At 66.2% G+C, this 56240-nt stretch carries 56 protein-coding genes, 1 tRNA gene and 1 other RNA gene (2 of these 58 cut by a window edge); 24 read left to right on the top strand and 34 right to left on the bottom strand.

Features of this window, described 5'->3' with window-relative positions:
* Positions 1-348, top strand: the 3' portion of a protein-coding gene (locus H7A87_RS08155; RefSeq protein ID WP_119129105.1) for a DUF2461 domain-containing protein. 339 nt of this gene lie to the left of the window's left edge; the window shows 348 of its 687 coding nt (coding positions 340-687); the start codon falls outside the window, past its left edge; the stop codon is at positions 346-348.
* 124 nt (positions 349-472) lie between these two features.
* A complete protein-coding gene (locus H7A87_RS08150) occupies positions 473-1045 on the top strand; it encodes a DUF2939 domain-containing protein (RefSeq protein WP_115676679.1) in 573 nt (190 codons plus the stop codon).
* 67 nt (positions 1046-1112) lie between these two features.
* Here H7A87_RS08150 and H7A87_RS08145 read toward each other — a convergent pair whose 3' ends face one another.
* The 9 genes from H7A87_RS08145 to H7A87_RS08110 all read right to left on the bottom strand — a co-directional run bounded on the left by H7A87_RS08145 (position 1113) and on the right by H7A87_RS08110 (position 9800).
* Positions 1113-1856 (bottom strand): transferase, encoded by a 744-nt coding sequence (locus tag H7A87_RS08145; RefSeq protein ID WP_119129104.1) that lies wholly within the window; start codon positions 1854-1856, stop codon positions 1113-1115.
* Between the two features lie 4 nt (positions 1857-1860).
* Positions 1861-2826, bottom strand: coding sequence for a 5'-nucleotidase (locus tag H7A87_RS08140; protein WP_104582793.1), 966 nt, complete (start codon positions 2824-2826; stop codon positions 1861-1863).
* A gap of 172 nt (positions 2827-2998) precedes the next feature.
* Complete coding sequence (locus H7A87_RS08135) at positions 2999-3775, bottom strand: NAD kinase (RefSeq protein WP_104582792.1); 777 nt, start codon at positions 3773-3775, stop codon at positions 2999-3001.
* Positions 3776-3972: 197 nt separating this feature from the next.
* Entirely contained in the window at positions 3973-6108 is a 2136-nt protein-coding gene (gene rlmKL / locus H7A87_RS08130) for a bifunctional 23S rRNA (guanine(2069)-N(7))-methyltransferase RlmK/23S rRNA (guanine(2445)-N(2))-methyltransferase RlmL (protein WP_119129103.1), read from the bottom strand.
* A complete protein-coding gene (locus H7A87_RS20825) occupies positions 6105-6296 on the bottom strand; it encodes a hypothetical protein (protein WP_119132245.1) in 192 nt (63 codons plus the stop codon). The genes rlmKL and H7A87_RS20825 overlap by 4 nt, the downstream gene beginning before the upstream one ends.
* Positions 6275-7888 carry an ATP-binding cassette domain-containing protein gene (locus tag H7A87_RS08125; RefSeq protein ID WP_119129102.1) on the bottom strand — a complete coding sequence of 538 codons (1614 nt, stop codon included), beginning with the start codon at positions 7886-7888 and terminating at the stop codon, positions 6275-6277. Before H7A87_RS08125 ends, H7A87_RS20825 begins: the two co-directional genes overlap by 22 nt.
* A gap of 355 nt (positions 7889-8243) precedes the next feature.
* Positions 8244-8750 carry an N-acetyltransferase gene (locus tag H7A87_RS08120; RefSeq protein WP_119129101.1) on the bottom strand — a complete coding sequence of 169 codons (507 nt, stop codon included), beginning with the start codon at positions 8748-8750 and terminating at the stop codon, positions 8244-8246.
* Between the two features lie 34 nt (positions 8751-8784).
* The gene (locus H7A87_RS08115) at positions 8785-9312 is read right to left on the bottom strand and encodes a YqiA/YcfP family alpha/beta fold hydrolase (protein ID WP_104582788.1); all 528 of its coding nucleotides are present in this window, start codon (positions 9310-9312) and stop codon (positions 8785-8787) included.
* Complete coding sequence (locus tag H7A87_RS08110) at positions 9309-9800, bottom strand: MOSC domain-containing protein (protein ID WP_104582787.1); 492 nt, start codon at positions 9798-9800, stop codon at positions 9309-9311. The genes H7A87_RS08115 and H7A87_RS08110 overlap by 4 nt, the downstream gene beginning before the upstream one ends.
* Before the next feature lie 23 nt (positions 9801-9823).
* On the opposite strand from H7A87_RS08110, the gene H7A87_RS08105 reads away from it, so the two are divergent.
* A complete protein-coding gene (locus H7A87_RS08105; RefSeq protein ID WP_104582786.1) occupies positions 9824-10399 on the top strand; it encodes an N-acetylmuramoyl-L-alanine amidase in 576 nt (191 codons plus the stop codon).
* Positions 10400-10453: 54 nt separating this feature from the next.
* On the opposite strand, the gene H7A87_RS08100 is transcribed toward H7A87_RS08105, so the two are convergent.
* The 4 genes from H7A87_RS08100 to H7A87_RS08085 form a co-directional block, all read right to left on the bottom strand.
* A complete protein-coding gene (locus H7A87_RS08100) occupies positions 10454-11407 on the bottom strand; it encodes a DUF1684 domain-containing protein (RefSeq protein ID WP_119129100.1) in 954 nt (317 codons plus the stop codon).
* An 88-nt stretch (positions 11408-11495) separates the two neighbouring features.
* Positions 11496-12368, bottom strand: a complete 873-nt coding sequence (locus H7A87_RS08095; RefSeq protein WP_119129099.1) for a sulfurtransferase — start codon at positions 12366-12368, stop codon at positions 11496-11498.
* Positions 12365-13162 carry a CoA pyrophosphatase gene (locus H7A87_RS08090; protein WP_119129098.1) on the bottom strand — a complete coding sequence of 266 codons (798 nt, stop codon included), beginning with the start codon at positions 13160-13162 and terminating at the stop codon, positions 12365-12367. Before H7A87_RS08090 ends, H7A87_RS08095 begins: the two co-directional genes overlap by 4 nt.
* A gap of 120 nt (positions 13163-13282) precedes the next feature.
* Entirely contained in the window at positions 13283-13981 is a 699-nt protein-coding gene (locus H7A87_RS08085; protein WP_016902469.1) for an FKBP-type peptidyl-prolyl cis-trans isomerase N-terminal domain-containing protein, read from the bottom strand.
* Between the two features lie 163 nt (positions 13982-14144).
* On the opposite strand from H7A87_RS08085, the gene H7A87_RS08080 reads away from it, so the two are divergent.
* Genes H7A87_RS08080 through nth form a run of 3 tightly spaced genes read left to right on the top strand, consistent with a single transcriptional unit; the run spans position 14145 to position 16025 of the window.
* On the top strand, positions 14145-14927 hold the full coding sequence (locus H7A87_RS08080; RefSeq protein WP_119129097.1) for an enoyl-CoA hydratase-related protein: 783 nt from the start codon (positions 14145-14147) through the stop codon (positions 14925-14927).
* 10 nt (positions 14928-14937) lie between these two features.
* Positions 14938-15318, top strand: coding sequence for a hypothetical protein (locus H7A87_RS08075; RefSeq protein WP_104582781.1), 381 nt, complete (start codon positions 14938-14940; stop codon positions 15316-15318).
* Positions 15315-16025 carry an endonuclease III gene (gene nth, locus H7A87_RS08070; protein WP_119129096.1) on the top strand — a complete coding sequence of 237 codons (711 nt, stop codon included), beginning with the start codon at positions 15315-15317 and terminating at the stop codon, positions 16023-16025. Before H7A87_RS08075 ends, nth begins: the two co-directional genes overlap by 4 nt.
* Positions 16026-16272: 247 nt before the next feature.
* On the opposite strand, the gene H7A87_RS08065 is transcribed toward nth, so the two are convergent.
* The 3 genes from H7A87_RS08065 to H7A87_RS08055 all read right to left on the bottom strand — a co-directional run bounded on the left by H7A87_RS08065 (position 16273) and on the right by H7A87_RS08055 (position 18967).
* Positions 16273-17841: a SulP family inorganic anion transporter gene (locus H7A87_RS08065; protein WP_104582779.1), complete on the bottom strand. Its 1569-nt coding sequence runs from the start codon at positions 17839-17841 to the stop codon at positions 16273-16275.
* An 11-nt stretch (positions 17842-17852) separates the two neighbouring features.
* Positions 17853-18533, bottom strand: a complete 681-nt coding sequence (locus H7A87_RS08060; RefSeq protein ID WP_016902474.1) for a carbonic anhydrase — start codon at positions 18531-18533, stop codon at positions 17853-17855.
* A 113-nt stretch (positions 18534-18646) separates the two neighbouring features.
* Positions 18647-18967, bottom strand: a complete 321-nt coding sequence (locus H7A87_RS08055) for a hypothetical protein (protein WP_180497005.1) — start codon at positions 18965-18967, stop codon at positions 18647-18649.
* 336 nt (positions 18968-19303) lie between these two features.
* Between H7A87_RS08055 and H7A87_RS08050 the strand changes: the two genes are divergently transcribed.
* The 9 genes from H7A87_RS08050 to rnt all read left to right on the top strand — a co-directional run bounded on the left by H7A87_RS08050 (position 19304) and on the right by rnt (position 28004).
* The gene (locus H7A87_RS08050; RefSeq protein WP_119129094.1) at positions 19304-20554 is read left to right on the top strand and encodes an OprO/OprP family phosphate-selective porin; all 1251 of its coding nucleotides are present in this window, start codon (positions 19304-19306) and stop codon (positions 20552-20554) included.
* 193 nt (positions 20555-20747) lie between these two features.
* Positions 20748-21767 (top strand): phosphate ABC transporter substrate-binding protein PstS, encoded by a 1020-nt coding sequence (gene pstS, locus H7A87_RS08045; RefSeq protein WP_180496940.1) that lies wholly within the window; start codon positions 20748-20750, stop codon positions 21765-21767.
* 187 nt (positions 21768-21954) lie between these two features.
* The gene (pstS, locus tag H7A87_RS08040; protein ID WP_104648424.1) at positions 21955-23046 is read left to right on the top strand and encodes a phosphate ABC transporter substrate-binding protein PstS; all 1092 of its coding nucleotides are present in this window, start codon (positions 21955-21957) and stop codon (positions 23044-23046) included.
* A 112-nt stretch (positions 23047-23158) separates the two neighbouring features.
* Complete coding sequence (gene pstC, locus H7A87_RS08035; RefSeq protein WP_006450306.1) at positions 23159-24133, top strand: phosphate ABC transporter permease subunit PstC; 975 nt, start codon at positions 23159-23161, stop codon at positions 24131-24133.
* Positions 24133-24996, top strand: a complete 864-nt coding sequence (gene pstA / locus H7A87_RS08030) for a phosphate ABC transporter permease PstA (RefSeq protein ID WP_039511726.1) — start codon at positions 24133-24135, stop codon at positions 24994-24996. Before pstC ends, pstA begins: the two co-directional genes overlap by 1 nt.
* 22 nt (positions 24997-25018) lie before the next feature.
* A complete protein-coding gene (gene pstB / locus H7A87_RS08025; protein WP_104582775.1) occupies positions 25019-25849 on the top strand; it encodes a phosphate ABC transporter ATP-binding protein PstB in 831 nt (276 codons plus the stop codon).
* A gap of 129 nt (positions 25850-25978) precedes the next feature.
* On the top strand, positions 25979-26689 hold the full coding sequence (phoU, locus tag H7A87_RS08020; RefSeq protein WP_005994733.1) for a phosphate signaling complex protein PhoU: 711 nt from the start codon (positions 25979-25981) through the stop codon (positions 26687-26689).
* 128 nt (positions 26690-26817) lie between these two features.
* Positions 26818-27216 (top strand): RcnB family protein, encoded by a 399-nt coding sequence (locus H7A87_RS08015; RefSeq protein ID WP_104648422.1) that lies wholly within the window; start codon positions 26818-26820, stop codon positions 27214-27216.
* A gap of 140 nt (positions 27217-27356) precedes the next feature.
* Entirely contained in the window at positions 27357-28004 is a 648-nt protein-coding gene (rnt, locus tag H7A87_RS08010) for a ribonuclease T (protein WP_104582773.1), read from the top strand.
* A gap of 210 nt (positions 28005-28214) precedes the next feature.
* Here the strand turns inward: rnt and H7A87_RS08005 are convergent, their stop codons facing one another.
* From H7A87_RS08005 to rnr, 5 genes are all read right to left on the bottom strand, one after another.
* Positions 28215-31247 (bottom strand): ligand-binding sensor domain-containing diguanylate cyclase, encoded by a 3033-nt coding sequence (locus H7A87_RS08005; RefSeq protein WP_119129092.1) that lies wholly within the window; start codon positions 31245-31247, stop codon positions 28215-28217.
* A 260-nt stretch (positions 31248-31507) separates the two neighbouring features.
* Positions 31508-31582, bottom strand: a non-coding RNA gene (locus tag H7A87_RS08000) — sX9 sRNA.
* Positions 31583-31649: 67 nt separating this feature from the next.
* Positions 31650-32399 carry a 23S rRNA (guanosine(2251)-2'-O)-methyltransferase RlmB gene (gene rlmB / locus H7A87_RS07995; RefSeq protein ID WP_104532424.1) on the bottom strand — a complete coding sequence of 250 codons (750 nt, stop codon included), beginning with the start codon at positions 32397-32399 and terminating at the stop codon, positions 31650-31652.
* Positions 32400-32572: 173 nt separating this feature from the next.
* Positions 32573-33046: a GFA family protein gene (locus tag H7A87_RS07990; protein ID WP_119129091.1), complete on the bottom strand. Its 474-nt coding sequence runs from the start codon at positions 33044-33046 to the stop codon at positions 32573-32575.
* Positions 33047-33183: 137 nt separating this feature from the next.
* A complete protein-coding gene (gene rnr, locus H7A87_RS07985; protein WP_119129090.1) occupies positions 33184-35727 on the bottom strand; it encodes a ribonuclease R in 2544 nt (847 codons plus the stop codon).
* Positions 35728-35848: 121 nt separating this feature from the next.
* On the opposite strand from rnr, the gene H7A87_RS07980 reads away from it, so the two are divergent.
* A tRNA-Leu gene (locus tag H7A87_RS07980) sits at positions 35849-35935 on the top strand.
* Between the two features lie 231 nt (positions 35936-36166).
* Here H7A87_RS07980 and H7A87_RS07975 read toward each other — a convergent pair.
* The 3 genes from H7A87_RS07975 to H7A87_RS07965 form a co-directional block, all read right to left on the bottom strand.
* Positions 36167-37690: a platelet-activating factor acetylhydrolase IB subunit gene (locus H7A87_RS07975; protein WP_180496939.1), complete on the bottom strand. Its 1524-nt coding sequence runs from the start codon at positions 37688-37690 to the stop codon at positions 36167-36169.
* 334 nt (positions 37691-38024) lie between these two features.
* The gene (locus tag H7A87_RS20925) at positions 38025-38138 is read right to left on the bottom strand and encodes an acyl-CoA dehydrogenase family protein (RefSeq protein WP_119129089.1); all 114 of its coding nucleotides are present in this window, start codon (positions 38136-38138) and stop codon (positions 38025-38027) included.
* Between the two features lie 26 nt (positions 38139-38164).
* Complete coding sequence (locus H7A87_RS07965) at positions 38165-39283, bottom strand: acyl-CoA dehydrogenase family protein (RefSeq protein WP_245230249.1); 1119 nt, start codon at positions 39281-39283, stop codon at positions 38165-38167.
* Between the two features lie 152 nt (positions 39284-39435).
* Here H7A87_RS07965 and H7A87_RS07960 point away from each other — a divergent pair, with 152 nt between their 5' ends.
* The 3 genes from H7A87_RS07960 to metH all read left to right on the top strand — a co-directional run bounded on the left by H7A87_RS07960 (position 39436) and on the right by metH (position 44568).
* On the top strand, positions 39436-40431 hold the full coding sequence (locus H7A87_RS07960; protein WP_164739894.1) for a metalloregulator ArsR/SmtB family transcription factor: 996 nt from the start codon (positions 39436-39438) through the stop codon (positions 40429-40431).
* A complete protein-coding gene (locus tag H7A87_RS07955) occupies positions 40428-41567 on the top strand; it encodes a homocysteine S-methyltransferase family protein (protein WP_119129086.1) in 1140 nt (379 codons plus the stop codon). Before H7A87_RS07960 ends, H7A87_RS07955 begins: the two co-directional genes overlap by 4 nt.
* A 247-nt stretch (positions 41568-41814) precedes the next feature.
* Positions 41815-44568, top strand: coding sequence for a methionine synthase (gene metH / locus H7A87_RS07950; protein WP_180496938.1), 2754 nt, complete (start codon positions 41815-41817; stop codon positions 44566-44568).
* 130 nt (positions 44569-44698) lie between these two features.
* On the opposite strand, the gene H7A87_RS07945 is transcribed toward metH, so the two are convergent.
* Genes H7A87_RS07945 through fucP form a run of 3 tightly spaced genes read right to left on the bottom strand, consistent with a single transcriptional unit; the run spans position 44699 to position 48125 of the window.
* Entirely contained in the window at positions 44699-45904 is a 1206-nt protein-coding gene (locus tag H7A87_RS07945; RefSeq protein ID WP_119129084.1) for an AGE family epimerase/isomerase, read from the bottom strand.
* Positions 45901-46887 carry a carbohydrate kinase gene (locus tag H7A87_RS07940; RefSeq protein WP_180496937.1) on the bottom strand — a complete coding sequence of 329 codons (987 nt, stop codon included), beginning with the start codon at positions 46885-46887 and terminating at the stop codon, positions 45901-45903. The genes H7A87_RS07945 and H7A87_RS07940 overlap by 4 nt, the downstream gene beginning before the upstream one ends.
* Entirely contained in the window at positions 46884-48125 is a 1242-nt protein-coding gene (gene fucP / locus H7A87_RS07935) for an L-fucose:H+ symporter permease (protein WP_232087969.1), read from the bottom strand. The genes H7A87_RS07940 and fucP overlap by 4 nt, the downstream gene beginning before the upstream one ends.
* Between fucP and H7A87_RS20920 the strand changes: the two genes are divergently transcribed.
* Positions 48097-48219 (top strand): hypothetical protein, encoded by a 123-nt coding sequence (locus H7A87_RS20920; RefSeq protein WP_255438075.1) that lies wholly within the window; start codon positions 48097-48099, stop codon positions 48217-48219. The two genes, fucP and H7A87_RS20920, sit on opposite strands and share 29 nt — an antisense overlap.
* On the opposite strand, the gene H7A87_RS07930 is transcribed toward H7A87_RS20920, so the two are convergent.
* From H7A87_RS07930 to H7A87_RS07900, 7 genes are all read right to left on the bottom strand, one after another.
* Complete coding sequence (locus tag H7A87_RS07930; protein WP_180497004.1) at positions 48208-49380, bottom strand: LacI family DNA-binding transcriptional regulator; 1173 nt, start codon at positions 49378-49380, stop codon at positions 48208-48210. The two genes, H7A87_RS20920 and H7A87_RS07930, sit on opposite strands and share 12 nt — an antisense overlap.
* Before the next feature lie 105 nt (positions 49381-49485).
* On the bottom strand, positions 49486-50226 hold the full coding sequence (locus tag H7A87_RS07925) for a transporter (protein ID WP_321186787.1): 741 nt from the start codon (positions 50224-50226) through the stop codon (positions 49486-49488).
* 341 nt (positions 50227-50567) lie between these two features.
* On the bottom strand, positions 50568-51305 hold the full coding sequence (locus H7A87_RS07920; protein WP_342344367.1) for a DUF2058 family protein: 738 nt from the start codon (positions 51303-51305) through the stop codon (positions 50568-50570).
* Between the two features lie 18 nt (positions 51306-51323).
* Positions 51324-51560 carry a SlyX family protein gene (locus H7A87_RS07915; RefSeq protein ID WP_024939344.1) on the bottom strand — a complete coding sequence of 79 codons (237 nt, stop codon included), beginning with the start codon at positions 51558-51560 and terminating at the stop codon, positions 51324-51326.
* Positions 51553-52902, bottom strand: coding sequence for a UDP-glucose/GDP-mannose dehydrogenase family protein (locus H7A87_RS07910; RefSeq protein WP_104582757.1), 1350 nt, complete (start codon positions 52900-52902; stop codon positions 51553-51555). The genes H7A87_RS07915 and H7A87_RS07910 overlap by 8 nt, the downstream gene beginning before the upstream one ends.
* 24 nt (positions 52903-52926) lie before the next feature.
* Complete coding sequence (locus H7A87_RS07905) at positions 52927-53898, bottom strand: FKBP-type peptidyl-prolyl cis-trans isomerase (RefSeq protein ID WP_016901531.1); 972 nt, start codon at positions 53896-53898, stop codon at positions 52927-52929.
* Between the two features lie 90 nt (positions 53899-53988).
* A complete protein-coding gene (locus H7A87_RS07900; RefSeq protein WP_104648406.1) occupies positions 53989-54546 on the bottom strand; it encodes a glutathione peroxidase in 558 nt (185 codons plus the stop codon).
* Positions 54547-54681: 135 nt separating this feature from the next.
* On the opposite strand from H7A87_RS07900, the gene H7A87_RS07895 reads away from it, so the two are divergent.
* The 4 genes in view from H7A87_RS07895 to H7A87_RS07880 are tightly spaced (at most 2 nt apart) and all read left to right on the top strand, a layout consistent with a single transcriptional unit that may run on beyond the window.
* Positions 54682-54930 (top strand): hypothetical protein, encoded by a 249-nt coding sequence (locus H7A87_RS07895; RefSeq protein WP_104582755.1) that lies wholly within the window; start codon positions 54682-54684, stop codon positions 54928-54930.
* Positions 54931-54932: 2 nt separating this feature from the next.
* Positions 54933-55295: a GntR family transcriptional regulator gene (locus H7A87_RS07890; RefSeq protein ID WP_003483692.1), complete on the top strand. Its 363-nt coding sequence runs from the start codon at positions 54933-54935 to the stop codon at positions 55293-55295.
* The gene (locus H7A87_RS07885; RefSeq protein WP_119129080.1) at positions 55292-56167 is read left to right on the top strand and encodes an ABC transporter ATP-binding protein; all 876 of its coding nucleotides are present in this window, start codon (positions 55292-55294) and stop codon (positions 56165-56167) included. Before H7A87_RS07890 ends, H7A87_RS07885 begins: the two co-directional genes overlap by 4 nt.
* Positions 56164-56240 carry the beginning of an ABC transporter permease gene (locus H7A87_RS07880; protein ID WP_119129079.1) on the top strand. Its footprint extends 910 nt past the window's final position, so the window shows 77 of its 987 coding nt (coding positions 1-77); the start codon lies at positions 56164-56166; its stop codon lies off the right edge, out of view. Before H7A87_RS07885 ends, H7A87_RS07880 begins: the two co-directional genes overlap by 4 nt.

The following is a 56240-nucleotide window of genomic DNA, read 5'->3' as shown; positions in this document are numbered from 1 at the left end:
GAGAGCTTCGTGGGTGCGGGGTTGTGGCATCCGGAGCCGGACACCCAGCGCAAGCTGCGCCAGTTCATCTTCGACAATCCCGCCAACTGGAAAGCGGCCGCCTACGAGCCAAAACTACGCCGCAAGTTCGCGTTGGACGACAGCGAGAAACTGGTGCGTGCGCCGCGCGGCTTTCCCAACGATTTCGAGTTCATCGACGACCTGAAGCATCGCAACTGGGCGTACCTGCGTCCACTCGACGATGCCATCATGACCGGCCCTCGCCTGCGCCAGACCATCGAGGCGGACCTGGTGGTGCTGGCGCCGTTCATCGATTACCTGTGCGCCGCGCTGGATCTGGAATTCTGATGCATCGCACGGCGCCGACGGCAATCGACGCTGCGCAGGCAACCGGCGGACCGCGGCGATTTCTCGCTGCGCGGCGCCATGCCTCGATGCGCCTGGTGCAGACAACAGCAATGGACTGCATGTCATGAAGAAGCGCTGGTTGCTGCTGCCTGTGCTGGCCGCATTGCTGCTGGCCAGCTATGTGGTTGCGGGCCCGTATCTGGCCATTCGCGGCATCAGCGAGGCAGTCGCCAGTCGCGACGCCGCACAGCTGGAACGTCATGTGGACTTCCCCAGCCTGCGGGTCAACCTCAAGGCGCAGCTGGACGATTACCTGATCCGCCAGGCCGGCAGCCGCATGCAATCCAGCCTGCTGGGCGGATTCGCCCTGCAGCTTGCCAGCGGCATCAGCGGCGCCGGCGTGGACACGCTGGTGACGCCGCTGGGCATCGGCGCGTTGCTGCAAGGCCACAGCGTGTGGAATCGCGTCACCGGCACCACCGTCAGCCCGGACACCTATGCGGCGCCAGCGCCGGCGCGTCCGCTGCAAGGCGCGCAGCAGCGCTTCGAGTCCACCCGCCGCTTCACCGCGACCACCCGCACCGCAGCCGGAGCGCCGGTGGTGTTCGTGCTGACCCGGCAAGGCCTGCGCTGGCGGTTGACCGATATCCGCTTGCCGCTGGCAGAGGCGGAAGCGGAACATCCGCTGACCCCATAAGGGCGCGCCTGCGAGCGATGTTGGGCGTGTCGCATTTGCAGGCTGACGACGGGCGCCGGACAGCGGCTCAGGAAAACCGCCAGGCCCGCTCCATCCACGCCGCCTGCAGCCGCAACATCGACGGCCGCAGCTGCCGGCGTGCCGACCACGGCAGCGCCGCCAACGCCTGCTCCGAAGTGCCCGGCGCGCGCTTGCCGTTCCAGGCGTACAGCAGCTGGTTGCGCGGGTCCGGCTCGGGCAACAGCAGCACCCGCCCCTCGAACACCTCGCGCAGCGCGGCCAGATGCCCGGCCAGCGGCACCTGGAACAGGTTCAGGGCCAGCACACCGCTCGGCGTCAGCGCAGCGCGACAATCGGCGTAGAACCCGGGCGTGCACAACGCCGGCGGAATGCCATCGGCATCGTAGGCATCCAGCAGCAGCAGGTCGTAGCGCCCGGCACGCGTGCCGATCCACTGCGCACCATCGCCGTGCGTGACCTCCAGCCGCGCATCGTCGCGTGGCACGCCGAACGCATCGCGCAGGGCCAGCACCTGCGCATCGGCGTCCACCGCTTCGATACGCGTGCTGCGCAGATAGCGGTGACAGAACTTGGCCTGCGCGCCGCCCCCGAAGCCGATCAGGCCGACGCGCTCGGGGCGCGGCTGCAACCACAGCGCCGCGAGCATGCCGCGCGTGTACGGCAGCATCAGCCGGTACGGTGCCCAACGCGACATGCGCGTCTGGACGGTGTCGTCGGCAAAATACAGCTCCAGTTGCCGCCAGCTGGAGCGCAGCGCGGCGCATCCAGGCGGCCTCGGTGCCTCGCTCACTCGCTCACCTGCCCGGCGGATCGTTGGCCACGCCATGCGGTACGTGACCGGCCGCCACATGCTGGTGTTGGCGCGCACTGTCGATGTTGTGCTGCGAATCGTCGAAGAAGATATCCGCGCCGAACGCCTCCAGGAACGGCCCCTTGTGGCGTCCGCCGAGGAACAGCGCCTCGTCCAGGCGCACGCCCCATTCGCGCAGGGTGCGGATCACCCGCTCGTGCGCCGGCGCCGAACGCGCGGTGACCAGCGCGGTGCGGATCGGCGAGGCCTCGCCGGGCGGGAATGCCGCCTGCAGCGCATGCAGCGCGGACAGGAAATTGCGGAACGGCCCGACCGACAACGGCTCACGCGCACGTTCGCGCTCGTGGCGCCCGAACGCCTCCACGCCCTGCTCGCGCGAGATGCGTTCGCTCTCGTCGCCGAAGATCACCGCATCGCCGTCGAAGGCGATACGCAATTGGGTGGACAGGCGGCTTTCGTCGTTGTGCACGATCGCCGCGGCGGCCTCGGCGCGTTCGCCCGGCGCACGCGGCATGATGGTCGCCGCCGCGATGCCATGGGTGAGTGCGCGGCGTACCGATTCCGGATTGGCCGACAGGAACAGATCGGTGCCGAACGGCTTCACGTACGGCCAGGTCGGCTGGCCCGAGGTGAAGGTCGCCCGCACGATGCCCAGGTTGTAGTGCTGGATCGAATTGAAGATGCGCAGCCCGGTATCGGCGGAATTGCGCGACAGCAGGATCACCTCGACACGCGGGGTTTCCTCGGGCACATCGTGGTTGAGCGCCAGCAGCTTGCGCACCACCGGAAAGGCGACACCCGGCTCCAGGATGTCATCCTCGTGCTCGCGCTGGAACGCCGAATACGCCTCCACGCCATCGGCCTCGAACAGCGCATGGCCTTCTTCGAGATCGAACAGCGCGCGCGAGGTCACCGCGACGGTCAGGAGCCTGGGGGAATTATCAGCCATTGGGGCGGGGATTCGGGAGTGGGGATTGGGGATTGGTTTAAAGCAGGAACTACTGGGTCGGGATTTGATCGCCCATCTGCGCAGCATCGTAGCGCGTGCGCGCCTTCTAAACACGACGTGGCACGCTGCTGCCGTTGCCAATCCCGAATCCCCAATGCCCAATCCCCGCGCCTCAGACCGCAAACTGTTCGCTGAAGATGCGCTCTTCCAGATTGTGTTCGGGATCGAACAGCAGCGTGACCTGGCGTTGGGTGGATTCGCGGATGGTCACTTCGACCACATCGCGGATCTCGTGCGAGTCGGCGGTGACGCTGACCGGGCGCTTGTACGGGTCCAGCACGCGGAAACGCACTTCGGTATCGGCCTTGAGGATGGCGCCGCGCCAGCGGCGCGGCCGATACGGGGCGATCGGCGTCAGCGCCAGCGTGTGCGAGCCCAGCGGCAGGATCGGCCCGTGCGCGGAGTAGTTGTAGGCGGTGCTGCCGGCCGGCGTGGCGACCATGACCCCGTCGCCGATCAACTCGGCGATGCGGGTCTGGCCATTGAGATCCACGCTCAGGTGCGCGGCCTGGCGGGTCTGCCGCAGCAGCGAGACCTCGTTGTAGGCCAGCGACACCGTGCTGGCACCGGACTCGGTCTGCACCTGCATTTCCAGCGGGCGCAGATGCGCCGGTTCGGCCCGTTGCAGACGTGCGAGCAGGTCGTCCTCGTCGTCGCGGTACTGGTTCATCAAGAACCCGACCGAGCCCAGCTTCATGCCGAACACCGGCTTGCTGGCAGCCCCATGCCGGTGCAGGGTCTGCAGCATGAAGCCGTCCCCGCCCAGGGCGCAGACGATGTCGGCGGTGTCCAGCGCATGATCGCCATAGCGCTGCACAAGACGCGCGCGCGCGGTCACCGCCGGCTCGGCGTGACTGGCAACAAAGGCAATCCGTGGTGGTGCGGTCATCGTTGACTCCAAAGCATGCGAATCAGCATACCGCAGCGCTGTGGTCGGCTTGTTGGCTGCCTGCCCCGCCCTGGCCTGCACGGCTGCAGCTGCGCCACCACGCGCCGCTGGCATGGCGCACCGCAGCCAGCCGGGCGCCGGCGACAGCGGGCGCGCAATGCCTGCACTGGCCGGTCAGACGCGACCGGGCCGCGGCATCAGGCGGTCAATCGCCAGGCACGGTGGATGCGCGCATGCCGCTCGAAATCCGGGTCGATGGTGCGCGGGCTGATTTCCTCGCACTGCGCAAACTCGGCCACCAGTTCCTCGTCCAGCTTGAAGCGACGGAAGTTGTTGGAGAAGTACAGCACCCCACCCGGCGCCAGCCGCGCCATTGCCGCACGCAGCAGCCGCACGTGCTCGCGCTGGATGTCGAAGTCCTCGGCGCGTGCGGAGTTGGAGAAGGTCGGCGGGTCGCAGAAGATCACGTCGAAATGCGCGCGCTCGGCTTCCAGCCAGGCCAGCGCGTCGGCCTGCACCAGCGTGTGCTTGCTGCCGGCCTGGCCGTTCAGGGCCAGGTTGTCGGCACACCACTGCAGATAGGTGCCGGACAGATCCACGCTGGTGGTCGCGCTTGCCCCGGCCACCGCCGCTTCCACGCTGGCCACGCCGGTGTAGCAGAACAGGTTGAGGAAACGCCGCCCATTCGATTGCATGGCCATGGTGCCGCGCAACGGGCGATGGTCCAGGAACAGGCCGGTATCCAGGTAGTCGAACAGATTCACCCGCAGCAAGGCGCCATGCTCGCGCACGTTGATGAATTCGTTGCGCTGCTCGAAGCGGCCGTACTTGCTGCCACCCTTGCCACGCTCGCGCGATTTGAGCGCCACGCGTTCGCCCGGCACCTCGAAGACCTCGCGTGCGGCGGCCAGCAGCTCGCCCAGACGGCGGCGCACGTCGGCTTCGGGAATCGTCGCCGGCGCGGCGTATTCCTGCACATGCAAAAACACGCGGCGATCGCCATCGGCCTGCTGGTACACGTCGATGGCGGCGGAATATTCCGGCAGATCGGCGTCGTAGGCGCGGAAGCATTCGATGCCTTCGCGTGCGCGCCACTTCTTGAACTTCTGCAGATTCTTGCGCAGGCGGTTGGCGACCATCTGCGCGCCTTCGCTGAGCGCGGTCGGCGCCGCCAGCGGGGTGCGCCGCGGCACCGCGATCGGGTCGCAGACGATCAACGCGCATTCGATCGCGCCATTGAACAGCTGGTATTTCTTGCCCGCGCGCAGGCCGGTGGCATACGCCAGCTCGGCGTTGCCGCACAGCAGGCTGGCCCGCCATTGCGGTACGGCGCGCTGCAAGGTGTCGCCCAGGCGGCGATACAGCGCCGCATCGGCAGCCAGGCGTTCGTCATAAGGCGGATTGCACACCACCACGCCGGTAGCCTGCGGCGGGGTCTGCAGATCACCCACCTCGCGCACGCCGAACCAGATCGCCTCGGCCACACCGGCCACCTGCGCATTCTCCTTCGCGGCGCGGATCGCATGCGGGTCCATGTCGCTGCCGTGGATCACCTGCCTGAGTGCGGCGCGGCCGAGACTGTCGCGCTCGCGCGCTTCGCCCACCAGCTGCTGCCAGCCCTCACGGTCGAAGCCGCGCCAGCGGCTGGGGAGATCGCTGCCATAGCGCTGCAGGCCGGGCGCCACGTCGGCGGCCATCAGCGCGCCTTCGATCAGCAAGGTGCCGCTGCCGCACATCGGATCCAGCAGGCCGCCGCCATCGGCATAGGCGCGCGGCCAACCGGCGCGCAGCAACACCGCCGCGGCCAGATTCTCCTTGAGCGGTGCATCGTTCTGCGCCATGCGCCAACCGCGCCGATGCAGCGGGCCGCCGCCCAGATCCACCGAAATGGTGGCGCGGCCCTTGCGCAGCGACAGGTTCAAACGCAGATCCGGGCTGTCCACATCCACCGACGGGCGCTCCAGGCCCTGCCGGCGCATGGTGTCGACCACCGCGTCCTTGATGCGCTGCGCCGCGTAACGGGCGTGCGTGATAGCGGTACCGGAGACATGCGCGTCCACCGACAGCGTGTGGCCGACGGACAGGTGCTCGTCCCACGGCAATCCGGCCACCCCGGCATACAGTGCGTCCTCGTCCGGGCAATCGAACTCGCTCAGCGGCCACAGCACCCGGCTGGCCAGCCGCGACCACAGCACGGCGCGCTGCGCATCGCGCAGCTCGCCCTCGACGTTGACGCCGGAGATGGTGGCGGTGGCCTTGCTGGCACCGAGCGACAGCAGCTCGTCGGCAAGCAGGTATTCCAGGCCCTTGGCACAGGATGCAAAGAATTTCACGTAGGCAGGTATCGATGGAGACGCTGGCCGTGGGGGCGAGCGCGGGAGCAGGACGCTGGGCCGGCGCCCTGGAGGGCAGAGCCGTGGCCGCCGCGGGCGGGGCGCAAATGGTCGGCCATCGGGCCCGGCTTTACCAGCCCGCCGGCCGGATCGCCCGTCGTGCGGTTCACCACGGCGCCAGCCGCCACTGCGCCTGCGCGGTATCCAGGCGCTGCCGCAGGCCCAGCCGCTGCAGGAAGGCGGCATCGTGCGAGGCGACGATCAGCGCACCGGGGTAGCTGTGCAGCAGTGCCTCGATCGCCTCCACTGCGGCCAGATCCAGGTGGTTGGTCGGCTCGTCCAGCAACAGCAGTTGCGCCGGCTGCGCCCGGTACAGCGCGCAGGCCAGCGCCGCCTTGAGCCGCTGGCCGCCGCTGAGCTGGCCGGTGGGCAGGTCGGCATGCCTCTGGTCCAGCCCCAGCAGCGCCAGGCGTAGCCGCTGTGCGTGGGCTGGCGCACCCGGGTCTGCATCCTGCAGCTGCGCAGCCGCCGAGCGCGCCGGGTCCAGCAGCCCCAGGTCCTGATCCAGATACGCCACCGGCACATGCACCTGGCACTGCCCCGCGCTGGGCTGCAGGCGCCCGGCCAGCAGCTGCAGCAACGACGACTTGCCGCTGCCGTTGGGGCCGACCAGGCCGATCCGCGGCTGCCCATGCAACAGCAGATCCAACCGCCGCCCGCCCAGCCGCCCGTGCGCCAGTTCCACCTGTTGCAGCGTGGCCAAGCGCTGCGATGCGCCGGCGGGCGATGTCGGCGCCAGTAGCGCGATCGTGGGGTCGTCTTGCACCAGCGCCGCGGCCTGCACCACCGCCTCGCTCAGCCGCGCCTGGTCGGCCTGGCGTTGCTGTTGCAGCCGCCCCGCGCTGACCTCGCTGCGCTGCTTCTGCGCGCCGAGCAGGATCGCGGCCTGATTGGCCTGCCCTGCAGCACGCGCGCCGCGTGCCTGGCGCTGCTGGTGACGCTGCTGCTGTTCGCGCAGCGCCTGCTCGCCGCGCGCACGCGCCTGTTTGCGCTGGGCCAGCAACGCGCTGGCCGCCTGCTGTTCGATGGCGCGCTGCTGCGCATAGAACGTGTAATTGCCGCCATAACTGCGCAGCTCCTGCGCGGACAATTCAACAATGCGCTGCATCGCATCGAGCAGGCCGCGGTCGTGGCTGATCACCAGCAAGCCACCGCTCCACGCCAGCAACTGATCCATCAGCCGCTGGCGTTGCGGGCCATCCAGGTGATTGCTGGGCTCGTCCAGAATCAACAGGTCCGGCCGGGTCAGAAACGCACCGGCCAGTGCCACGCGTGTCGCTTCGCCGCCGCTGAGCTGCGCGGCCGGTGCACGCGGATCGCGCCCACCCAGGCCTTGCCGTTCGAGTTCTGCGGCAAATTGCGCATGGGCGGCCCAGCGCTCGCCGACCAGTTCGAAATCGGCGGGCGCAACGCTGCCAGCAGCGATACGGTCCAGCGCCTCCAGCAGCGGCGCGACACCGGCCAGGTCGGCAATGCTCTGCCCCGGCGCAACGCGCACGCGCTGCGGCAGGTAGTGCACGCTGCCGTTGCGCACACAGCGCCCGGCACTGGGCAGCAACGCGCCGGCCAGCAGGCGCGCCAGCACGCTCTTGCCCACGCCATTGCGCCCCACCAGGCCGGTGGCGCGTTGGTCGATGTGGATTGTCAGATCGGAAAACAGCGGACTGCCATCGGGCAGCACATACGCAACGCGTTCCAGCGTCAGCGACGGACAGGTCATACGGGTCTCCATTGCATGCCAGCACACGCACCGATCCAGCCGGACCGGCAGCGGGTAAGGCCGTCATCACGACGGCGGCATCAATGGCGCATTGGACCAATCCTCAGACAGTGGGCAACGCGACAAAGTGTAGGTCAGCCTGCGATGCAAGCCAAATCCCGGGCACTGCGGCAGACTGGCCCTGTTCAAGCGCAGCAGCAGCATCGGCAGGCGGCACCGTGCAGACATGCCCACGCTCCTGCAGGCCGGATCATTGCCGGCTAACAGGGACCATCGAAGACAGCCATCGCGGGGATCGCTGCCGTGGCAAAATCACCGACAACGCGGGCCATCAGGTGTCCCGATGATGCAACGCTCACCCCAGCCCGAACGCCGGGTGATAGGCCACATCGGCCAGCGGCAGCAGGCGGTCGCCAAACGCCAGCGCCTGCAGCTCGGATGCCGGGACGCCGGGCAAGGTCAGCCCCGGCTCCACCGCAAAACCCAGGCGCCTGAAAAACGCCAGCTCGCCCAATGCCAGGCAGCCGGCCGCGCCACGCTCGCGCAAGCTGGCCAGCGCCGCCTGCACCAGGCGCGTGCCCAGCCCCTGGCGCTGATGCCCCGGGCCGATCGCCAGCGGCCCCAACGCGTACCAGCCGGGCGAGTCGTCCGACAGCCACACCGGCGATACCGCCAGATGCCCGACCACATACCCGTCGTGGTCGGCCACCAGCGACAACGCCAGCGCGCCGTCGTTGCGCAACCCGGCGATCACGTGCTGCTCGTCATGGCGGCTATGTTCGTCGCGCATGAACGCGACCATCGTCAGCAGTTCGATTGCCGCCGCATCGCCGTCGCTCGCTTCGCGAATCAATACGTTCATCGGACGCCCCAAAACCCGCACACCCTGGTCCGCATCACAGGCTCTGCAACAGTTCGGCGAAGGCGCGCGCCGATGCATCCACGTGCGACGCCAGCCGGTGTTCGTCGTCGACCAATAGCAAGCGCGCATGCCGCGCCTGCGCCCAGGCGATCACCTCGCTGGCCGGAATCAGTTCATCGCGCCAGGCATGCACGATCGAAATCGGCACGCGCGCCGCATCCAGTGCCGGCAACGGCCCCATCCTGGTCGGCGGCACCATCAGGAACAGCCCGCGCGTGGGCACCTGCAACGACACCTGCGCGGCGATGTACGAGCCCAGGCTGGAACCGACCAGCACCAGCGGGCCCTTGTCGGCCGCCGCACGCGCAATCTCCAGCAGGCGCTGCAGCCGGCCTTGCACATCGCCCAGCGAACTCACCTCGCGGCGTGCGTCCAGATCGGTGTAGTCCGGGCGCTCGTGGGTCCAGCCCAACTGCGCGGCGACATCGGCCAGGGCGGTGACCTTCAGCGCATCCGGGCCGCTTTCGAAGCCGTGCGACAGGATGCAATGACCGCGGCTCATAGCGCCTGCACCGTATCGCCGAGGCGCAGCACGCCGCCACGCAGGACGCGCGCACACAGGCCGCCATGACCGCGCATGGCGTTGTAGCCGCCCGCACCCAGCGCGTCCTCCATGCGCGAGCACGGATCGCAGGGATCGGTGCCTTCCAGCTCGACATCACCGATGCGGAAACGCCGGCCTTTCAAGGCGATCAGCGGAATGCCGGACACCACCAGGTTGCGGCGCAAGGTGGCGGGCGCGATCGCGGTGTGGCCGGCCAGTGCCGCGATCACCGGCAGATGTTCGGCCTGGATCAAGGTCACGCCGCGCTTGCCGCTGCCGCCCTTGTAGCGGTCGCCGACCAGGCCGACGCCGGTGGTGGCCTGTGCCGCGTCCACCGCAATCATCTCCACGTCGCGCGCGGGACGCACGCCGATCCAGGTCACCTGGCCGGTCTGCGGCAGGGTCGCCATCAATTTGCCCAAGGGGCTGTCGGGATTCAAAGCCATCGGGCAATGCTAGCATCCGCCTCATGTCCGATGCCGTCCTGCCGTCGCCACCGATCACCTACGCGCCGTTGTCCTACGAATCGCGGCTGGCGCGACGCGCGCTCACGCAGATCGACATGGTGGTCATCCATTGCACCGAGTTGCCCGACATGGCGATGGCACGCGAATACGGCGAACGCGTGCTCTACGACAGCGGCACCGGCAACAGCGGGCATTACTACATCGACCGTAACGGCAGCATCCAGCAATACGTCGCGCTGGAGCGCGTGGCCCATCACGTGCGCGGCCACAACCCGCATACGCTGGGCATCGAACTGGTCAACAGCGGCCGTTATCCGCACTGGCTGGACTCGCGCCATCAGTGCATGAGCGAGCCGTATCCGCAGGCGCAGATCACTGCGCTGATCACACTGCTGCAGTGGCTGCAACAGCAGTTGCCATCGGTCCGCCGCATCGCCGGCCACCAGGCACTGGACACCACCCAGGAAGCGGCCAGCGACGATCCGTCGCGCAAGATCCAACGCAAGCTCGACCCCGGCCCGCTGTTTCCGTGGCCGCAGATCGAAGCGGCGGTCAGCTGGGCACACACACCGCGCTAGCAGCGGCGCACACAGGGCCATCGACACGGCTGGCCGCCTTCTCGAGTTCGGTGCTCAGCGCTCGGTCGCGCGGTAGGTCTTCTCGCCGGCATTCACTGCCAGGTCCAGGCGATTTTCCGGCGATGCGATCGGGCAGACCACGTGCGGCGTCAACGCACAGGGCGGATTCTCGGCCAGATTGAAATCGAGCACGAGCCGGCCGTCGTGTGGTGCCGCGGTGTAGAGATAGCGCGCGCCGCCATACGTTTCCTTGCCGCTGGTGCGATCGGCGAACAGGAAGAACAGGCCTCGCCCGTCGTCGCTGACGATCGGCTGCAACCGGTAGTCCCGGCCATTGCGCGAAAACACCGCCTCGCCCGGCACCTGAACGGTGAGCGGTGTACCGATCGAGGTCAGCAGCGTGGTCGTGCGCGGCGTGGGATACGCCTGCCAGCGCGCCTGGATGCGCCACTGCGGGTCGGTCGGAAAATACTCCAGCCCGGCGAAGTGGGTCAGCAACGGCGCTGCCGGGTCACGGAAACGCCAGCCGAACAAGCTGCCGGTCTGCACCAGATAGAACTGCCGGCCCTCCACATCCAGGCGATCGCCACGCTGCCCTGCACGCTCCGGCCTCAGGCGCACGCGATCGATGCGCTGGCCGTTCAAGTGCACCGGTGCGGAGGCAGCGGCGTCGAAGTGCACACGGCCGTCGGCATCCAGCGTCAGCTGCCCCAGTTGCGCAGGCCCGGCCGGCAACACCAGGTCGCTACGTGGATCGCTGCCCACCTGGTACCGGCCGGCACGCACGCGCCCGGACCCGGTGTAGCTCAGCCAGCCATCGGGCGCACGCAAGCGCTGCACGCGCTCGGCGCGTGCATGTTCGAGTTCGACCTGATACATCGCGTGGCGATCGCTCTGCCCACGACCGGCGATGCGCGCACCGTTGGCGTCGGCGGTCGACCCCGCCGAACAGGCAGCCAACGACACCATCGCGACGCACAACGCGCCGACCTGCAACTGCAACCGCATGAGTCACCCAGCACTGCGAGAAACTGCGCTCCGCGCAGCGAACCTGCGTCCCCACAGGTCACCGTTCCTGCCGCCATTGTGCCTGCAATCAGGGGCTGGTCGCGACCGGACGTGTGGAATCCTGCAACCACCCACTCCAGGAGCCGGCGTAAACGCGCGCGCCCGACAATCCGGCCACTTCCAGTGCCAGCAGCAGATGGCATGCGGTCACCCCGGAGCCGCACATCACCACCGCCTGCTCGGGACGATACGCGCCCAGCAGCGCCGACAACTCGGCGCGCAGTTCCTCTGCCGGCTTGAACCGCCCGTCGCGCAGGCTTACGCCCAGGGGGCGACTCACCGCACCGGGCACATGCCCGGCCACCGGATCGACCGGCTCCACCTCGCCGCGAAAACGCTCGCCTGCACGTGCATCCAGCAACCAGCCCGGCGCCTGATCCAGCCGCGCCAGGATCTGCCCGGCCTCGACCACCGCATCGCTGTCGAAGCTGCCTGGGTATGCCGCGCCATCGCGCTCTGCAGGCGGCTCGGTGCTTTCCGGCAAGCCGGCAGCGCGCCAGGCGGCCAACCCGCCATCGAGCACCGCCACGCGGCGATGTCCCATCAGCCGCAGCATCCACCATGCCCGCGCCGCGGCCATGCTGCCGTCGGCGGCATCGTAGATCACCACCTGGCTGTCCGGGTCGATCCCCCACGCGCCCAGCCGCCTGGCAAATGCCGCACTGTGCGGCAGCGGGTGCCGCCCCTGCGCAGGCAGCGACAGATCGGCCAGATCCTTCTCGAGATCGACGTAGTACGCGCCTGGCAGATGCCCTTGCGCATAGGCCTTGCGCGCGGCATCCGGGTCCGGCGCAGTCGGTGGCGCAGCGCGCGCGTCCAGCAATCGCAACTGCGGATGCGGCAATGCCGCTGCCAGCGTGGCGCTGTCGACCAGCGTGGTCCAGTGGGGTTCCGCACTCATGCAACCTGCTCCAGACGACGACGAAGATTGAGGAGGATGGCCGCGGTGGCACCCCAGATGCGGTGGCCCGGCCAGTCGTATTCCAGCACGCGGCGCGGCCGGCCGCGATACTCCAGCTCCACGCTGCGCAGGTTGTCCGGATCCATCAGATAGGCCAGCGGCACCTCGAACACCTCGGCCACTTCGTCCGGCTGCGGCACCGCCACGAACGCCGGGTCGATCACTGCCACCACCGGCGTGACGCGAAAACCGCTCACGGTCAGGAACGGATCCAGATAGCCCAGCGCATGCACCTGGCCGGCGCCGAGCGCGATTTCCTCGCAGCTCTCGCGCAGCGCCGCAGCGGCCGCATCCGCATCCGACGGCTCGACCCGTCCACCGGGAAAACTGACCTGCCCGGCATGGTGACGCAGGCTGTCGGTGCGCCGGGTCAGCAGCACCATGGTGCCCTGTGCGCGCGGCACCAGTCCGCACAGCACCGCAGCCTCGGCCGAGGCGCCGCCCTCGGTCAGGTCGATCAACTCGGCATGATTCCAGCCCGGCCCGTCGGGCGCGGTGTCCAGCGCATACAGCGCGCGCCGCAACTGCGCACATTCGGGCAGCCGCGCGGCCAACGCGCGCGCCGGCAGAACCGTATGCAGATACTGCTGACGTTCGGTGTCGCTCATGCTCATCCAGCGTGCAATTTCATCCAGGCTGCGCAGGCAGCCCACACAGTGCGCCTGCGCGTCCAGCGAACATACACCGATACACGGGCTGGGCAGACCATTGCGGGTCGAATCCGTGTCGCTCATCGCTGGCTCCCGCCGCACCGCATCGTCACGCCGTTCGTCCATCCTCTCGCGCTTGGCCGCTGGATCCAAACGACAACGCCGGCCTGGTGGCCGGCGTTGTCACAGCAACATCCACTGCAATTACTTGACGCTGACCAGCTTGATCTCGAACTGCACAGCCACGTTCGGCGGGAACGGGGTGCGCGGATCGGCACCGTAGGCCTTCTCCGGCGGCAGGGTCACTTCCCACTTGGAGCCGGCCGGCATCTGCAGCAGCGTGTCGCGCATGGCCTGCATTTCGACTTCGCTGACCTTGATGGCCGGGATCTGCTGCGCCGGACGTGCCTTCTCGCGGTCGCCGAACGGGAACGGACCGGCCACTTCCAGCTGCACGGTGCTGGCCTGGGTCGGCTTGGCGCCCTTGCCTGCTTCGATCACGCGGTACTGCACGCCGCTGGGCAGCGTCTGCACGCCGGCGGTGCCCTTGTTCTTGGCCAGGAACTGGTCGCTCTTGGTCTTGTTGGCCGCAGCGGCCTTGTCGTACTCGGCCTTGGCCTGCTGGGCACGGCCCTGCTCACGCTTCTGGAACGCTTCGACGGCCGGCTTCAGCTGGTCGGCAGTGATGGCCGGCTGCTTCTTGGCATAGGCGTCCTGCAGACCCTTTACCACCGAGTTGATGTCGAGCTGCTCGCCGCGACCGGTAAGCTCGGCAAGGTTGTTGCCGTAGTCATAGCCGAAGTAGTAGCTCAACTTGCCCTTCTCGGACGTCGTGTCCTGGGCCAGTGCATTGCCCGTCAGGGCCAGGGCCGCCACAGCGACCGCGATAGAACGCAACTTCATCAAACAATTCTCCAGGGTGGTGGCACAGGACGGGTCTGCCGCCTGAGATGACGCGCTAGGATAGCGGCCGCGATACCGAACCGCTACTTATCACGAAAGCTAGGACCAGCAAGGCTTTCGGAAGTTCCGTATTTACTAATTTTTTACGTTCGCAAGGATTTCCATGTCCAATCACGTCATTCTGATCGCCGACCACGCCAGTGTACGGACGATCACGGTCAATCGACCGGACAAACTGAACGCCTTGAACCAGGAAACGCTGCGGGCACTGGATCATGCTTTTGCCGAGGCAGCCAGCGCAGACCACATCCGCGTGGTGATCCTGACCGGCGCAGGCCCCAAGGCATTTGTCGCCGGCGCGGACATCGCCGAAATGCGCGAGCTGTCGGCGATGCAGGGCCGCGAGTTCTCGCTGCTGGGCCAGCAGGTGATGCGCCGGATCGAGCGCATGCCCAAGCCAGTGATCGCCATGGTCAACGGCTTTGCGCTGGGCGGCGGGCTGGAGCTGGCAATGGCCTGCCATTTGCGTATCGCCGCATCCACCGCACGCCTGGGGCAGCCGGAGATCAACCTCGGCCTGATCCCCGGTTTCGGCGGCACGCAACGGCTATTGCGTCTGACCGGGCGAGCGGCGGCGCTGGAGCTGTGCCTGCTCGGTCTGCCGATCGATGCGCCGCGTGCGCTGCAGCTGGGCCTGGTCAACCGCGTGGTCGAGCCGGAAGCCCTGCAGGAAGACACCCTGGCCGTGGCACAGCGTCTGGCCGTCGCCGCACCGCTCGCGCTGCGCGGCATTCTGGATGCGGTGGTGTTCGGTGGCGAATGCGCCATCGAAGAAGGCCTGCAGCTGGAAACCGCGCAATTTGCGCTGCTGTTTTCCAGCGACGACATGCGCGAAGGCACCGGCGCGTTTCTCGAAAAACGCCCCGCGCACTTTCTCAATCGCTGATCGGCTTGCCATGACGTTCGACCCCAACCCGGCAGCACGTCCCCTGCCCCTCCAGCTGTTCGACTGCGTACACGCCGACGATCTCGATCGCGCGTTGGCACTGGGTTTGATGGAGTACCGGCCCGATCCGGGCGACGACCTGCTGGATCCGGCCTGCCCGCAGCTGCGTGCGGTGTTGCTTGCCGCACAACAACGGCTGCGCGATGCCTGGGCCGCCCGCGACCGCTACCGCGCACGCGCCGCGCGCCTGCAACGTCGCGCTGCCGAACGCGATGCACGCCGAACGCCGGCACCGGCGCCCAGCCAACCCGCCGCAGCCGCGTTACCGCCGCTGGCCGCAGCCATCCTGGCGCGCGCAAAGGCCAAGGCCGCTGGCGGCGCACCGCCATGAACGCGATCCGTCAGACCCCGCCGGCGAGGCGCGGCAACCTCATGCGCAAGCCTGAAATACAGGAGATGTTCGCGCGGTTGCGCGAGCTCAATCCGCGCCCGACCACCGAGCTGGAATACACCACGCCATTCGAGTTGCTGATCGCGGTACTGCTGTCGGCACAGGCCACCGATGTCGGCGTCAACAAGGCCACCCGCAAGCTGTACCCGGTGGCCAATACCCCGCGTGACATTCTCGATCTCGGCGAAGAAGGCCTGAAGCGCTACATCGCCACCATTGGCCTGTTCAACGCCAAGGCCAAGAACGTCATCGCCACCTGCAGGATCCTGCTGGAGCAATACGGCGGCGAGGTGCCGCACGATCGCGCTGCGCTGGAGGCCTTACCCGGTGTCGGCCGCAAGACCGCAAACGTCGTGCTCAACACCGCATTCGGCGAGCCCACCATGGCGGTGGACACGCATATCTTCCGCGTCGCCAACCGCACCGGTCTTGCGCCGGGCAAGGACGTGCGCGCGGTCGAGGACACACTGGTCAAGGTCATTCCTGCCGAGTTTCTGCACGACGCACATCACTGGCTCATCCTGCATGGCCGCTACGTCTGCAAGGCACGCAAGCCCGACTGCCCAGGCTGCGTGATCCACGACCTGTGCCGCTACCGCGACAAGACCCCCGCCCCCGCCGAACGGCCAAAAACTCCCAAAAGCTGACGCAATCCGAATCAACATGGCTGACACGACCTAACAAAACCATCGCAACTGCAAGCGCTCAGTCGGGCACCAGGCCTGCCGTATCAGCACCTCAGCACCGCCAATCCCGGCTTTTCCGATTCCCCAATCCCGAATCCCGATTCCCGGCCATAAAAAAATCGCGACCAGATGATGCGTCTTGCGGCGCCATGCATCACCCGGTCACGATGGAGTTCACCCGGCGCGAGCGCCGGGCGTTGCAGCAAGTTTACGCCGCCTTGGCTTGTTCGACGCGCTGTTCGACCAGCACGCTCTCCACCGCCGGCTGGCCTTCCACGCGTCGATCCAGTTCCTTCCAGTCCACCACCAGCTCGCAGCCGCGCGAGGCCGCATTCCGGCTCCAGTCGCGCAACAACTCGATGCAGGCATGGTCGACGTGGTGCAGCTTGGCCACATCCAGATGCAGGGCGGTGTTCGGCGGCACGCTCTCCAGCGTACGCGCCATCGCCGGCACCTTCAGGAAGGTTGCCGAGCCCTGCAGGGTCAGATGCATCTCGTCCTTCTTGTGCTCGTGCTCACGCACGTCCACCTTCAGGCGCGAAGAATGCAGGGCCAGCCGGAACAACGACAGGCCGAAGCCGATCAGCACACCGGTCAGCAGGTCCGTCGCGACGATTGCAAAGGTGGTCGCCAGATAGATCGCCGCGGTGCCACGACCATAGGTCGCCAGCTCCTTGACCTGACCGATCTTGATCATCTTCACGCCCGTGTAGACCAGGATGCCGGCCAGACACGCCACCGGCGTCATCCGCAACAGCCACGGCAGCAGCATTGCGAAGACCAGCAACCAGCCGCCATGCAGCACCGTGGACATGCGCGTGGCCGCTCCGGCCTGCACATTGGCCGCGCTACGCACGATCACGCCGGTCATCGGCAATGCGCCCAGGAAGCCGCACAGCATATTGCCCACGCCCTGCGCCGCCAGCTCACGGTCGTACTGCGTGCGCGCGCCCTGATGCATCCGGTCCACCGCCGCCGCCGACAGCAAGGTCTCTGCGCTGGCGATGAAGGCAAAGGTCACTGCAGACACCAGCAACGTCGCATTGAACACGCCAAAGATGTCCGCCACGCTGGGGATGCTGATCGCCGAGAACAGATTGGTCGGCACGTCGACCTTGTTGACGTTCAGGCCCTGCAACTGCACCGTCGCCGTGACCACCACCACCGCGATCAACGCACCTGGCAAAAAGCGCAGACGCTGCGGACGCAGCTTGTCCCAGGCCAGGATGATGCCGATGGTGGCCAGGCCCACGAACAACGCGGTACGGCCGGTACCTTCGGTGATTGCCTGCCACACCACGGCCGGCAATGCAGCGAAGTTTTCCAGACCGCGCGCCTTGGGAGCGGCGTCCATCAGCACATGCGCCTGCGAGGCCACGATCAGGATGCCGATGCCCGACAGCATGCCGGCCACCACGGCCGGCGATGTCATCCGGAACCACACGCCTGCGCGGCACAGACCGGCGATCAGCTGGATCGCACCGGCCACCAGGATCACCGGACCGAGTGCGGCAATGCCGTGCTCGCGGACCAGTTCGAACACCAACACAGCCAGGCCGGCGGCCGGTCCGCTCACCTGCAGAGGAGAGCCCGCCAGGAAGCCGACGACCAGTCCACCGATGATGCCGGTGATCAGGCCTGCGGCCGGCGGCATGCCGGAAGCGATCGCAATCCCCATGCACAACGGGAGCGCGACAAGGAAGACCACGACAGACGACAACAAATCACGCCCGAACAGTCCCTGGCGGAAATATCCGCCGATACCTGATGTGTTCATGATGTGCTCCGTCAGGCGAGTTCGGCGCGCACGACTTGCTGCAGTCGCGGACGTGGGGTGGCTTCGGGGGTGTTGTCCGCCAACAACGGACGGAAGCCACCCTTCTCGGCATCGAAGGCGCGGATCTCGCCGTGGGCGATGTCATAGATCCAGCCGTGGATGCGCAAGGTACCGGCCGCCAGACGCGCGGCGACCACCGGCTGCGTGCGCAGATGGTCCAGCTGCGAGACCACGTTCTCCTCGGTCATGCAGCTCAGCGCTTCCTGGCTGTGCGGGTCGTGGCCGTGATGGGCCGTGACGTGCCGCGCCGCATCGGTGTGCTTGAGCCAGGCCGCCACGGATGGCACGTCCTCCAGCGATTCCGGCTTGAGCACGGCCTTCATCGCGCCGCAGTCGGTATGGCCGCAGATCACGATGTGCCGCACGCCCAGTACGGCGATGGCGTACTCGATCGCCGCAACCACGCCGCTGACGTGCTGGGAGTAAGGCGGTACCACATTGCCGATATTGCGATAGACGAACAATTCGCCCGGTTGTGCGGAAAAGATCAGCTCCGGCATGACGCGCGAGTCGGCGCAGGTAATGAACAACGTGTGCGGACTCTGGCCGCCGGCCAGTTCCTGAAAGCGCGCACTCTGGCGCGGATACACTTCCTTACGGAAATGACGAAAACCTTCTAGCAAACTTTCCATGGGAGATACCTCTAGGCAACGAATGGCTATCCGCGGCGCAGGCCGCGAATTGCAAAGACGAACAAATCAAAGGAAGCCGGTGCGCTGCACCGGTTGACGCGACTAACGAAGGATCAGGCGCGCGCTGCGTTGGGAGGACGCAGTTGCGGGATCAGGTCGCGTTTTTGAGTTGCCGGCGCGTAGTGCGCGTACCAGGAGGGGAAATAACGTGCGACCACCGGCCATGCCTGGGAGAGCAAGGGGATGTCGTCTGCAGAGTGCGTATCGACCTGGGTCTGTGCGTCCCCGTCGTCCTGCAGATCATCGGCTACGTCGCGTTCTTCACCAGCATCCGCCATCACCGCCACGCCGTCGCCCACAAGCGCATCGTGGATGCGGTCGTGCGCATCGGCCGCCGACCACGCAGTGAGCGCGAGCAGGCAGGCCAACAGCAATTGGAGGAATCGGGGAAACATGGCCTCGAAACTAACAATTTAGAACGCGCCTGTGCAAGTGGTGCGACGCACAAAGCGCCTGATACGCCGCCGTTCCACCTGGTTGGTTCAGGTCGCAATAAGCTTGAGCTCGCTGGAACGGTGAACCACGCCACTGTCACATCTGTCATACGAGGCGGCCCGTTCAGACTCATGACACACACTGACAAAAGACAAACACACGTAAATCTTTGTCTTTGTTGACAAAAATCAGATTGCAACGCGATCCGAAGTTGTCACATTAACGCAACTTTCACGCCATAGCCTGCGCTCACTTTCTCAGGTCGCAAGGCACATATGAAACTTTCTCCCACCCTGCTGGGCGCTGCCCTGTTGCTGGCGCTGGCCGCACCTGCCGCGCATGCCGAAATCGCCATCGACGTGATCGGCGGCTCGGAGATGTCGCTGGAGGGCCTGGTCCAGGCTGATGGCAACTGGTTCCACAACGATGTGCAGGATCTCAATGGCCCTATCGGAGCCAATGGCGACAATTCCGAATTCAGCATCCGCCGTGCCGAGCTGGTGCTCAAGGGCAAGGGCCCGGGCAATTTCGAATGGGTGGCCGGTTACGACCCGAGCGTGCTGAAGGAGGTCACCATCCGCGGCACCACCATCCGCAGCACCGGGCGTTTCCTCGACAACAACATCAAGTACAAGTTCGCCGGCAACGCCAACAACTATCTGCAGATCGGCCAGTTCAAGCAGCCCAACAGCCTGGAAGAGCTGTCCAGCACCAAGAACAACGACTTCGTCTCCAAGGCCGCAGTGACCAACACCTACGGCATCTCGCGCCGGCTGGGCGTGGCCTACGGCGTGGGCGACAACGACTGGAGCATCACCGCGAGCGCGTTCGGCCGCGAACTGACCCGCAACCAGGCACATGGCAGCGGCTACGGCGCACGCGGCACCTGGGCGCCGATCAACGAGAGCGGCAATGTGCTGCACGTCGGCCTGAGCTACCTGGGTTACGACACCGACGACGACACCCTGCGCCTGCGCGCGCGCCCGGACGCCGACCTGACCACGGTGCGCCTGATCGACAGCGGCGCCATCACCAACGTGGACAGCGTGGGTGTGGCCGGAGCCGAGGCGATGTGGATCACCGGCCCGTTCAAGCTGCAGGGCGAGTTCTTCCAGGAAAACGCCAAGCGCATCGGCAACAACGCCAACGACTACAAGAGTGATGGCTGGTACGTCAGCGGCGTCTGGAACATCACCGGCGAGACCTGGGGCTACAAGGCCGGCGTGCCGACCACCCCGCTGCCGAACGCGCCGGCCTCGGGGATGTGGCAGCTGGCGGTGCGCTACGACACCCTGGACCTCAACGACGGCCACCTGGTCTCCAACGGCACCACCCCGTTCGTGGACGGCGTGCTGGGCGGCAAGATGGACGTGTGGACGGTCGGCGCCAACTGGTACTGGCGCTCCAACTTCAAGTTCGCGCTCGACTACGCCAAGGTGGAAAGCACCCGTTACAACAGCGCCACGCGTGGCCTGGTCGACGACAACCCGTCGATCATCGAGGCACGTGCGCAGTTCTATTGGTAAGTGCGCGATCGATCCGGCCGCCCTGCCGCGCTGCTGTGAGCGCGCCATGGCGGTGACTCACCTGGCCCGGTAACGCGCTCCGCCGCAACGCCGTCATCTGCATGTCATCTCCCGGACACCGCGCGGTCATGCCCCTGCCTTGCAATGGCACGGCCGCGGGACGTCCTCATCCCTTCGCTACAGGAGCTGTTCCGTGATCCACTCTCTGAAGACCCGTCTGGCCGTCGGCGTGCTCGCCGCCTCGCTGGCCTTGTGCGCCCAGGCCGCCGATGTCACCGGCGCCGGTGCCTCGTTCATCTACCCGGTGATGTCCAAGTGGTCGGCCGACTACAACGCGGCCACCAAGAAGCAGGTCAACTATCAATCGATCGGTTCGGGCGGCGGCATCGCCCAGATCAAGGCGGCCAGCGTGGACTTCGGTTCGTCCGATGCCCCGCTCAAGCCGGAAGAACTGGCCGCTGCCGGTCTGGCGCAGTTCCCGTCGGTGATCGGCGGCGTGGTGCCGGTGGTCAACGTGCCCGGCGTGGCGGCAGGCGCCCTGAAACTGGACGGCAAGACCCTGGGCGACATCTTCCTGGGCAAGGTCAGCACCTGGAACGATCCGGCGATCGCCGCGCTCAACCCGGGCATGAAGCTGCCCGAGGGCAAGATCACCGTGGTGCATCGCTCCGACGGTTCGGGCACCAGCTTCAACTTCACCAACTACCTGTCCAAGGTCAACCCGGACTGGAAGAGCAAGGTCGGCGAAGGCACGGCGGTGCAGTGGCCGACCGGCATCGGTGGCAAGGGCAACGAGGGCGTGGCCGCGTACGTGAAGCAGATCAAGGGCGGCATCGGCTACGTCGAGCTGTCGTATGCGCTGCAGAACAAGATGGCCTACACCGCGATGAAGAACGCCGCCGGCAAGTTCGTGCAGCCGTCCGACGAGACCTTTGCCGCCGCCGCCAACAGCGCCGACTGGGGCAACAGCAAGGACTTCTACCTGGTGATGACCAACGCCTCCGGCGACAACGCCTGGCCGATCACCGCGACCAACTTCATCCTGGTGCAGAAGAAGCCCAAAAACCCGGCCGGCCTCAAGAACACGCTGGAGTTCTTCCGCTGGGTCTACAGCAAGGGCGATGCGCAGGCCAAGCAGCTGGACTACGTGCCGCTACCGGACAGCCTGGTGACCCAGATTGAAGGCTACTGGGCCAAGAACCTGCCCAAGTAACGCCACGCACAGCAACAGGAACGACGCCGTCTCTCTCCCCGGCGTCGGCACCGGGACGCGGCCCCACGGGGGTCGCGTCTTTTTTGTGATGCCTTCTCCAAAAGGCACTGTCATGCACGTGTAACAAAAACATCATTTCATAGCGTGGTCTGCCGGGTCCCCCGGCCAATCCAGCCTCGGAGCTTCCATGAAACTGCAGTCGGCCAGCCTGACCGCCCTGTCCCTCACCATCGCCCTCGCCCTGGCCGCCTGCTCGCCCGGCAAGGATGCGCAGTCCGGCGATACCGCCAAGGGCGCGCCCAGCGCGGGCGCCACCGCCAGTGACAGCAAGAGCGCCGAGATCTCCGGCGCCGGTGCATCCTTCATCTATCCGCTGGTCTCCAAGTGGTCGGCCGACTACAACGCCGCCACCGGCAACAAGGTGAACTATCAGTCGATCGGCTCCGGCGGCGGCATCGCGCAGATCAAGGCCGGCACGGTGGACTTCGGTTCGACCGACAAGCCGCTGGATAGCGCCGAACTGCAGCAGGCCGGTCTGGGCCAGTTCCCGTCGGCGATCGGCGGCGTGGTGCCGGTGGTGAACCTGGAAGGCATCGCACCGGGCAAGCTGCGCCTGACCGGCGCGCTGCTGGGCGACATCTTCCTGGGCAAGGTCACGATGTGGAACGATGCGGCGATCGTGGCGGCCAATCCGGGCGTGACCCTGCCGGCCACCAAGATCAACCTGGTGCATCGCTCCGATGGCTCGGGCACCACCTTCAACTTCTCCAACTACCTGTCCAAGGTCAGCCCGGAGTGGAAGAGCAAGGTCGGCGAAGGCACCTCGGTGCAGTGGCCCGGCGGCGTCGGCGGCAAGGGCAATGAAGGCGTTGCCTCGTACGTGCAGCAGATCAAGGGCTCGATCGGCTATGTCGAACTGGCCTACGCCCTGCAGAACAAGATGCCCTACGCCTCGCTGCAGAATGCCGCCGGCCAGTGGGTGGAGCCGAACGCGGAAAGCTTCGCCGCCGCTGCGGCCAGCGCCGACTGGGCCAACGCCAAGGATTTCAACCTGGTGATCACCAACGCACCGGGCGAGAAGGCCTGGCCGATCACCGCGACCAACTTCATGCTGATGCACAAGCAGCCCAAGGATGCGGCGCGCAGCAAGGCGACGCTGGACTTCTTCAAGTGGGCGCTGGACAACGGCCAGGCCCAGGCCAGCGAACTGCATTACGTGCCGCTGCCGCCGGAGCTGGTGCAGCAGATCCAGGCCTACTGGGCCAGCGAGTTCAAGTGATGCCCTGCACCCGCTGTCGTGGCGGGATGCGCTGCGGTGAGGTGCCTGCGGGCGCCTCGCCGTTCCTGCTGTCTCACGCTCCCGCGATTGCGCGGGTGACGAGTCCAATCGAATGAATGCCACCGCCATTCCCGAAGCGATGACCGCCCCGCGCGGCCGCGACCTGCGCGATGCGCGTGCCGATCGCCTGTTCAAGCTTGCGCTGGCCGCCACGGTCGTTTTCGTCCTGTTGGCGCTCGGCAGCGCCGCGCTGTCGATGCTGTGGGGCGGACGCCATGCCTTGCAGATGCAGGGCCTGAGCTTCTTCTATTCCGCCGACTGGAATCCGGTGGAAAACAAATACGGCGCGCTGGCGCCGATCTACGGCACCCTGGTCACCGCCCTGATTGCGATGGTGATTGCGGTGCCGGTGAGTTTCGGCATCGCGTTCTTCCTCACCGAGGTGGCGCCGCGCTGGTTGCGTGGCCCGGTCGGCACCGCGATCGAACTGCTGGCCGGCATCCCGTCGATCATCTACGGCATGTGGGGCCTGTTCGTGCTGGTGCCGGTGATGACCGAGCACGTGACGCCCTGGCTCAACGATCACCTTGGCACGCTGCCGTTGATCGGCCCGTTGTTCCAGGGCCCGCCGCTGGGCATCGGTCTGCTGACCGCAGGCTTCGTGCTGGCGATCATGGTGATTCCGTTCATCTCCTCGGTGATGCGCGAAGTGTTCCTGACCGTGCCGACGCGCCTGAAGGAATCGGCGTACGCGCTGGGGTCGACCAAGTGGGAAGTCAGCTGGGACATCGTGCTGCCCTACACCCGCTCCGCGGTGATCGGCGGTGTGTTCCTGGGCCTGGGCCGTGCGCTGGGCGAGACCATGGCGGTGGCGTTCGTGGTCGGCAACACGGTGCGGCTGTCGCCGTCGCTGCTGGAGCCCGGCACCACCATCGCCGCGTTGATCGCCAATGATTTCGGCGAGGCCACCGAAACCTATCGTTCGGCATTGCTGCTGCTGGGGTTTGTGCTGTTTATCGTGACCTTCATCGTGCTGGCGATCGCGCGTTTCATGCTGATGCAGCTGTCGCGTCGGGAGGGCAACTGATGTCCTCGGTCTCGCAATCACTGTACAACCGCCGCCGCGTGACCAACGCGATCGCCCTGTTGCTATCGTGCGTCACCGCGGTGTTCGGCCTGTTCTTCCTGGCCTGGATCCTGTGGACCCTGTTGTCCAAGGGCGTGCCAGGCATCGACGTCAACCTGTTTACCAAGATGACACCGCCGCCGATGCAGGAAGGCGGCCTGCTCAACGCCTTCTTCGGCAGTGCGGTGATGTGCGGCCTGGCACTGGCGATCGGCACGCCGCTGGGCATTGCCGCCGGTACCTGGCTGGCCGAGTACGGCAATGCACGCAAGGCCGGGCTGGTGGTGCGTTTCGTCAACGACATCCTGTTGTCGGCACCGTCGATCGTGCTGGGCTTGTTCGTCTACACGCTGTACGTGATGCAGACCGGCGGGCGCTTCTCCGCGTTTGCCGGCGCGCTGTCGCTGGCCTTCATCGTGCTGCCGGTGGTGGTGCGCACCACCGACGAAATGCTGCGCCTGGTGCCGGCGCAGATGCGCGAAGCGGCGCTGTCGCTGGGCATTCCGCAGTGGAAGGTGACCGTGCAGGTGCTGTATCGCGCCGCCTCGGCCGGCATCCTCACCGGCATCCTGCTGGCCCTGGCCCGCATCAGCGGCGAAACCGCGCCGTTGCTGTTCACCGCCTTCGGCAACCAGTACTGGAACAGCAATGTGTTCCAGCCGATGGCCAGCGTGCCGGTGATCATGAATCAGTTCGCCGGCAGCCCCTACGAGACCTGGCAGACCCTGGCCTGGTCCGGCGCGCTGGTGCTGACCGTGTTCGTGCTGCTGGTGAGCCTGGGCGCGCGTGCCCTGCTATTGCGCAACAAGATCTCCAATGACTGACCTCTCCCTCCGGACACCCCACATGAACGATCTCCAAAACGCCATGCCGATGCATCGCATCGCCGTTCCGGCCGCCAAGGGGGCACCGACCGCACAGGCGCCGGTGAAGGTGGCCGCACGCAACCTGGATTTCTATTACGACAAGTACCACGCGCTCAAGGGCATCAACATCGAGATTCCGGAAAAGCGCGTCACCGCGCTGATCGGGCCTTCCGGTTGCGGCAAGTCGACCCTGCTGCGCATCTTCAACCGCATCTATGCGCTGTATCCGAAGATGGAGGCGCGCGGCGAAGTATTGCTGGACAACGAAAACATCCTCTCGCCGAAGTACCCGATGAACCGGCTGCGCAGCAAGGTCGGCATGGTGTTCCAGAAGCCGGTGCCGTTTCCGATGACGATCTTCGAAAACGTCGCCTACGGCATCCGTCACCACGAAAAACTGTCCAAGGCCGACATGCAGAACCGTGTCGAGCAGGCGCTGCGCCAGGGCGCGCTCTGGGACGAGGTCAAGGACAAGCTGGGGCAAAGCGCGCTGGGCCTGTCCGGCGGCCAGCAGCAGCGGCTGTGCATTGCACGCGCCGTGGCGCTACGGCCGGATGTGTTGCTGCTGGACGAACCGACCTCGGCGCTGGATCCGATTTCCACCAGCCGCATCGAGCAACTGGTGGAAGAGCTCAAGCGCGAGTACACCATCGTGATCGTGACCCACAACATGCAGCAGGCCGCGCGCGTGTCCGACTACACCGCCTTCATGTATCTGGGCGACCTGATCGAACACGACCGCACCGAAACGATTTTCTCCCAGCCGTCCAAGCAGCAGACCGAGGACTACATCACCGGTCGTTTCGGTTGATGTAAGGCGGGCGCCGCATCCCGCATCGACGCCGCTTCGCCGCACCCTTGCCCTGCACGACATCCCCCTCACCTGCGATGTCGCCAAGGTGAAGGCGGACACCCACCACCGCCACGAATCGAGACCACGATGAACCAGCACCTCAACGACCATATCGTCAAAAGCTACGACGAGGAGCAGCACCGTCTTGTCGCCGAGATCGTGCGCATGGGCGACACGGCGGTGGCGCAGCTGGAAGCCGCACTGGATGTGGTGGAACGTCGCGACGACAACGCCGCACATCGCATCGTGGTCAACGACGAGGCGATCGATGCGCTGGAGCATGCGATCAGCCACGACGTGATGCGGCTGGCGTTGCGTGGCCCGATGGCGCGCGACCTGCGCGAGATCCTGGCCGGCCTGCGCATTCCGGCCGATATCGAACGCATCGGCGATTACGCGGCCAATGTCGCCAAGCGCTCGATCGCGCTCAATTCGGCACCACCGCTGCCGCAGACGGTGGGCCTGCGTGCACTGGGCCAGATGGCGGCCGACGCCGTGCGCGAGGCGGTGCAGGCATACCGCAACAAGGATGCCGATGCGGCCATCCGCGTACGCGATGAAGATGCACGCCTGGATGCGCAATACACCGCGCTGTTTCGCGAGTTGCTGACCTACATGATGGAAGACCCGCGCAACATCACCCCGTGCACGCACCTGCTGTTCATGGCCAAGAACCTGGAGCGCATCGGCGACCACGCCACCAATATCGCCGAGAACGTGTGGTTCCTGGTCCATGGCGAGCAGCCGCTGCCGCCGCGCCTGAAGCGCGACGACACCAGCACCACCGGCGTCATCTGATCCGCCCCGGCCTGCGACACCCGCAGGCACGCTGAGAACACGCGCAAACGCCCTGATCATTACGTATTCAGCAAATTGCGCCTAGGGTGCAATCACACAGGCTGTTCCTGTGACGCAGGAGTACGCAGATGAAACGCATCATCGGATCCCTCATGGTTGTGTCGCTGCTGACGTCCGGTGCAGCGTTCGCTGCGCCGCAACAGCATGACGACCGCGATCGCCGCGCGCAGCACCACGACGCGCGTGGTCCGGACCGTGGCGATGAGCATCGCGACGACAGGCACGATGACAGGCGTGACCACCGCCCTGGCGCACACAACGACGACCACCGCAACGATCGTCGTGGCCCGCCTTATCGGCGCGGCGAACGTCTGGCACCGGACCATCGCGGCACGCGCGTGGCCGACTACCGCAAGCATCATTTGCATGCGCCGCAGCGCGGCCACGAGTGGCGCCGCGTGGACAACAACTACGTGCTGATTGCAGTGGCCACCGGCCTGATCGCAAGTGTGGTTGCCGCCCGCTGAGGCCAGCGCTTGCGATGCGAGGTTATCGGGCCCGATCCGTGGCAACACGGGTCGGGCTTTTGTTTGCCCGATCGCCGGTTCGGACGCGCGGGCAAGCTGCCGGCTGCCACGATCGGGCCGGTCGTGCGACCTGCTAGGCTATGCCGATGAACGCACCGGTCGACCTGCCACCTGCCCCCTCCTTCCTGCCCATGTCGCGGCGCTTTCGCGGCTACCTGCCCGTGGTGGTGGATGTGGAAACGGGAGGATTCGACTGGAACAGGCACGCCCTGCTGGAAATCGCCTGCGTGCCGATCGAGATGGATGCCGACGGGCGGTTCTTCCCCGGCGAGACCGCCAGCGCGCATCTGGTGCCGGCGCCAGGGCTGGAGATCGACCCGAAGTCGCTGGAGATCACCGGCATCGTGCTCGACCATCCGTTCCGTTTCGCCAAGCAGGAAAAGGACGCGCTGGACCACGTGTTTGCACCGGTGCGCGCGGCAGTGAAGAAGTACGGCTGCCAGCGCGCGATCCTGGTCGGGCACAACGCGCATTTCGATCTGAACTTCCTCAACGCCGCGGTTGCGCGCGTCGGCCACAAACGCAATCCATTCCATCCGTTCAGCGTGTTCGACACAGTGACCCTGGCCGGCGTGGCGTACGGGCAGACCGTGCTGGCGCGCGCGGCACAGGCCGCGGGCCTGGACTGGAACGCCGCCGACGCGCATAGCGCGGTCTACGACACCGAACAGACCGCGCGGCTGTTCTGCACGATCGCCAATGCGTGGCCGGGGCCTAGCGCGGGCTGATCGAGCCGGGAATTGGGAATCGGGATTGGGGAATCGCAAGAGCAGCGAGGCTTCCTGCTCGAGAAATCAGCAGTTAGTGGCGCCGCCGTGTGGCCGTGCCCTCATCCGCCCTTCGGGCACCTTCTCCCGCAGGAGAAGGAAAGCGCCAGGCACCTTGCTCTGCGATTCCCCAATCCCGATTCCCGATTCCCGATTCCCCAATCCCAGCACCTAACCCACACAGATCCGGTCGCGCCCCGCGCTCTTGGCCTGGTAAAGCGCCTGATCGGCGCGCTGCATCAGCGATGAGCCGGTGTCGTCATCGCGCAACTCGGCCACGCCGGCACTGAAGGTCACCTGCAGGCCGTCCACGCCGCCCCAGTCGTGGCGCGCATGGAACAGCTCGCGGATGCGCTGGCATAGCGCCTGCGCATCGTCCAGCGTCGTATCGGCCAGCAGCAGCGCGAACTCTTCGCCGCCCAGGCGTGCCGGCAGGTCCGATGCGCGCGCGGCGGCCGTCAGCAGCACGCCGACGTCGTGCAGTACCGCATCGCCGCTGGCGTGCGAGTAGTGGTCGTTGATGCGCTTGAAGTGGTCGATGTCCAGAATCGCCAGCACCAACGGGCGCGTGCTGCGGCGTGCGCGGCTGATGTCGCGCGCCAGCGCCTCGTCGAAATGCCGGCGGTTGGGCAGTCCGGTCAGGGCGTCCTCGTGCGCCTGGCGCTCGAACACGTCGGACTTGATGCGCAGCCGCGTCAGCAGCTCGCTCTTTTCCTGGTTGGCCTGCAGCAGGCGCTGTGCCTGCAATTGCAGATCTTCGGTGCGTATGCGCACCAGTTCGGCCAGGCGCGCGTTATGGGTCTTGTAGCGGCGCAGCAGGAAGCGATACACCAACGCGAGTGCAAACATCGCGCCCAGCACCGCGGCAAAGCGCACGTCCTGGCGCTGCCACCACAGCGGCAGCACCTCGAACGCCCACATCGCCTCGTGCGTGCTCCATGCACCGCCGGGATGACGGGCCGCCACATGCAGACGGTAGCGTCCCGGCGGCAGGCCGATGAACTCCACGCTGCGTTGCCGGCCACGCTCGATCCAGTCGTTGTCCAGCCCTTCCAGGCGCGTGCGGTACTCGATGCGCTCCGGCAGCAGGAAGCTCATGCCGACGTAGGACACGTTCAGGCGATGCCCACCCGGTAGCCGTGCCCGCTGCCGCCATGTCAGCGGACGTGCGTCCTGTTGCACGCTCTCGATCACTGCAGGCGGTGCGGGCCGCTCGCGAAAGCGCTGCAGGCGCGCCGGGTCGACCGTGCTCACGCCGCCGGCGGTGACCACCCAGATCGAGCCATCGGCACGCTTGATCATGCTCGGCCCGGAGCTGCCGTTGGCCTGCGCGTTGCCCATGCCGTCGATCTCGCCATAGCGTTCGATGACCAGCCGGCCGCGCCCATCGGCAACCGAGTCGAGCAGCATCAGTGGCGTGCGCAGCACGCCGCGATTGCTGCTGATCCAGGCGTTGCCGAATCGGTCGTCGACCAGTTGGAACACCGTATCGACCGGCATGCCCTGCTCCAGGCCCACGCGTGCGAGCCTGCCGTTGCGCATGCGGTACAGGCCGCGATCGGTGGAGATCCAGACAACGTCACCGATGCGCTGAAAACCGAACACACTCCGCGCGCCGCCATGGGCTTCCAGATCCAGCTGCTGCAGCTTTCCGTTGCGCAGCACCGCCGCGCCGTCGACCGAGCCAATCCACAGCGCGCCATCGATGCTGGCCAGTGCGGTCACGACCCCGTCCGGCAGGCCTTCGACGGCCAGGGACTGGCGCCTGCCGTCGACCAGCTTCACCACCCCGCGCTGCGTGGCCAGCCACACCACGCCGGGGTCTTCGGTCACGATGGCGCGGATATGCCCGCTGGGAATGCCCTCGGCATCGCCGTAATGCCGCAGCAGGCGTCCGTTGCGCAAGACGAAGACGCCATCGGCATAGGTGCCCACCCACAGATCGCCGCGCCGATCCAGCGCCAGGCTGAGCACCGAGAGCTTGCGCCCGGATGGTGTGGCCACCGCCACCGGCACGATGCGTCCGTCCGGCAGCATGCGATCCAGGCCGGCGGTGCCGGCGATCCACAGACTGCCGTCGTGGTCTTCCAGCACGGCACGGGCGTAGTCGCCGCTCAGGCCATCGCGCTGGCTGTAGCTGCTGAACAGGGTTTCGCGCAGGCGAAACAGCCCGCCGTTGGCACCGACCCAGATGCTGCCTTCGGCATCCTCGCGCAGGCTGACGATGCGCCCGGTCGGCAGGCTGCGACCGGCCGGCAAGTGCTCCACGCCATGACTGCCGATGCGCAGCAGCCCCTGATTTTCGCTGCCCAGCCACAGGTCGCCGTGGCGATCCTGCAGCATCGCAGTGAAGTGGCCTTGCCCGGGCACACGATGCACCAATTCGGCGGACTCGCCCTGCAGCCGGTACAGCTGCTCGCCGGCGACGACCCACAGCGTGCCGTCCGCTGCGCGGTACGGCCATGCGAGCCCTGGCGGCAGGCCGAATGCGGCCGGGGCACGATGCATGCGTCCGTCCGGTTCGCGGTAGATCAGGCCGTCCAGCGTGCCGATCAGCAGCCGGCCCCGGTCATCGAACGCCATGCGCGGAAAGCTGCTCTGCAGCGGCACGCCATCACGCGGCGGAAAGTACTCAAAGCGCCCATCCGGCCACAGGCAGCCCAGCCCGTGTCCCTCGAACAGCAGCCACATGCGCCCACGCGCATCCATGGTCATCGCATGGATCAGCGCCTGCGGCCACTGCCCTTGCCGCTGCCAGTGCCGCCACTGCCCATCGCTGCCATGACGCACCAGATTGCCGCGCGCATCGCTGAGCCACAGCGCACCATCGCGGTCGACGTACAAGGCACCGACGCCGTTGTCGGGCAAGCCAGGACGCGTGCTGCGGTCGATGATGCTGAATTCCAGGCCGTTGTAACGCACCAGCCCTTCCCAGGTGGCGAACCACAGGTAGCCGTCGCGGGTCTGGGCGATATCGCGCAGCGAGTTGTGCGGCAGGCCGTTACGCGAGCTCCAGCTGTCGATTGCGTAATCGCGCAGTGGCGCCGTGCCGGCCGGTGCAGCCAGTGCCGCGAGCGAGCACAGCGCCAGCAGCATGCAGACAACGGCACCGAGCCAGCGCTGCGGCCGCTTGTCTCCCCGTGCCGACGCCTTGGCATCGCATCCGTTCTCGCCCGTCGACCAGGCCCCCGCCCCATCTCTCATCAGACATAACACGCCGTTCGCTGGCGATATGGTAGGCAAAAACGGGCACGCGCGCCGGTGGATCTCCACATGCCTGGACGAAAGTCATCTGCAGCGCGCTACCTGCGCGCCCGGCACTGCAGCGGCAAGTGCACCGGCGCCATGGTTTGCGCAGATCGCCTGCTGCGTGAGTGCGCGGATCGCGCCGCGCCGCACGCGCGATCTCGCCATGCCGATCGACCTGCGCGGTTCGCCATTGGCACGCACGTGCAATTCAAAGTGGTTTGCAACACAGGGCGAACAGTCGCCAACTGGATGCGGACGACGCGCAGCAAGCGCAGTGCACGTTGGCGCATGCCGAGCCAGGGCATCGGCCGCTTCCGCGCCCACCTAGCGGTGAGCGCAGTCGTTTCGGTCGCCGCTTCAGGCGCCCAGGCGCTGGCGTACCGCTTCGAACAGGGTCACGCCGGCCGCCACCGACACGTTGAGGCTTTCGATATCGCCCGGCATCGGAATCTTGACCAGGCCGTCGCAGTGCTCGCGGGTGAGACGCCGCAGGCCATCGGCCTCGCCACCAAGCACCAGCCCGACATTGCCGCGCAGATCCACGCTGTACAGCGAGGCCTCGGCTTCGCCGGCCAGGCCGTACAGCCACACGCCCTGCTTTTGCAGGTCGCGCAGGCAACGCGCCAGATTGGTCACCGCCACCACCGGAATGCGGTCGGCCGCACCGGCCGAGGTCTTGCGCACGGTTGCGTTGACCGTGGCCGACTTGTCCTTGGGAATGACCACCGCAGTGACGCCGGCGGCCGCCGCGCTGCGCAGGCATGCACCGAGATTGTGCGGGTCCTGCACGCCGTCGAGGATCAGCAGCAGCGCGCGTCCCTCGGCCGCGGTCACCAGCGCCTCGAGCTCGTTCTCGGCCCACAGGCGCGCTGCCGCATAACGCGCGACCACGCCCTGGTGGCGCACTTGGCCACCGACGCCATCGAGTGCCTGGGTGTTGACCCGGCGCACGTCGATACCCTTGCGGCGGGCCTGCTCCTCGATCTCGATCAGGCGCGGATTCTTGCTACCGGCCTCGATCAATACCTCGCGCACGTTGTCGGCGTCGTTCTCGACGGACGAGGCGACGGCGTTGACGCCGACGATCCACTGATTCTGCTTGCTCATTGCGCGGGAATACGAAGCGATAAAGGGAGAATGGTAGGGCCTGCGGCCTGCCACGTCACGGCCGGACCCTCGCTACGAGCACCACGCGCCAACCGCGGCGCAACGGAAGTGGCCGTCACCGCGACGCGCAGTTCAACGCGCCAGCTCGACAAACGCCGATGCGGCTGCCAGGGTCACGCAGGCCAGCGGCCGGTATCGTGATCCGGATGCTGGCGCGACACCAGTGCAGCCAGAAACGCCGGCGCCTGCGGGTCGTCCTCGGTGCGATGGGCCGGCAACGCGCCCAATGTGTCGACAAACGGCAGTTTGCCCTCGACCCCGTACTGGATCACCGGCGGCAGCAACGCGGGCGTGTCGAAGCTGCCGGCGGCAATGGCCAGGCCGTCGGGCGCCTCGTAGGTCAGCGGCGTTCCGCAGTCGGCACAGAATCCACGCTGCACCAGCGAGGAAGACGCGAAGCGCTTGGGCTCGCCGCGTGTCCAGGCGAACTCGGCGCCGCGCACCGACACCAGCGGCGCGTAATACGCACCGAAGGCCTTCTGGCACATGCGGCAGTGGCAGATCGAGGCGTCCGACAACCGGCCGCGCACGTGGAAACGCACTGCACCGCATTGGCAACCACCGCTGTACCCGATTGCTGTGTCCATCGTTGCCTCTGTGCCGTTGAAGACGGGTGACCCGTGCGCATTGCGCGCTTTTGCACGCAACACCCTGCACGCGTGGCCAGCGATCGCTACGCATCGCGAGCGGCCGCCAGGCGACGGCTCGCGATGGTGTCACCGTGCTAGTGCTGCTTCTTCCTGCGCTTGGCCGGCTGATCGCGTGGCGGCAGCGGCGGTTCGGGCGAATCGCCACGGTCCTCGGCCAGGCGGAAGTCGATCTTGCGTTCTTCCATGCTGGCCTTGAGCACCAACACCCGCACCGGGTCGCCCAGGCGGAATGCGCGGCCGCGGCGCTCGCCACTGAGCGTCTTGCGGATCGGATCGAACTGGTAATAGTCCTGCGGCAACTGGGTGACATGCACCAGGCCGTTGACCTTGGATTCGTTCAATTCCACGAACAGGCCGAATCCGGTCACGCCACTGATCACGCCGTCGAACTGGCCGCCGACATGCTTTTCCATCCACGCGGCGCGATAACGCTCGTCGACTTCGCGTTCGGCTTCGTCGGCACGCCGGCCACGCTCGGAACACTGCAGCGACAACGCTGCCATCTGACGCGGGGTGTAGATGTACTTTTCAGGGCTGGCGCCGGTCAAGGCGTGCTTGATCGCGCGGTGCACCAGCAGGTCCGGATACCGGCGGATCGGCGAGGTGAAGTGCGCATACGCCTCCAGCGCCAGACCGAAATGACCGTTGTTGTCGGGCGAATACACCGCCAGGCTCTGGCTGCGCAGCAGCACCGACTCCAGCAGCGCCGCATCCGGGCGCGCACGCACCTTCTTCAGCAACTTGGTGTAGTCGCCGGGACGCACCTTGCTCCATGCCGGCAGGCTCAGCTGGAATTCCTTGAGGAACTCCAGCAGGTCTTCGTACTTGCTCTCCGGCGGCCGCTCGTGCACGCGGTACGGTGCCGGCACATGCATGCTCAGCAGGTAACGCGCGGCTTCGACGTTGGCGGCGATCATGCATTCTTCGATCAGCTTGTGCGCGTCGTTGCGCACCAGCATGCCGGCCTGGGTGACCTCGCCGGTGTTGTCGAGCACAAAGCGCACTTCGGAGGTTTCGAACTCGATCGCGCCGCGCTGCGTGCGCGCCTTCGACAGCACGTTGTACAGCTGGTGCAGGCGCTGCACCTGCGGCAGCAACGGGCCGATGAAGGCCTTGGTATCGGCATCGTCTTCGCCAACCGCCTTCCAGACCTGGTTATAGGTCAAGCGCGCATGCGAGTTCATCACCGCTTCGTAGAAACGCGAGCCGGTGACTTCGCCGTCGCGACCGACCTGCATGTCGCAGACGAAGCACATGCGGTCGACCTTGGGCATCAGCGAGCAGATGCCGTTGGACAGTGTCTCCGGCAGCATCGGCACCACGAAACCCGGGAAGTACACCGAGGTGGCGCGCTTTTGCGCCTCATCGTCCAGTGGCGTGCCGGGACGCACGTAGTTGGACACGTCGGCGATCGCCACCACCAGACGGAAGCCGTCGGCGTTGGGTTCGCAATACACCGCGTCGTCGAAATCCTTGGCGTCTTCGCCATCGATGGTGACCAGCGGCATCTGCCGCAGATCCACACGCCCGCCGATCATCTGCGGCTCGACCACCAACGGCACCGCCGCGGCTTCGTCCAGCACTTCCTGCGGGAATTCGTGCGGCAGCTCATGGCCATGGATGGCCATCTCCACCACCAGCGACGGCGTCAGCTTGTCGCCGAGCACGGCGATGATCTTACCGATCGCCGGGCGCCGGGCGTCCGGCGGCGCGATCAGTTCGCACACCACCAGTTGCCCCTCGCGTGCCTCGCCGATGCCGTCCGGTGCGATCTGCACGTTGCGTTGCACGCGCTTGTCGTCCGGGTCGACATAGGCCACGCCATGCTCGTAGAAAAAGCGCCCGAGCATGCGTGACATGCGGCGCTCGAGCACGCGGGCAATCGCACCTTCGCGACGGCCGCGGCGGTCGATGCCGGTGACATTGGCCAGCGCACGATCGCCGTGCATGACCTTGCGCATTTCGTACGGCGGCAGGAACAGGTCGTCCCCACCTTCGTCCGGCTTGAGGAAGCCGAAGCCTTCCGGGTTGGCGATCACCACACCCGCAATCAGGCTGGTCTGCTGCACCGGCGCGTAGCCGCCGCGGCGGTTCTGCACCAGCTGCGCTTCGCGCACCATCGCCGCCAGGCGCTTGCCCAGCGCGTCGATGCGGTCGCTGAGGTTGAGTTGTTCGGCGATTTCCTCGGCGGTCTGCGGGCCGTCGCAGGCGTCGAGCAGCTGCAGGATGGCCTCGCGGCTGGCGATCGGCTCGGCGTAGCGCAGTGCTTCGCGATCGGCATGCGGGTCCTTGAACCCGGCCGCCGGCGCAGGCGCTTCGGTCGGCGCCTGTTGGAAGCGTTCCGGCGGCGGCGCCGGCGGGCCGCTCTTGCGCGGATGCGGTGCACGTGGTGCCGGCGGCGTGGGCAGCGCAGGCGCTACCGGCAGCTCGGGCGAGGCGTTGGCGGCCTTGTCGGCGCGTTTGTTCGCGGACTTGGTCGACGCGCCGGCGGCGGCGCGGACCAGGAAGTCCGGCATCCAGCCCGGCAACTTCTGTTTTTCGGCGGTGGTGGCATCGCCCGGGCTGGTGGACTTGCGGCGACTGGGCCGATCGGAATCTGGGGTGTTTTTCTTTGTCATTGCTTACATGGTACCCCTTGCGGCCGCGACATGGGCAGCACGCCTTGCCCGGCCGGTCGCAATTGCTGCGTGCCAGGCATTGACAAGCCTGCCGGGAGTCTGCAAAATTCGCGGCTCACCTGCCCAGGTGGCGGAATTGGTAGACGCACTAGCTTCAGGTGCTAGCGGGGGCAACTTCGTGGAGGTTCGAGTCCTCTTCTGGGCACCAGTTTAAAAAGACCTCCGAGCAATCGGGGGTCTTCTGGTTTCTGGGGTCTGGAAAGTTGTGGTCGGGGCCCTGCGCCCGCGTTACCCGCCGGCGGGAACACGCTGTCGATCGGCGACCGAAGCTTGATTTGCTCACGCCGTAGCGCGGGAACGGCGCAACCGGCAAGCCTTCCGCGCGACAGCAGCGCCCTTTAGACGCCACTGCCCGCCCTTCCTCTGCAGCGGAGGGCCGTTATGGCGCCGCCGTAATACCCGCCTCGCGCAGCGCCGTCGCCCAGATCGCGTACCCGGTCTCACTGGGATGGGTGCCGTCGGGCATCAGCGCCTCGGGCAAGGTTCCGTCCGGCTGCAGCATCCGAGGGCCGATATCGAGCAGACGCACCGACGGATCCTTGCCGTAACGCGCGACCAGCAGCCGGTTGGTCTCGGCAATGGGTGCGCGCTGCGCGTCCCCGGCATGCCGACCGCGCGGCATGATCGCCATCAGGATCAGCTGGCTCCTGGGCAAACGACGACGCACCTCGCTCACCACCGCCTCCACGCCCTGTGCGGTCTCGGCCGGCGTGGCCGCGCGCGCTTGCGCGGTGCCGGTGAGGTTGTTGGTACCGATATGCAGCACCACCCAGCGCGGGTCCAGGCCGTCGAGCTCGCCCTGGCGGATCCGCCACAGCACGTTCTGGGTGCGGTCCCAACCGAAGCCCAGATTCAGCACCGGGCGCCGGCCGTACAACCAGCGCCAGGACTCGGGCCCGCTGACACGCGTGGCCAGCGGCGGGCCCGCCCAGAAATGCGTGATCGAATCGCCGATCATCACCACCTGGGGCGTGAGCGCGCGTGCTTCAGCCAGCGCCGCATGGTGACGTGCATACCAGTCGTAGGAATCCTGCTCCAGCCGGTCGACCGGAATCAGCGAGGTCGCAAAGTCGAGGCCCAGCTGTGCAACCGGCTTGACCGGCGGCTCGCCGAGCAGGCGCGCCAGGGTCGGTTCGATCGCCTCGGCCAGCATGCGTTGGCCTTGCGTGTCCGGATGCAGGGCACCGGCCGGCGGACGGAAGCGGGTGTCGTAGAACAGCTCGCTGCGCAGCTTGCCATCGCGCCGGAAGATCGACCCCACATCCAGGTAGGTCACGCGCGGATTGTCGCCGTAGCGCACCGCCAGGCCCTGGTTGATCTGCGCATCGCGGCGCGACTTCTCGCTGGAGATGTCGCTGGGCAGCACGCCCACCAACAGGATCTGCGTGCGCGGCAATTTCTGTTCGATCGCCGCGACCACCGCATCGATGCCGAGCTGGGCCTGCTCTGCGGTCTGGCCGAGATGGCCGGTGTTGTTGGTACCGATCAACACCAGCGCGACCTTGGGTTGCAGACCGTCGACCTCGCCATTGGCCAGCCGCCACAGCACGTTCTCGGTGCCGTCGCCGCTGAAGCCCAGGTTGAGCGCGCCACGGCTGCCGTAGAAGGTCTGCCAGGTCGGCTGGAAATCTTCGTCAGGCGCCTTGGCCTTTTCGTAGTTCTGGGTGATCGAATCGCCGATCAACAGCAGCGGGGTGTCAGGGTGCTGGCGCACCTGCTCCAGCACCTGCGCATGTCGCTGCGCCCACCACGCCTCCTGCAGGCGGTCGGTGGGCACGATCGAAGGTGGCGGCGTCTGTGCGCTTGCCGCGGCGCAGACCAGCAACAAGCCACAACACACCAGCACCGGCGCGATGGCAGACAGCGAAAGACGAGGAAACACAGCGTGCAAAGACCGGAGCATGCGCGCACCAGAGGCTGGAGAAGCCACGATTGTGATCCGCGCGCGCCGCGCACCACAAGCGTGGACGCAGCCACCCGCCATGTCAGGCTGCGACGTGCTTGTGGTGTGTCGGCGCCAGGCCACTGATACGGCGCATCTGTGATGCCGGATCGCTCATGCTTGCGTAGGAGCGCGCTTGCGCGCGATGCGGCGTTATCGGTAACGCTTCATCGCGCGCAAGCGCGCTCCTACCTGGCAGTGGGAAGCAATCACCTACATCAAGGCACCGGATCGAGCGCTGCGCACCTCGGGCCAATGGAATCGGCAACCGGCAGCGCGCTGCCGAGCTAGTTACTCAGCGCAGGCCGGTCTCGGCGCGCGCGATCACCAGGCGCTGGATTTCCGAGGTGCCCTCGTAGATCTCGGTGATCTTGGCGTCGCGGAGAGCGCTCCAGCGTTGCCGCGCCATGCGGCAGCGCTGGAGCGCGGCCGACTTCAGCGCAGGCCGGTCTCGCCGCGCGCAATCACCAGGCGCTGGATTTCCGAGGTGCCTTCATAGATTTCGGTGATCTTGGCGTCGCGGAAGTAACGCTCCAGCGGCATTTCCTTGGAATAGCCCATGCCGCCGTGGATCTGTACTGCCTGATGGGTGATCCACATCGCCGCCTCCGAAGCGGTGAGCTTGGCCACGGCCGCTTCGGTGCCGAACTTCTGGCCCTGCCCCTTCAACCAGGCCGCGCGCAGCGTCAGCAGCAACGCTGCGTCCAGCTTGCACTTCATGTCGGCGATCTTGGCCTGGGTCATCTGAAAGGTACCGATGGCCGCGCCGAACGCCTTGCGCTCCTTGACATACGCCAACGTGGCTTCGTACGCCGCACGCGCGATGCCGACCGCCTGCGAGGCGATGCCGATGCGCCCGGCATCGAGCACGCTCATCGCGGTCTTGAAGCCCTCGCCCTCCACGCCCAGCACTTCATCGGGCTGGGCGATGTAATCGGCGAACTCGATCTCGCAGGTGGCCGAGGCACGGATGCCGAGCTTGGGCTCGGTCTTGCCGCGATGGAAACCGGCGCGATCGGCATCGACCATGAAGGCGGTGATGCCGCGCGCGCCCTTGTCCGGCTCGGTCACCGCAAACAACACGATGTACTTGGCGACCGGGCCGGAGGTGATCCAGCTCTTCTTGCCGTTGATCACGAAGCTGCCATCGGCCTGTTTGACCGCACGGCACCGCATGGCCGAGGCATCCGAGCCGGACTGCGGCTCGGTCAACGCGAATGCGCCGATCTGTGCACCTTCGGCAATCGCGCGCACGTACAGCTGTTTCTGCGCCTCGCTGCCGTTCTTCAGGATACCGGTGCAGAACAGCGAGTTGTTGACCGACACGATGGTGGAATGCGCGCCGTCGGCAGCGGCGATCTCGATCATCGCCAGTGCGTAGCTGATCGGGTCCATGCCGGCGCCACCGTACTCGGCCGGCACCTCGATGCCCATCAGGCCGTTCTCGCCGAGCAGGCGGATGTTCTCCAGCGGAAACTCGCCGCTGCGATCGAACTGCTCCGCGCTGGGGGCGATCTTTTCCTGGGCGATGCGGCGCGCCACATCCTGGATCATCAATTGTTCTTCGGTAAAGCTGAAATCCACGTGGCACCCCTCCAGGCCTAGGCTGAGTGCCCATTGTAGCCCCAACCATTCGCATGCGTATGTAGTTGACCCCACACACTGCCCGGTCGAAAATATCTCCATATCGCGATATAGAGATATTCATGGATCTGGAAGACTGGTCGGCGCGCCTGAAGGTATTTGCCGACGCCACCCGCGTCCGCCTGCTGACCTTGCTGGAGCAGGAGGAACTCACCGTGGCCGAGCTGTCGGCGATCACCCGCCTGGCGCAACCACGCGTGTCCACGCACCTGGCCAAGCTCAAGGAAGCCGGGCTGGTGCGCGACCGCCGCGCCGGCGTGTCGGCCTATTACCGTTTCGATGAGGTGTCGCTGGACCCGGCGCAGCGCGCCCTGTGGCTGGCGCTGAGCACCGGCAGCGACGATCCGCTGCTGCGCCAGGACGCCGAGCGCGTGGCCGCGGTGCTGGCCAACCGCGCCGCCGACCAGAACTGGGCCGATTCGGTGGCCGGCGACATGGAGCGGCATTATTCCCCCGGTCGCACCTGGGAAGCGCTGGCGCGCACCGCCCTGCCCTTGCTGGAAACCGGCGACGTGCTCGACATCGCCTCCGGCGACGGCGTGCTGGCCGAGCTGGTGGCACCGCATGCCACCCGCTACATCTGTATCGACACCAGCGCGCGCGTGGTCGCCGCGGCCAGCGAGCGCCTGCGCAAGCTGCGTAATGTGGAAGTGCGCGAAGGCGACATGCATGCACTGCCGTTTCCCGATGCCAGCTTCGACCTGGTGGTGCTGATGCATGCACTCACCTACGCAGCCAAGCCCGCGCAGGCGGTGGCCGAATCCGCGCGCGTGCTGCGCCCCGGCGGCCGGCTGCTGCTGTGCAGCCTGGCCAAGCACGAACACCGCGCCGCGGTGCATGCCTATGGCCACGTCAATCTCGGCTTTGCGGCCAAGGAACTACGCAAGTTCGCCGAGAAAGCCGGGCTGGACGTGTCCAGCCTGGAAACGGTGACGCGCGAGAAGCGCCCGCCGCATTTCGAGGTGATTTCGTTGATTGCGGTGAAGCCGGGAATCGGGAATCGGGAATCGGGATTGGTTGAAAGCAAAGGCGCTGCTTTGCGGAGAGCTGAATCATGACGCATGTATCCAATCCCCAACCTCCAATTCCGTTTGCGCTGCCGTGGCTGCATCCGGAGCGCGCCGCCAAACTCACGGCCGCGCTTGCCGAACGCATCCTCATCATCGATGGCGCAATGGGCACCATGATCCAGCGTCACGGGCTGCAGGAGCCCGATTATCGCGGCACCCGTTTTGCCGATGGATACGACAGCATGCAGGTACACGTGCATGGCCCGGGCTGCGATCACGCACACGCGCCGCAAGGCCACGACCTGAAAGGCAACAACGACCTGCTGTTGCTGTCGCGCCCGGAGATCATCGCCGGCATCCACCGCGCCTATCTGGACGCCGGGGCCGACCTGCTGGAAACCAACACCTTCAACGCCACCTCGGTGAGCCAGGCCGACTACCACCTGGAACATCTGGTCTACGAATTGAACAAGGCCGGCGCGCAGGTCGCGCGCGCGTGCTGCGACGAGGTCGAGGCGCTGACCCCGCACAAGCCGCGCTTCGTGATCGGCGTGCTCGGCCCCACCAGCCGCACCGCCTCGATCAGCCCGGACGTCAACGACCCCGGCTATCGCAACACCAGCTTCGACGCATTGCGCGACACCTATCGCGAGGCCATCGACGGCCTGATCGACGGCGGTGCCGACACGCTGATGGTGGAAACCATCTTCGACACGCTCAACGCCAAGGCCGCGTTGTATGCGATCGAGGAAGTGTTCGAAGCGCGCGGCGGGCGCCTGCCGGTGATGATCTCCGGCACCATCACCGACGCATCCGGACGCACCCTGTCCGGGCAGACGGCCGAAGCGTTCTATGCCTCGGTCGCGCACGGCAAGCCGCTGTCGGTGGGCCTGAACTGCGCGCTGGGCGCCAAGGATCTGCGCCCGCATGTGGAAACCTTGTCGCAGATCGCCGACGCCTATGTCAGCGCGCATCCCAACGCCGGCCTGCCGAATGCCTTCGGCGAATACGACGAAACCCCGGAAGAAATGGCGCAGACCTTGCGCGAGTTCGCGCAGGCCGGCCTGCTCAACCTGGTCGGCGGCTGCTGCGGCACCTCGCCGGATCACATCCGCGCCATCGCCGAGGCGGTGGCCGACCTGCCGCCGCGGCAGTTGCCTGGCGCGCAGGAGCTGGCCGCGTGATGCGGCAGGCACACCCTCATCCGCCCTTCGGGCACCTTCTCCCGCAAGCGGGAGAAGGGCAGCGCATGGCTTGGCTTGCCACGAAGACACTCCGTGCGCAGCACAGCACCCTTCTCCCGCCCGCGGGAGAAGGTGGCGCGCAGCGCCGGATGAGGGCCGCAGTGTCTCGCACCCCATGGCCAGGCCGCGAGGAACGCCCACGCACCAAGACCAATCGCGCCGCCGTCAACGTCCAGCAGAGCCTCGCATGAGCACTCCCCGCTACACCCGCCTGTCCGGCCTGGAACCGCTGGTCATCACGCCGGACCTGTTGTTCGTCAACGTGGGCGAGCGCACCAACGTCACCGGCAGCGCGCAGTTCCGCAAGCTGATCAAGGAGGAGCGCTACGAAGAAGCAGTGGAAGTGGCGCGCCAGCAGGTCGCCAACGGCGCGCAGATCCTCGACGTCAACATGGACGAGGGCCTGATCGATTCGGAAAAGGCGATGACGCGCTTTCTCAACCTGATCATGTCCGAACCTGACATCGCGCGCATTCCGGTGATGGTGGATTCGTCCAAGTGGAGCGTGATCGAAGCCGGCCTGAAGTGCCTGCAAGGCAAGAGCGTGGTCAATTCGATCTCGCTCAAGGAGGGCGAAGCGCAGTTCATCGAACAGGCACGCAAGGTGCTGCGCTACGGCGCCGCCGCGGTGGTGATGGCTTTCGATGAAGTGGGCCAGGCCGACACCTGCGCGCGCAAGGTCGAGATCTGCACCCGCGCCTACAAGGTGCTGACCGAACAGGTGGGCTTCCCGCCGGAAGACATCATCTTCGACCCGAACATCTTTGCCGTGGCCACCGGCATCGAGGAGCACGACAACTACGCGGTGGACTTCATCGAAGCCACCCGCCAGATCAAGCGCACATTGCCGCATTGCCATATTTCCGGCGGCGTTTCCAACGTGTCGTTCTCGTTCCGCGGCAACGAGATGGTGCGCCAGGCGATCCACTCGGTGTTCCTGTTCCATGCGATCAAGGCCGGCATGGACATGGGCATCGTCAACGCCGGCGGCATGCCGATCTACGACGAGCTGGATCCGGAGCTGCGCGAACGCGTGGAGGATGTGATCCTCAACCGGCGCAAGGACGGCACCGAGCGGCTGCTGGACATCGCCGAACGCTACAAGGGCAGCAAGGGCGCGGCGAAAGTCGAGGACCTCGCCTGGCGCGAGAAGCCGGTGCGCGCACGGCTGGCGCATGCGCTGGTGCATGGCATCGACGCATTCGTGGAAACCGATACCGAGCAAGCGCGCCAGCAATCCACCCGTCCGCTGGATGTGATCGAAGGGCCGCTGATGGACGGCATGAACGTGGTCGGCGACCTGTTCGGTGCCGGCAAGATGTTCCTGCCGCAGGTGGTCAAGTCCGCGCGCGTGATGAAGAAGGCAGTGGCATATCTGCTTCCGTTCATCGAAGCGGAAAAACTGCGTACCGGCGATGTGGGCAAGTCCAACGGCAAGATCATCATGGCCACCGTCAAGGGCGATGTACATGACATCGGCAAGAACATCGTCGGCGTGGTGTTGGCCTGCAACAACTTCGATGTGGTGGATCTGGGCGTGATGGTGTCGGCGCAGGTGATCCTGGACCGGGCGCGTGCGGAAAATGCCGACCTGATCGGCCTGTCCGGCCTGATCACGCCGTCGCTGGAAGAGATGTCGCATGTCGCGCGCGAGATGCAGCGACAAGGTTTCGAGATTCCGCTGTTGATCGGTGGCGCCACCACTTCGCGCGCGCACACCGCATTGAAGATCGACCCGCATTACACCGCCCCCACCGTGTGGGTGAAGGATGCCTCGCGTGCGGTGGGCGTTGCGCAATCGCTGATCTCGCGCGACCTGCGCCAGGCCTTTGTCGCCGCCAACGATGCCGACTACGCGGAGATCCGCGCGCGCCATCGCAATCGCGGCGACGCCAAGCGCCTGGTGCCCCTGGAAAAGGCACGCGCACAGCGTTTCGATGGCGACTGGGACGGCTACACACCGCCCGCCCCGCGCCAGCCCGGCCTGCACGTGTTCGACGATTACCCGCTGCAGGAGTTGATCGAGCTGATCGACTGGACCCCGTTCTTCCAGGCCTGGGAACTGGCGGGCAAGTTTCCGGCGATCCTCAGCGACGCGGTGGTCGGCAGCCAGGCCAGCGAGTTGTACCGCGACGCACGCAAGATGCTGCGCACCATCGTCGCGGAAAAATGGCTGACCGCCAGGGCCGTGTTCGGGCTATGGCCGGCCAATGCCGTCGGCGATGATGTCGTTGTGCTGACCGATCCTGCGGAATCGGGAATCGGGAATCGGGAATCGCAAGGCGATCCTTCGGCGCCGGACCATTCCCGATTCTCCATTCCCCATTCCCTGCACTTCTTACGCCAGCAGGTCGACAAACCCATCGACCGCCCCGACTTCTGCTTGGCCGATTTCATCGCGCCCAAAAGCAGCGGCAAACAGGACTGGATCGGCGCATTTGCGGTCACCGCCGGCATCGGGATCGACCCGCATGTGGCGCGGTTTGAAGCCGCGCACGACGACTACAACGCGATCCTGCTCAAGGCCCTGGCCGACCGCCTGGCCGAGGCGTTGGCCGAGCGCCTGCATCAACGCGTGCGTACCGAGTTCTGGGGTTATGTGGACGACGAGACGCTGGACAACGAGGCACTGATCGCCGAGCGCTATCGCGGTATTCGCCCGGCACCGGGGTATCCGGCCTGCCCCGAGCATAGCGAAAAGCGCACCCTGTTCGACCTGCTCGATGCCGAGCGCCACACCTCGATCACGCTGACCGAAAGTTTCGCGATGCTGCCCACCGCAGCGGTTTCCGGCTATTACTTCAGCCATCCCAGGAGCCAGTACTTCGTGGTCGGGCGCCTGGGCAAGGAACAGGTGGCCGACTACGCCAGGCGCAAGGGCATCACCTTGGCAGTGGCCGAGCGCTGGCTGGCATCGAACCTGGATTACGACCCGGAATAAGGGCCGCCGCAAACACCGTAGGAGCGCGCCCGGGCGCGACGGAGCGTTACCAGTAAAGCCCTGTCGCGCCCGGGTGCGCTCCTACGGTGCAGGCGCCGACGTTCGACGGTGCCGCTGGATCACACCAACATCAGGCAGCCGGGCGCAACACGTTCAGAACCTCGTAGCACGCGCCCATGGTGTGGTAATCGGTCTTGCCGGCGGGGCTTTTTTCATCGCTGTACTTGCGGTTGTCCGCATCCAGGATGCGATACCACGCGCCATAGCGGTGGTCGACCAGGTGTTCCCAGGAATAGGCCCACAGCTTGTCGTACCACTGCCAGTAGCGCTCCTGGCCGCTGCGCTGGGCCAGCAACGCCGCCGCCGCCAGCGATTCGGCCTGCACCCAGAAGTACTTGTCGTCGTCGCAGACCTTGCCGTCCGGGTCGAAGCCGTAATACAGCCCGCCACGCTGTGCATCCCAGGAGCGCTCCACCGCCACATCGAACAGATGCTGCGCGGTCGGCAGCAACCAGTCGCTCGGCGCGTAGCGATCCAGCAGCATCAACAGCTTGGCCCATTCGGTCTGATGGCCGGGCTGGAACCCCCAGGGGCGGAACAGGTGCTTGGGATTGTCGCGGTTGTAGTCCCAGTCGATGTTCCACTGCGGATCGTAATGTTCCCACACCAGGCCGCCGGCCTTGGCCGCCTGACGCCGGGTCATGGTGTCGGCCAGCCACAAGGCGCGGTCCAGATAACGCTGCTCGCCACTGGCTTCGTACGCGGCGATCATCGCCTCGCACATGTGCATGTTGGCGTTCTGGCCGCGGTAGCTGGTGAAGTTGAATTGCGCATCGGCTTCATCGCGGTACAGGCCGAATTCCGGCTCCCAGAAATGTGTTTCCAGCAGCTGCCAGGTTTCGTCCATCCATGCCCGCGCGTCTTCGATGCCGGCCTTTAGGCCGCACGAATACGCCAGCAGCACGAACGCCACGCCGTAGCAGTGATTCATGTCGTCTTCGACCACGCCATCGCGCAGGGTCCAGGCATAGCCGCCGGTGGCCGGATTGCGGTGCACGTTGCGCAGGTAATCCAGGCCGTGATGCACCGCCTGCAGGTACTGCGCATCGCCGAATTCGCGATACGCCATCGCGTAGTTGAAGACAAAGCGCGTACTGCTGACCAGATGCCGATGCCCGGCATCGTAGATCGCGCCATCATCGCGGAAATACTGGAAGAACCCGCCCGCCGGGTCGATCGCGCGCGGATGGTAGAACGCCATGGTGTCGGCGATATGCTGACGCAGCACATCGGCCGAACGGAAATCGGGTGCGGGGGTCGCAGGCAAACGGCTCATGGTTGTTCCTGGATCAGGGAATGGACTTCATCGACGTTCGGCATCGCCGCAAACGCGCCCTTGCGCGTCACCGCCAGCGCACCGACCGCCGCGGCAAAGCGGATCACCGCGGTCATCGCAACCGCATCGCCACACAGCTGCTCCAGCGTGGACGCGCGCGCAGCCAGCTGAAACAGCAGGCCGCCGACGAATGCATCGCCCGCTGCCGTGCTGTCACGCACCTGCACGTCGAAGGCCGGCACCTGGCCGGAATCGGTGCGTGTCTGCCAATGCACCGGCCCGCCGCCGTCGGTGACCAGCAACCAGCTGGCCTGGCCCTGCCAGAGCTTGCGGGTGACCGCGCTGGCATCGCCATCGAGCGTGCCGGCCAGGTAATCGAGTTCCTCGCGCGAGAGCTTGACCACGTCGGCCAGTGCCAACGCCTCCCACAGCAGCGCGGCCGGGTCCACGTCCTGCGGCCACAACATCGGGCGCAGGTTGAGATCCAGGCTGACGATGGCGCCATCGGCGCGAGCGCGGCGCATGCCGTCCAGCGTGCACTGCGCGATCGCAGGTTCGGTCATGCTGTTGGAGCACACATGCAGCACGGCGGCCTGCGTGAAGGCGTCTGCGGCGAAATGCTCGGGGCGGAACAACAGATCCGCCGCAGGCGGACGATAGAAACTGAAACTGCGCTCGCCGGCTTCATCCAGGGCCACGAAGGCCAGCGCGGTCTTGGCTTGATCTGTGCGCACGATGCCATCGGTGGCGACGCCGGCCTGCTGCAGACTCTGCAGCAAGAAGTCGCCGAACATGTCGCGCCCCAGCATGCCGACAAAATGCGCCGCGCCACCCAGCCGCGCCACCGCAACCGCGACATTGGCCGGCGCACCGCCGGCGTATTGCGCAAACGTACGTGCCTCGTCGGGGCCGGCGGATGGCAATGCCAGCATGTCGATCAAGGCCTCGCCGAAACAGACCACCCGGTTCTTGGCCGCACTCATGCGTGCGCCTCCGCCAGTGCGCCACGCAGGCGCGAGCCCCAGATGCCATAGAACACGATGTACAGGTAGCACACCAGCGGCAGCACGAACGACTCGTGCAAGCCGATGCTGTCGGCCAGCAGACCTTGCAGATACGGCACGATGGCGCCGCCGACAATGGCCATGATCAACAGGCTCGACGCGCGACCGGTCAGCGGACCAAGCCGCTCGATGCCCAGCGTGAAGATGGTCGGGAACATGATCGAATTGAACAGGCCGATCGCCACCAGCGCATACACCGCCAGCATGCCGCCACTGGCCATGGTCAGCACCAGCAGCAGTGCGTTGATCCCGGCGAACACCGACAACAGCACGCGCGGCGACAACTTGGCCAGCAGCGCCGAGCCGATAAAGCGGCCGATCATTGCCAGCGTCCAGTAGGCCGACACGTAGTGGGTCGCCTCGCGCTCGGTGAACCCGCCGATCTGCGGCAACGAGAAATAGTTGACCATCAGGCTGCCGATCGCCACTTCCGCGCCGACATAGAAGAAGATCGCCAGCACACCGAAGCGCACGTGCGGATGCGCCAGGGCATCCAGCAGCGAATGCCTGCTTTCGTCCTTCTGCGCGCTCGCGTCGGTCAATGCCGGCAGACGGAACAGGAACACGAAGATCGCCAGCAGGAACAGCACGATGCCCAGACCGATGTACGGCCCCTGCACGGCCTGCGCTTCCTGTACGCGATAGGCCAGCTGCTCGGCCTCGGGCAGCACCTTGAGCTGGTCACCGCTCATCACGGTGTTGGACAGGATCAGCCAGCCACCGAACAGCGGTGCGATCGCAGTCCCCAGCGAATTGAGCGCCTGCGCCAGCGTCAACCGGCTGGAGGCACTGCGCTCCGGACCCAGCAGCGCAACATACGGGTTGGCGGCCACCTGCAGGATCGTGATGCCGGTGGCCAGCACGAACAGGGCGCCGAGAAATGCGCCATAGACGCGCAGTTCCGCCGCCGGCCAGAAGCCCAACGCACCGACCGCGGCAACCGCCAGCCCGGCCACGATGCCCTGCTTGTAGCCAAGCCTGGCCACCAGCCAGCCAGCCGGCAACGACATCAGGAAGTACGCGCCGAAGAAGGTGAACTGCACCAGCATCGCCTGCGCGAAGTTGAGTTCGAATACCGCCTTCAGATGCGGAATCAGGATGTCGTTGAGGCAGGTGAGAAAGCCCCACATGAAGAAGATCGTGGTGACGACCGACAACGCAACGCCGTTGTTGACGGGCGCCTTGTTGCCACTTGGCACTGTGGATTGCGTGGAAAGGGAAACCATAGGAATTGCCTGGTCAGCGGCCTGAGGCCTTGGTGGGGGAATGTGCGGGGGAATCGCTGGGGGAGTGAAGCGAAACGGTGGAACTCGACGCGCTGACGCTGCTGGCGCGGATCTTCAATTCGACCGCGGCGGTCAGGCGTTGCGATGCAAGGTCGGGACTGCCGATACGCTGCAGCACCAGCTGCGCCGCCTGGCGGCCGCGCGCGCGCGGATCGGCGGCCAGGGTGGTCAGCGCGGGGGTAAACAATGCGGCTTCGGCGATATCGTCGAAGCCGGTCACCGCGAAGTCGCGCCCCGGCACGATGCCGTGCATCGCCAGCGCGGCCATCAGGCCCAAGGCGACACTGTCGTTGTAGCAGACCGCCGCGGTTGCGCGATCGTGTTCGGCACGATCCAGCATGCGACCGGCGCATAGCGCAGCCTCCTGCCGGTTCGGCGCGGATTCGACATAGTGCGCGGGCAGCCCGGCATCGGCCATCGCGCGCGCATAACCGGCACGGCGTTGCCGGCAGGAACTGGATTCGGCATGCCCGCCGAAGAACACGATGCGCCGATGGCCTTGCGCAATCAGATGCGTGCAGGCAAGCAACGCACCCTGCTCGTTGTCCAGCGCCAGCAGATCCCAGCTCGCGCCCTCCACTTCGCGGTTGAACAACACCACGTTGTGTTGACGCCCCAGCACCTGGGTCAAGGCCTGCGCCTGGCTGCCTTCGGCCGGCGACAGGATGATGCCGGCAGGCGTGTGCTCCATCAGCGAGGTCAGCACCGCCTGCTGGCGCTGCGTCGATTCGCCGGTGCTGCCGAGCAGGGTCACATAACCGGCTGCGCCCAGCGCCTCGTCCACGCCTGCGGCAAATTCGGCAAAGAACGGGTTGGACAGATCGTTGATGACCAGCGCGATGCTGGATGACGTGCGGCGGCGCAGATTGGCGGCGGCACGGTTATAGACGTAGTGCTGCCGATCCAGCTCGGCCTCCACGCGCGCGCGCGTGGCCGCGTGCACCAGCGGGCTGCCACGCAGCACCAACGACACCGTCGCACGCGACACGCCGATGGCGCCGGCGATATCGCGCAAGGTCACCGCACCGCGTCCGCCGCGACGGGCATCGCCGTCCTCCGCAGCGGACGGAGTCGGTTTGGCACGCGTCACGCTGCCGACCTTGCAATGGAAGAAGTGCGCATGCATCTGGCGTCGATTGGATCGATCCAATTAGGCCTTTTCCGCGCACCCAATGCATGCGGCAGTGCAACATAGTCAGCAGCCGCGCCGATCCTGACTGCAGTCGCCTCCTTACTGGAATGCGATCGACAGGCCGATCCCGCCCTGCCAGTCCGGGCTTTCGGAGGTTAGCCCGCGCAGCACCGAGACATCCAGTTGCATCGCATGCGGCAACTGCCAGGCACCACCGGCGCCGGCCACGCGCGAGTGCTCGCTGCCGGTGTCGAAACCCGCTTCCACATAGCTGCTGAAATGCTCGCCGGAGAAGAACGTGTAGTTGGGCGAGAAGGTCCAGGTATGCCCGTCGCTGTCGCGTGCGTAGTTCACGTACAGCGCCAGGGCGCGCTGCTGCGCCAGATCCCAGGACGCGGTCACGCCCAGTTCGCGCGCATAGCCGTCGCTGAAGGCCGGGCTGCCGGTCGGCACGCTGTAGCTGCCGAGCGCGGCCCAATGAAAGCTGTCCGACTGCGACGGCAATGCCACCTTCAGGCCGATATGGCTGTCGCCCCCGCCACGCACACGCTCACCGCCACCGTGCTGCCAGTTGTAGCTGTCGCTACCCACCTGCAGCTCCACATTCTGGAACAGCCCCAGGCGCAGTAGCGTATCGGCGGTGTACTGCGTGGTGCGTTGCCCGTCGCTGCGATCGGTACTCGCGTCCGGCAGGCCCTGCTCCCACGCGAACGCGCCGGGCTGCAGCACTTCGGCAGCAAACGGAATACCGGGACGGTCGAACGCCGGTGCGTCCTCCGCCTGTGCAGCGGCCTGCTGACTCACCACGCACAACCCAAGCATCACCGCGGCCGGCCGCATGGCACGCGTCGCCTGCAAACCCGAAGCGCCGCGCGCGGTGGATGTGGCCGATGCAACAACGCAGGCCTTCAACATTTTCGACAATATGGACATACACGGCACCATCGGCAGGGAATGAGCGGCAACACAACAGGCACCATGCCCGGAGGCGTTGACCGGTGAGGCCGCGATGGTGCCGCGCGCGCCGTGACCGGCCCGTGTATCGCCCACGCCGCGTCTGCGGCATGGCTCGGCCGGACCGCGCGCAGCAACGATCAGGTGCGCACCACGCAAGGCAACGCATCAAACAACATGGGCACCCATCAGGTGCCCATGACCAACAACACCTAGCGCACGCAGGGTTACCAGACCAGGTCGTCGGGCACCTGATACTGGGGGTCGGCATACGGGTCTTCGCCTGCCGGCGCATTCGGATCCACCTTCAATGCCACCGATGGCGCGAACACCGCTTCGGCTTCTGCCAGTACCTCGGCGGTGACCAACAGATAGCGGCCGTTGAGCTGCAGCACACCCAGCTCGCCGGCGTTGAGCGCCTTGAGCTGATCGGCAGTCACGTAGATACGCTTGATCTTGCCGCCATACGGGAAATGCCGGGCGATGTCCGCATCGGCATGATTCAGCCCCTTGTCCTTGAGCAGCTCTTCGAGCTTGGCCTTGGCTTCGCGACGCAGGCGTGCTTCTTCCTGCTTCAGCCGCTCGGCTTCGATGCGCTCGTCCTTCTCGCGCTGCGCGCGGATCGCATAGGCCTTGGCCAGATCGATGTCTTCGCACGTGCGTGCCGGCCTGGGTCCGCGACGCTCGGCAGTGGACTGCTGCGGACGCGGCGATGCCGCCGGCTTGCCATCGTTACGACGCTCGGGCCGGCCATCGTGTTTGCGCTCGCCCCTGCCGTCGGTCGCCGCAGCGGCATGCGGCCGCTGCGGTCCCCTGCCCTGGCCGCCCGGCTTGTTGCCGCCGGGCGCAGGCCTGCCACCGTTGCCATGTTGACGCGCGGCAGGCCGTGCGTCGGGTTTGCGTTCGGGCTTGGGTGCGGACTTGAAGCCCAACCCAAGCAACTGGTCACGTAAGGTATCGCTCATGGCGGTGGCAATCTGCAATCAATAGTGCGGAGGCGGCGGTTCATCCGCAGCGTCGGCAAACAACGTGGAGCGCACCTTGCCCAGATCCTCGAGCAGGTGGCGGATCAGCTCGGCGTTGCGGGCGCCCGTCAAACGGGCGTCCGCAAGTGCTTCACTCAGTTCGTTGAGCGCCTGCTCCTGAAAGGACAGGCGCGTTTCCAGTTCAACCAACCGCGCGTCCAGTTCCTGGTCGCGCGGCGAGAGTTGCTCATGCATGCAACGAACGGCCTCGTCCGATGGCGTAGTAGGCCAGACCTGCGGCTTCGATTTCCTGCGGGTCGTAAAGGTTACGACCGTCGAACACGACGTCGTCCTTCAAGGCCTGCTTGATCTTGCCGAAATCCGGGCTGCGGAACTGCTTCCACTCGGTGACCACGACCAGGGCATCGGCGCCTTCCAGCGCGGCAAATGCCTCGTCGCAGAAGGTCAGGTCGTCGCGCTCGCCGAAGATGCGCTTGGCCTCATGGGTCGCTTCCGGGTCGTAGGCACGCACGGTGGCACCGGCTTCCCACAACTGCTCCATCAAACGCCGGCTGGACGCGGCACGCATGTCGTCGGTATTGGGCTTGAATGCCAGGCCCCAGACCGCGAAGGTCTTGCCGGCAATGCTGCCGGTGCCTTCGGCGCCGTAATGACGCTGCACCAGTTCGAACAGGTGACCCTTCTGCGCATTGTTGACGCTTTCCACCGCGTTGAGCAGGGTCGGCTCCATGCCGTACTGCTCGGCGGTCTTGGCCAATGCCTGCACATCCTTCGGGAAGCACGAGCCGCCATAGCCGGCGCCGGGATAGATGAAGTGCCAGCCGATGCGCGGGTCCGACCCGATGCCGTTGCGCACGTGCTCGACGTCCGCACCGACACGCTCGGCAATGTTGGCGATCTCGTTCATGAAACTGATCTTGGTCGCCAGCATCGCGTTGGCCGCGTACTTGGTCAGCTCGGCCGACCGTACGTCCATCTCCACGATGCGATCGCGGTTGCGGTTGAACGGCGCATACAGACGGCGCATGCGTGCAATGGCCGCCGGCTTCTTGGCACCGATGACGATGCGGTCCGGACGCATGCAGTCGGCCACGGCGTCGCCTTCCTTGAGGAACTCGGGGTTGGAGACCACGTCGAACTCATGGTCCAGGCCGCGTGCGTCCAGCTCTTCCTGGATCGCGACCCGCACCTTGTCGGCGGTGCCGACCGGCACGGTGGACTTGTTGACGACCACCGACGGGCCGTCGATATGCCGGCCGACGGTACGCGCAACCGCCAGCACGTACTGCAGGTCGGCACTGCCATCCTCGTCCGGGGGCGTGCCCACGGCGATGAAGGTGATTTCACCGTGCGCAATCGCCTCGGCCGCATCGGTGGTGAAGCGCAACCGGCCAGAGGCGTGGTTGGCTTTCACCATCGGCTCCAGGCCGGGTTCATAGATGGGAATCACCCCACGATTGAGACCATCAACTTTCGCCTGGTCGATATCCACGCAGATAACGTGATGACCTACTTCCGCCAGACAGGTACCGGTGACAAGACCAACATAGCCGGTACCAAAGATCGCAACTCGCATGGGTGGGGGTACTCCTGTGGGGGATCAGGGAAGGATACCCATCAGTTCGACATCGAACGTCAACGTTGCGTCTGGTCCGATCGGCCCCCCCTGCGTGCCGTTCGGGCCATAGGCCAAGTTGGATGGAATCCAGAAACGATACTTCGAACCGACCGGCATCAAGGCGACGCCCTCGGTCCAACCTGCAATGACTTGATTCAGACCGAACTCGGCCGGCTGGCCGCGCTGGTAGGAGCTGTCGAAGACCTGCCCGTTGAGCAGCTTGCCTTCGTAGTTCACGCGCACCGTGTTGGTGGGCATCGGACGCTCGCCGCTGCCCTGGCGCAGCACCATGTACTGCAGGCCCGATGCGGTGGTGATCACGCCCTTTTCGGTCTTGTTCTTGGCCAGGAAGGCGTTGCCTTCCTCGCGGTTCTTGGCACCGGCAGCGCCCTGCTTGGCAGAGGCAAACGCCTGCATGGTGGCCGCGGCTTCCTGCTGGGTCAGGCGCGTGGTGCCCTTGGCGAACACGGTGCGGACGGCTTCCATCAGGATCGACAGGTCGATCTCGTCCTTGATGCCGGCCAGCGAAGGACCGACTGCGCGATCGCCCAGCATCAGGCCGACATTTTCCTTGGACGGCGCGGCCGGCGCGCTGCCCGGGGCCATGCCCGGAACCTGCTGCCCGTTACGTGCCGCCAGCGCGGTGCGCAATGCGGTATCGGTGGCCTGGGTCTGCTCGTCGGACAACAGCGGCTTGCCGCCCTTGAATGCATTCTCGATGGCGCGTTGCAGTGCGCTCACATCGATGTCCTGGGCAATCGGCTCGAACGAACGTGCCACATCCATACCGATGGCGTAGCTGACGTTGTCGCGCGTGCTCTTCTCAGACGATGCATTCAAAACTGGCTTCTCCTTGGTGGCCGCTGCGGCCGGTTGCTGCGACATCGCCGGCATCGATGCCGACAGTGCCACCATCAGTAGCGACGCCGCCGCGCCGCGCTTTCCCATCTTCATTCGATGCACTTCCCGAAAGTGAAAAGACACGCCGACGCCGGCGCTGAATGCGCATTGTCGCATGTGCGCGTGGCGTTGCGAGCGCCGCGCTCAGCGCGACGGCGCGTTGAGCTCGCGTTCGATTGCCGCCAGCACGCTCGGATCGTCCGGTTTGATCTTGCTGGGGAACTGCGCCACCACGCGTCCATCGCGACCAATCAGATACTTGTGGAAGTTCCAGCCCGGCGCCACGCCCGTGGCCTGCGTCAACCGCTGATACAGCGGCGTGGCCTGCGCGCCCAGCACATGCACCTTCTCAAACATCGGGAACTTGACGCCATAGGTCAGCGTGCAGAATTCCTGGATCTGCTTCTCAGATCCCGGTTCCTGCCCCTGGAAATCGTTGGACGGAAAGCCCAGCACCGAAAAACCGCGACTGCCGAAGCGCTGGTTCAGCGCCTCCAGCCCTTCGTACTGCGGGGTGTAGCCGCATTTGCTGGCGGTGTTGACCACCATCAGGACTTTGCCGCCGTAGGTACGGTTCAGGTTGATCGGCGCCTTGCCGGCCAGCGGCCGGTAGTCCAGATCCAGCACCGGCGCGCCTGCGGCCAGCGCCGCGGCGGAAAAAAAGCCAGCGAATACAACCACCAGCAGACGTTTGAGCAACATGGGCGATCCCTTTCGATAGGTCCGGGCCACCCGCGGTTGCGGGGTGCCATCAGTTGGGTATGACAGGCAGTTGACTGCCTGCGTGTCGGTGTTATAGTTGAATACAACACCAGTCATCCAACGCAGGGGGAAAGCATGAACAGCACACGCTTCACGCGACCAGCTCCATTGCTGCTGTTCGGCAGCGCCCTGTTCGTCATTGGTTGCCTGGGAGCCGCTTCCAGTCAGGTTACGGAGTCCGGCGCCGATTATGGCGTGTCGGAGGCGGTTACGGAAAACGCGACGACTCCCCCCGAAGCGCGCACCCGGCCCGGCCGGCACCTGCGCGCTTCGCTGTCGATGCCCTATTTCTCCTTCGCGCAGGTCCTGCGTCCACGGAGCTGACCATGAACGACATCCAATGGAGCGACGGCGCTCCCATCTACCGCCAACTCAAGGAACGGGTGATTGCCATGATGCTCGATGGAATCCTCAAGCCGGGCGACGCCCTGCCCTCGGTACGGCAGGTGGCGGCCGACTACCAACTCAACCCCATCACCGTCTCGCGTGCCTACCAGGAACTGGCCGACGAGAACCTGGTGGAGAAACGCCGCGGCCTGGGCATGTTCATGACCCCGGAGGCCGCGCAGAAATTGCGCGGCAGCGAACGCGAGCGTTTCCTGAATGAAGAATGGCCCGCGGTGCTGGAACGCATCCAGCGCCTGGGACTGTCCATCGACGATCTGTTGCCACAGGGAAAAACACCATGACCGCCGTCTCCTCCGACCATGTGGTCGACGCACGTGGCCTGCGCAAGGCCTACAAGCATCGGCTCGCGCTGGACAACACCAGCTTCACCATCGCGGCCGGGCGCATCGTCGGCCTGATCGGCCCCAACGGCGCCGGCAAGACCACCGCGCTCAAGGCGGTGCTGGGGCTGACCGATTTCGACGGCGAGCTGAGCGTGCTCGGCATGGATCCGCGCACCCAGCGCAACGCGCTGATGAACGAGGTCTGCTTCATTGCCGACGTGGCAGTGCTGCCACGCTGGCTGCGGGTTGGCGAGGCGATCGACTTCGTCGCCGGCGTGCATCCGCGCTTTGATCGCACCAAGTGCGAACGTTTCCTGGCCAATACGCAGCTCAACCGCAAGTCGCGGGTGCGCGAACTGTCCAAGGGCATGATCGTGCAGCTGCACCTGGCGCTGGTGATGGCCATCGACGCGCGCATCCTGGTGCTGGACGAGCCCACGCTGGGCCTGGACATCCTGTATCGCAAGCAGTTCTACCAGCGCCTGCTGGAGGACTACTTCGACGAGCAGAAGACCATCATCGTCACCACCCACCAGGTCGAGGAAATCGAACACATCCTCACCGATGTGATGTTCATCCGCGACGGCCGCATCGTACTGACCGCCGACATGGAGAACGTGGCCGAGCGTTACACCGAAGTGCTGGTGGGTGCCGAACATCTCGACGCCGCCAGAGGCCTGACGCCGATCGACGAGCGCGGCCTGCCGTTCGGCAAGACCGTGATGCTGTTCGATGGCGTGCCCAAGGCGCAGCTCGCCCGTTTTGGCGAAACCCGCAATCCCGGCCTTGCCGACCTGTTCGTTGCGGTCATGAAGGGGACCTACGCATGAAGACACTCACCCACCAAGCTTCTCCCGCACGCACGTTCGGCTGGCTGCTCAAGCGCGAGTACTGGGAACACCG

This window comes from Xanthomonas sp. CPBF 426, assembly GCF_903989465.1.
GTDB classification, from domain to species: Bacteria; Pseudomonadota; Gammaproteobacteria; order Xanthomonadales; family Xanthomonadaceae; genus Xanthomonas; species Xanthomonas euroxanthea.
The sequence above is the reverse complement of the archived record's forward strand: the minus strand, read 5'-3'. Positions and strand labels throughout refer to the sequence as shown.

Bases quoted from the DNA above. Each gene is read 5' to 3' on its own strand.
- H7A87_RS08150 (WP_115676679.1), top strand. From the start codon at position 473: ATGAAGAAGCGCTGGTTGCTGCTGCCTGTGCTGGCCGCATTGCTGCTG.
- H7A87_RS08140 (WP_104582793.1), bottom strand. From the start codon at position 2,826: ATGGCTGATAATTCCCCCAGGCTCCTGACCGTCGCGGTGACCTCGCGC.
- H7A87_RS08135 (WP_104582792.1), bottom strand. From the start codon at position 3,775: ATGACCGCACCACCACGGATTGCCTTTGTTGCCAGTCACGCCGAGCCG.
- H7A87_RS08125 (WP_119129102.1), bottom strand. From the start codon at position 7,888: ATGACCTGTCCGTCGCTGACGCTGGAACGCGTTGCGTATGTGCTGCCC.
- H7A87_RS08120 (WP_119129101.1), bottom strand. From the start codon at position 8,750: ATGAACGTATTGATTCGCGAAGCGAGCGACGGCGATGCGGCGGCAATC.
- H7A87_RS08115 (WP_104582788.1), bottom strand. From the start codon at position 9,312: ATGAGCCGCGGTCATTGCATCCTGTCGCACGGCTTCGAAAGCGGCCCG.
- H7A87_RS08110 (WP_104582787.1), bottom strand. From the start codon at position 9,800: ATGGCTTTGAATCCCGACAGCCCCTTGGGCAAATTGATGGCGACCCTG.
- H7A87_RS08105 (WP_104582786.1), top strand. From the start codon at position 9,824: ATGTCCGATGCCGTCCTGCCGTCGCCACCGATCACCTACGCGCCGTTG.
- H7A87_RS08100 (WP_119129100.1), bottom strand. From the start codon at position 11,407: ATGCGGTTGCAGTTGCAGGTCGGCGCGTTGTGCGTCGCGATGGTGTCG.
- H7A87_RS08095 (WP_119129099.1), bottom strand. From the start codon at position 12,368: ATGAGTGCGGAACCCCACTGGACCACGCTGGTCGACAGCGCCACGCTG.
- H7A87_RS08090 (WP_119129098.1), bottom strand. From the start codon at position 13,162: ATGAGCGACACGGATTCGACCCGCAATGGTCTGCCCAGCCCGTGTATC.
- H7A87_RS08085 (WP_016902469.1), bottom strand. From the start codon at position 13,981: ATGAAGTTGCGTTCTATCGCGGTCGCTGTGGCGGCCCTGGCCCTGACG.
- H7A87_RS08080 (WP_119129097.1), top strand. From the start codon at position 14,145: ATGTCCAATCACGTCATTCTGATCGCCGACCACGCCAGTGTACGGACG.
- H7A87_RS08075 (WP_104582781.1), top strand. From the start codon at position 14,938: ATGACGTTCGACCCCAACCCGGCAGCACGTCCCCTGCCCCTCCAGCTG.
- nth (WP_119129096.1), top strand. From the start codon at position 15,315: ATGAACGCGATCCGTCAGACCCCGCCGGCGAGGCGCGGCAACCTCATG.
- H7A87_RS08065 (WP_104582779.1), bottom strand. From the start codon at position 17,841: ATGAACACATCAGGTATCGGCGGATATTTCCGCCAGGGACTGTTCGGG.
- H7A87_RS08060 (WP_016902474.1), bottom strand. From the start codon at position 18,533: ATGGAAAGTTTGCTAGAAGGTTTTCGTCATTTCCGTAAGGAAGTGTAT.
- H7A87_RS08050 (WP_119129094.1), top strand. From the start codon at position 19,304: ATGAAACTTTCTCCCACCCTGCTGGGCGCTGCCCTGTTGCTGGCGCTG.
- pstS (WP_104648424.1), top strand. From the start codon at position 21,955: ATGAAACTGCAGTCGGCCAGCCTGACCGCCCTGTCCCTCACCATCGCC.
- pstC (WP_006450306.1), top strand. From the start codon at position 23,159: ATGAATGCCACCGCCATTCCCGAAGCGATGACCGCCCCGCGCGGCCGC.
- pstA (WP_039511726.1), top strand. From the start codon at position 24,133: ATGTCCTCGGTCTCGCAATCACTGTACAACCGCCGCCGCGTGACCAAC.
- pstB (WP_104582775.1), top strand. From the start codon at position 25,019: ATGAACGATCTCCAAAACGCCATGCCGATGCATCGCATCGCCGTTCCG.
- phoU (WP_005994733.1), top strand. From the start codon at position 25,979: ATGAACCAGCACCTCAACGACCATATCGTCAAAAGCTACGACGAGGAG.
- H7A87_RS08015 (WP_104648422.1), top strand. From the start codon at position 26,818: ATGAAACGCATCATCGGATCCCTCATGGTTGTGTCGCTGCTGACGTCC.
- rnt (WP_104582773.1), top strand. From the start codon at position 27,357: ATGCCGATGAACGCACCGGTCGACCTGCCACCTGCCCCCTCCTTCCTG.
- H7A87_RS08005 (WP_119129092.1), bottom strand. From the start codon at position 31,247: ATGAGAGATGGGGCGGGGGCCTGGTCGACGGGCGAGAACGGATGCGAT.
- rlmB (WP_104532424.1), bottom strand. From the start codon at position 32,399: ATGAGCAAGCAGAATCAGTGGATCGTCGGCGTCAACGCCGTCGCCTCG.
- H7A87_RS07990 (WP_119129091.1), bottom strand. From the start codon at position 33,046: ATGGACACAGCAATCGGGTACAGCGGTGGTTGCCAATGCGGTGCAGTG.
- rnr (WP_119129090.1), bottom strand. From the start codon at position 35,727: ATGACAAAGAAAAACACCCCAGATTCCGATCGGCCCAGTCGCCGCAAG.
- H7A87_RS07975 (WP_180496939.1), bottom strand. From the start codon at position 37,690: ATGCTCCGGTCTTTGCACGCTGTGTTTCCTCGTCTTTCGCTGTCTGCC.
- H7A87_RS20925 (WP_119129089.1), bottom strand. From the start codon at position 38,138: ATGGCGCGGCAACGCTGGAGCGCTCTCCGCGACGCCAAGATCACCGAG.
- H7A87_RS07965 (WP_245230249.1), bottom strand. From the start codon at position 39,283: ATGATCCAGGATGTGGCGCGCCGCATCGCCCAGGAAAAGATCGCCCCC.
- H7A87_RS07960 (WP_164739894.1), top strand. From the start codon at position 39,436: ATGGATCTGGAAGACTGGTCGGCGCGCCTGAAGGTATTTGCCGACGCC.
- H7A87_RS07955 (WP_119129086.1), top strand. From the start codon at position 40,428: ATGACGCATGTATCCAATCCCCAACCTCCAATTCCGTTTGCGCTGCCG.
- metH (WP_180496938.1), top strand. From the start codon at position 41,815: ATGAGCACTCCCCGCTACACCCGCCTGTCCGGCCTGGAACCGCTGGTC.
- H7A87_RS07945 (WP_119129084.1), bottom strand. From the start codon at position 45,904: ATGAGCCGTTTGCCTGCGACCCCCGCACCCGATTTCCGTTCGGCCGAT.
- H7A87_RS07940 (WP_180496937.1), bottom strand. From the start codon at position 46,887: ATGAGTGCGGCCAAGAACCGGGTGGTCTGTTTCGGCGAGGCCTTGATC.
- H7A87_RS20920 (WP_255438075.1), top strand. From the start codon at position 48,097: ATGAAGAAGATCGTGGTGACGACCGACAACGCAACGCCGTTGTTGACG.
- H7A87_RS07930 (WP_180497004.1), bottom strand. From the start codon at position 49,380: ATGCATGCGCACTTCTTCCATTGCAAGGTCGGCAGCGTGACGCGTGCC.
- H7A87_RS07925 (WP_321186787.1), bottom strand. From the start codon at position 50,226: ATGCGGCCGGCCGCGGTGATGCTTGGGTTGTGCGTGGTGAGTCAGCAG.
- H7A87_RS07920 (WP_342344367.1), bottom strand. From the start codon at position 51,305: ATGAGCGATACCTTACGTGACCAGTTGCTTGGGTTGGGCTTCAAGTCC.
- H7A87_RS07915 (WP_024939344.1), bottom strand. From the start codon at position 51,560: ATGCATGAGCAACTCTCGCCGCGCGACCAGGAACTGGACGCGCGGTTG.
- H7A87_RS07910 (WP_104582757.1), bottom strand. From the start codon at position 52,902: ATGCGAGTTGCGATCTTTGGTACCGGCTATGTTGGTCTTGTCACCGGT.
- H7A87_RS07905 (WP_016901531.1), bottom strand. From the start codon at position 53,898: ATGAAGATGGGAAAGCGCGGCGCGGCGGCGTCGCTACTGATGGTGGCA.
- H7A87_RS07900 (WP_104648406.1), bottom strand. From the start codon at position 54,546: ATGTTGCTCAAACGTCTGCTGGTGGTTGTATTCGCTGGCTTTTTTTCC.
- H7A87_RS07895 (WP_104582755.1), top strand. From the start codon at position 54,682: ATGAACAGCACACGCTTCACGCGACCAGCTCCATTGCTGCTGTTCGGC.
- H7A87_RS07890 (WP_003483692.1), top strand. From the start codon at position 54,933: ATGAACGACATCCAATGGAGCGACGGCGCTCCCATCTACCGCCAACTC.
- H7A87_RS07885 (WP_119129080.1), top strand. From the start codon at position 55,292: ATGACCGCCGTCTCCTCCGACCATGTGGTCGACGCACGTGGCCTGCGC.